This is a genomic window from Undibacterium sp. Di26W, from assembly GCF_049340265.1.
Taxonomy (GTDB): Bacteria; Pseudomonadota; Gammaproteobacteria; order Burkholderiales; family Burkholderiaceae_D; genus Undibacterium.
On record NZ_JBMPOR010000021.1, the window covers coordinates 1 to 57,671 of the forward strand.

Genomic DNA, 57,671 nt, shown 5'->3' on the forward strand with positions numbered 1-57,671 from the left:
CATGCAACGCAAACACATTCTTTGCCAAATCCATGCCAATTGTCGTAATATTCATTTCGGACTCCTCGCCTCAAGTAGTTGGTCATACTTCTACTTTGGCACATTGATGCCGTCGGCGCTGGAGTCCCTCTCTATTTCCAGCAGCCTCGAAGGCGGCGTCCATACCATTTGTTTACGATCTGTCGCAAGCGAGCGTCAGCGGGAGTGAAGAGCAGCGCAAAAAGCGGAATGTACTTAAGACCATGAGCATTTTGAGCAGCGCATGAGCCCCGATCACGTTCGCGCAGTAAGATCGCAAACAGGTTCTAAGCAGCTTTGCGACGCCTGGCCAGGGATGCACGCATGGTGACGGCAACCTGGAAATCCCGCTTCACCGGACGCGCCCATCCATAACAGCGGTTCAGCAATTCGTTCAGGGCATTCAAGGTGACATCACGCCAGGGTATATGCACCGAAGTCAGGGGTGGCGCGGCGAAGGTGGCGCTCATGGTGTCGTCATAGCCTATCACCGAGACATCGCGTGGCACGGCAATGCCCGCCTGCTGGAAATACGAGAGCGCACCGAGTGCCATTTCATCATTGGCACAAAACAGGGCGGTAAACGGATAAGCTGAATTGACCAGTTCCCTGGCTGCATTCCAGCCACCTTCTGACGAAAAGTCGCTTTCAGCTATCCACAGGTTTGCCGTATCGATACCGGCGCGGCCCAGTTCGCCCAAGAATCCGTTGATGCGGTCCACATTGTCTGCCGCCTCGGACGGGCCGGCTATGACTGCTATCTTTTTGTGCTGATGCGCAAGCAAGGCTTTTGCTGCCATCACCCCGCCCAGCTCATGATCTGCAATAAAACACTGTGCGGCAAATTGTTCCGAATGATGATTCAACATCACCAGTTGTGCATGCTTGGGACCGAGCTTAGAAAAATCATCGTCATTCAAGACGTTGCTCATGACGATCAGGCCGTCGCAACCACGCTCCATCAAGAATTGTATGGCTTCCACACCTTTCCGGTGCTCGTCAACGCCGCTCACACCAAAGGCAACCACCATATGCAGACCGGCAGCACGCAGTTCAGTATCAATGGATTGCAGGATGGGCATATAAAAGGTGCCCTTGAGTACCGGGATATACACCCCTATCATTTGCGAATTGCCAGACAACAGCGAGCGCGCTGCATGCGAAGGGCGAAAATCCAGTTCAGCGATGGCTTTCCTGACCCTTTCCTGCGTCTTTAATGAGACTGAACCGTTGCCGCTCACCACACGCGAAGCAGTTCCCAGACCTACTCCCGCCAGGCGGGCTACATCCTTGATGGTGGCCACTAGATTCTCTTCTATAATTAAGGTTTCAGCAGTATTAGGACTTACGCAAAACCGCCCCAGCTGCGTTGTAGCTCCTAGCCGTACTGTTCGTACTGTCTTCGTCGCTGCGGTGTAGTTGGGGTTTCAGACAATATATTGTCTGCCAACGTAACGAACCTCCCCTGCAAGGGAGGTTTTCTAAAGCGATAGTCTTGCTGGGACAATTTTGCGTAAGTCGTAAGTATATTAAATTTCCATCACGCATGGCATTGCCGCTATCAATGTGTTGCCATTTTTTCCCGCAGTTGCGTGACGATGAGATCAACAAAGCTTCTGACCCTGGTGGATGCATAGCGGTTTTCCCGATGCACCACATGCACCGGCAAAGGTGCTGTTTCATACTCGGGCAGCAGGTGTATCAATTGCCCGGTTTTGAATAAGACATCCACCTGATACGACAACAGGCGGCTAATGCCCAGGCCAGCCAGGCTGGCTTCAATCGCTGCATCATTGCTGGTGATGGTCAGGCGCGGCTTGAACTTGAATGCCAGGTTCTGCCCCTGATGGCTGAAACGCCACTCGGTCATCGGCGTCACACTGGATGCGGCAATCATGCTGTGGGCCCGTAACTGATCGGGGTGTTGCGGCTGGCCAGCGTGCGCCAGGTAGGCTGGCGACGCGCACAAGACCCGCCGTATCTGCCCGACCCGTATCGCTTTCATGCTGGAATCGGGCAGTTCGCCTATGCGTATGCCAACATCCACGCCCTCTTCCAGCAAATTCACCACCCGGTCCAGAAACAGGGCAGACACATCCATGGCCGGATAACGTTGCAGGTAATCGACTATGCTGGCCATTACATACATTTTGCCAAACAGGACCGGTGCAGTCACCGTCAAATGACCGCGTGGTTCGGCATTGATGCCAGCTGTGGCTTCGTCCGCCGTCTCGACGTCGGCGATGATGCGGCGTGCATCATCCAGATAGCGTTGACCGGCTTCGGTTACCCTGACATAACGCGTGCTGCGATTGAGCAATTTGACACCCAGCCTGGCTTCGAGCGCCGCAATCGCACGGGTCACCGCCGGTGGCGACATGCCCAGGCGACGGGCGGCAGCAGCAAAACCATCTTCTTCTGCGACGGCCACGAACACCGTCATCAAATGCAGCTTGTCCATAGATGTGCCCGGTGATTATTCCATTTTTTACAATAATCAATTGTAAGTGATACGTATTCTGTCCACAAATGATATTGCGAAAATTAGGGGCCCCATTACATTTTCAAAATCAGCGAAGTTCAGCGCAGATCAGCGCCTGTTTCACTGGTCACAGGGTTGCCGCCCGGACCATCATCCCGGACTGAGTGACCTGGGCCTATAAACAGAACCCAGATCGAGCCCAAACAGGGGGCGCAAGAAAAACACGCGGCGTATTATTTCGTAGCTGAGGAAACAGCTCAGCGCCGTCAAGGCAATCAGCAAGATGCCTTCGCTAAGCGCAGGCAATGCCAGCGGCTTCAGGCTATGCGCCATGATGACGATATAGGTCTGATGCAGGATGTAGACGGGAAACACAGCCTGCGTCAGATAGCGCCTTGCCGGACTGTCAAAGTTCAGGTACTGGTGCGCATAAGCGCACGCCGCGATAATCGCCGACCAGGCCATGCAAACCCATACCAGGCGCTGCGCCATGAGCAGCCATTTGGGAACATCATCAGGGGCAAGGTCAAAATAAATGATGAGCAGGATCCAGCTGCATGCAACCAGTCTCAGTGCCAGCCAGCGCAAGGCTGCCAGCTCTTGCCAGAATACCGGGGATGTGGCGATCAGTGCACCAAACACAAAGACAAACAAATAGCAGGCATGGTTATACCAGTCAGCAACCAGACCATGATTCGGCGGGAAGTCACTCAATAAAGCCATGCGTACCACAGCCAGATACGCAATCGGCAAGACCAGTATGCGCCAGCCTTTCATCTGTTTTTCCAGCCAAGTGCGGGCCATCTTGAACCAGTCTGGTTTGACTGCCAGCCAACATCCCAGCAAGACACTGTAGACCCACAGATAGGCAACGAACCACAGATGATTCCAGGTCGGCAGAGCGAGCGTCTTGCCCTCTACTTTGAAGCCATGATAGGCATGCACATATAATTGCATGAAGTCGGTATAGCCGCCGGCATACGCCAGTTTTTCCACTACTTCCAGATATGCTTGCGGTGGCACCACGATCAACATGCCAAAGATCAATGGCAGCAAGAGGCGAATACTGCGCCTGCGCAGGAATTGCCCGGGCCGGATTTTTTCCAGCATGAATGCCGATGCCACACCGGAAATGAAGAACAGCAAGCTCAGTCGCCATGGGCTGGTCAGCATCATCAGCGGCTGTAGGGTGGAGCTGGCATGCGGGCTTTTGACATGCCAGCCCCATTCCACGTAATACATACCGACGTGATACAGAATTAGCAGGAAGAAGGCAATGATACGGACCCAGTCAAGAAAGTACAGACGTAGTGACGGCGAACCTGCGGTGGGTGTGGATGAGGTGGACATGATGGCGGTATAGACTTGGTTATGAACACAAGGCCAGCTTACAGCCCGGGCCAGATGCAAGCGAGGGGAATGTGACGAACTGGATTCCAGCCGGGGTGAACTGGACCAAGATCAGAATACCTGTCAATGCAGGCTGGCCAGTTGCTGGACCACATCCTCCCTATACTGGCGGCTGCAGGGCAGGCTGGGGCCATTGCGCAATAATAATTCAGCATCGCCTTTTTGCGCTGGCAATACCTGGGTAATCTGGTCCAGACGGACGATATGGCGGCGATGGCAACGCACGAAACCTTGCCCCAGACGCTCATGCAGGCCGGACAAGGTCTGGCGCATCATATGCTGTTCTTGCGCAGTGCAGATCAGCACATAATTGTCAGCCGCTTCCAGACGGACAATGTCAGCCAGTTTGATGACCAGGACACGGCCCTTTTCACTCAACAGCAAATGCTGCTCAGTGTCGGTCTTTCTGGCCATAGCGCTGCGTTCTTCCACTCTGTGCATGGCACGCAAGAACCGCGCTTCATCATAGGGCTTGAGCAAATAGTCGATGGCATTTGCATCGAAGGCTTGCAGGGCAAACTGGTCATACGCCGTTACGAACACGTTCAGTGGCAGCGGCGGACTCAACTGGCTGGCCACGTTGATACCATCCATTTCCGGCATCTGTATGTCGAGGAAAACCAGGTCGGGTTTATGCTTCGCAATGCTGTCCAGGGCTTCCTTCCCGTCCCTGGCTTCTGTCACGCTGGCGTCGGCCACGTGTTCGGCAACCAGGCGCCTGAGTTTGTCTCTGGCATAGGCTTCGTCATCGACGATAAGGATTTTCATGGCGTCTTCATCCTGTGCTCAAAGTGGCAAACGCAGTTCTGTCATGACACCAGCGGGTGTCAATGCACGTACGGTCAGGCTGGCCGTATCCGCATACAGCACTTGCAGGCGCTGGCGCAAGTTGTTGATGCCGACGCCGCTATTATCGGTTTTTTCTGTCAGGTATCCGGCATCATCCTGAATGCACAATACCAATTGCCCCTGCTCGCTACGCGCGCTGATCTGGATACGTGTCAGTTGTGTACGTTTTTCCACCGTATGCTTGAAGCTGTTTTCGAGCAGTGTTTGCAGACTCATCACTGGTACCCGGCAATCCTGCAGGTCGTCAGCGATGTCCCAGCTGAGTTCTACCCGGTCAACAAAGCGCAGGCTCATGAGCCGTGCATAGGCTTGCAATAGCTCCAACTCATGCCGCAAATCGGTTTCTGACTGCTGTCCCAGATCAAGGCTGGCACGCAAGAGTCCGGCAATCTGGCTCAAGGCGGTATCGGCCAGTTTGACATCGGTATACATCAGGGATGAAATGGTATTGAGGACATTGAACAGGAAATGCGGTTGCATCTGTTGCGTCAGCCTGTGCAACTGCGCCTGTCGCAACAAGGCCTGGGATTTTTCCGCATGTTCTTTTTCTTCCAGCAGGGATGCATAGGCTTGCAGGCCAAAGATGACGACATAGAAGATGCCAAAGAACAGGAAGATCTTGCTGCATTCATAGACCAGCACCTGGCCCCAGCCACCATGCTGATAGGTCAGTCCCAGCATTGCATATACCAGATGGCGCAGGCTATAAATGAGGATGACAAATACAATGCTGATCAATGGCAGCGGTAGAATCTGCTGCCAAAACCATTTGGCTGGCGTCTGCAACAACACACTGTCAGTCAACTTGCGTTTTTGTATCAGTAGCAAGGCAGTGCCGACAAAGGCAGATGAACCTTCCCAAAATAGTGGTTCCCAGATATGTTTGCCGCCATTCTTCAAATGGTCTTGCACGGCAACCGCCATCATTAATAGCCAAAATAAAACCCAGCCGGCCAGCAAAGGTTTTTTTATCTTTTTCCAGAATCGTTGATGGCTCATATCAGGCGGACACCAGGTTTTTTGTTCCCAGCCATTTGCCGCTCTGGCTTAATTCACGGGTCAATTCCAACACCAGTTTTTCCACCGCCATGGCGGCATTCGTCAGCGGGATGTTTTTGGATGCACACAAGGTCACCGTACGCGAAAGCTGCACATCACTGATGGGACAGGCGCGCATCTCGCCTCTTTCAATTTCTGCCAGCATGGGGGAAACCGGCAAGATGGTCGCACCCATATCGGCCAGCAAGGCCGATTTCAAAATCGCGATGGAAGTAATGTCGATCACCTGCTCTATGCTTTTGCCCTGTTGCCTGACCACCTGTTCTATGCGTGGTCGCACCCCGTGTTGGATGCTGGGCAGTATCAGGGTCGCCTTCAGGGCCTGTTCCAGCGTAATGGATTTGCGCTTGCAGGCAAATTGCGAATCGCTGCGGGTGATATACATCATTTCTTCTTCGACCATGGGTTTGGTGGCAAAGCCGCCCAATTGCCCGTCGTCAAACAGGATGGCCAGGTTCAGGCGTCCCGAACGCAACTGTTCGTTCAGGTTGCCGGTCAATTCCTCTGTCAACTGAAACACGATGTCCGGGTAAGCCGCCCGCACCGCTTTCAGCAGCGGGAAGGCCAATGCACCGGACGCGCTTTGCGGTATGCCCAAAGCCACGGTGCCGCGTGGTTTGTCGGTGGACTGTGCCACCGCAGACCTGGCGTCACTGACCTGTTTCAGTATCGCCTGCGCATGTTCGTAAAATACCTTGCCGGCATCGGTGGCCTGCATGCCCTGGGCCGAGCGGTGCAAGAGCATGGCTCCCAGTTCTTCTTCCAGTTGCTGCAATTGCTGGGTCAGGGCTGGCTGCACGATATGCAGCACACGTGCGGCCCGTGACAGCGAGCCATGATCGACGATGGCAACAAAATAGCGTAATTGGCGCAGTTCCATGTTCTCGCAGTTCCGTTTTTCTATTCAACAGGCTTGATCGCTCTGCGTTCTATCGATGACGACAGGATCAGCGATGTTGAGGTCACACCGCAACGTGCCAGACTGGTGATCACACGTTCCAGTTCGCGTACTGACGGCGCCACCACTTTCACGATCACGCAATCTTCGCCGGTAATGGCATGGCATTCAACGACTTCCGGCACTTGCTCGGCAATTTTCAGTACCGGCGTGTCGGTGGCGCGACTGGCTATGCGGACAAAGGCGGTAATCCCATATCCCAGTGCTTCGGGATTGACCCTGGCATGATATCCCGTGATGACATTCGCCGCTTCCATGCGTTTGACCCTTTCGGCAACCGCTGGCTGGCTTAAATGTATGCGACGACCGATTTCGGCCAACGTGACCCTGGCATCCGCCTGCAAAATCTCAAGGATCTTGCCATCCATCACGTCCAATTCTAACTTCATGGAAAAAACCTCTTTTTTCTGTGATATCAAAAGAAATGTACCTGATTTACCTTTGTTTATCCATTCAAAATCACATCCTGCTGACATACACTGATAGTCGATAATTCATTGCACAAGAGAAATTCATGCGCCACCTGCCCCGTCAAGTCCTGCTCGCCCTGCTCACCGTCTATATTGTCTGGGGCTCCACGTATTTTGCCATTCAGGTCGCATTGCAAGCCTTCCCGCCTTTCATGATGATAGGCACGCGCTTTCTGGTGGCGGGCGCGATATTATATCTTTGGCAAAAATGGCGTGGCGCAGTCAACCCGACTTTGCGTGAGTGGCGGGATGGCGGCATAGTCGGCATCCTGATGCTGGGTGGCGGCACCGGCCTGACTGCGGTGGCACAGCAATACGTCTCTTCCGGTCTGACTGCGGTCTTTATCGCCTGCTCACCAATGATACTGTCGGGCCTGTCGGGCCTGTTCGGCGACTGGCCGAAAAGACGCGAATGGCTGGGCATAGTCTGCGGTTTTATTGGTGCCATGCTGCTGGCTTCGGATGGACAGTTTTCCGCGAAACCGCTGGGCATCCTGTTTTTGCTGGGTGCCATACTGTGCTGGGATATAGGTTCCATCCTGTCGCAAAAGAAGCTCAAGATGGCTGCCGGCGGCATGGGCTTTGCCAGTGAAATGCTGGTGGGCGGCCTGTTCCTGTTCCTGGTCAGTCTGTTCAAAGGCGAGCAACTGACAGGTGAAGTGACTTTCAATGCAGTGGCGGCCTGGGCTTATCTGGTAGTGGCGGGTTCATTACTGGCATTTACTGCCTATATGTATCTGCTGTCCAAGGTCCCTGCCGGCCTGGCTGCCAGCTATGCCTATGTCAACCCGGTGATTGCGGTGGGCCTGGGAGTGGCGTTTGGTGGTGAACATTTGTCCATGCGTGAAATGCTGGCGATGAGTATCATCCTTGGCAGCGTCATCGTACTGACCAGCGCCCACAAGAAGAACCAAGAACAGACTGCCAGTTGAAGTGTTTTACGGGATGCATGCAAGGCTGTTGTAGCAGTTTTGCATACGTCCGTTTAAAAGAATTCGGCAGTATCGTTGGATACTTCAATCTGCAAGTCACCACTGGTGACCAAGGCATCGTAATAGCAAGTGCGGTTGCGACCATTGGTCTTGGCGAAATACAGGGCCTGGTCAGCCCGACCGACGATGGCCACGGCAGGCTCAAACGGGTCTATGCGAGCATAACCGATGCTGATGGTGACCGTACCTACCTGTGGAAAATGATGCATTTCTACATTTTGACGGAAACGATCAAAGATCATCTGCGCATCTTCTTGCGAAGTCGAGCGCAATAAAATCACGAATTCTTCACCACCAAAGCGGAACAGCCGGTCTGAAGGACGGAAGGAGCTACGTAGTAAATTAGCAATCAGAATCAAAACTTCGTCGCCATACAGATGACCGAACTGGTCATTGACGCGCTTGAAATGGTCGATATCCAGTACTGCCAGCCAATGCTGGCGTTCCGGCTCATGACGGCGACGCTCTTCGTCCTCACGCTCGGCTTCCGAGCTAGCCTGCTGCTGCAATGCACTATTGCGTAGGACTTTGGAAAAATTATCATCAAAAGTCTTACGGTTCAGCAAACCGGTCAGAGAGTCACGCTCACTGTAATCAAGCAGGTTTTGAAAGTTTCTGTACACGATCAGCATGCCGCTGACCACTTCCATTGCATTCGCGGTGTAGTTGGCTGGTTTGTAGATTTCCAGGCAGGTATGCAGCTTGTCGTTGATCCAGATCGGCAGCCAGACTATCCTGCCGCCTTCGATCAGATGCTCAATCACTGGTTGTTGCTTGGCAATGCCTTCTTTTAACTGGGGATAATGCTCGATTGAATCATTTGCCGTGGGCGTCGTGTGCGATTCGTCGGCCATGGCCACCGAACCTTCGTGGATGGTAATCTGAGGCTTGATAAAAACTTGCTGGCCAACGGAAACGACATCCAATACCCGTGCCGACTCTGCATTCGTCAATTGACGCAGAGCCGTAATCACTGAAATATTCAGTAAGTCATGATCGCGATGTCCGGTAATCTCTACCAGATGTTTAATGATTGATTCCATGCCCCGTATTCCTGCACCTTACAGCATTAACACTCCGTACGAAGTCAACACCAGCAATGCGTACATTGCCGTTTTACAATAGTATAGCAAGTCAAGGCACACCGTCACCAGATTATCTGCAAACAATCTCGCCTTAGATAAAAATGACTGATCCGTGGGTATTACTCTAAAGTCCTTTGTGGGAATCCGCCGTTGGCATTCTGCGATGGGCGGAACTACAGTAATATATAGTGACATCATTTCAATCATATTTTTTTGGCAAGGTGCCGATTATGCGAAATAAACAGCCGCTTTTTTGTAGCCCCGGCATGATCTGCATGGGAATCATCAGCGTAGCGCTGGCTAGCCCGGCGGCAGCAGCGTCCGTCATTCAGGTCAGCGACAACAGTGGCCAGGCGGTCCAGGATGCGGTGGTATATGCCGAACTGGCAACAGGGCCACAACTTGCCAAATCGGCCACGGCAGAAATCCAGCAAAAAGACAAGAAATTCATGCCACTGGTGACGGTAGTACAGACCGGCACGTCGGTATCTTTTCCAAATAATGATACGGTCAGGCACCATGCCTACTCGTTTTCACCGGCCAAACCCTTTGAACTCAAGTTGTATTCTGGCAAACCGGCAGCGCCCGTGGTGTTTGACAAGGCCGGCACGGTGGTCGTCGGCTGCAATATCCATGACCAGATGGTCGCCTATATCCATATTGTCGATACACCCTATTTTGCCAAAACGGATGCCAGCGGTGTGGCACACCTGGCCACCATCCCAGCCGGTAAATATGTCTTGAAAGTATGGCACCCCAAGCAAGCCCCTGGTGCGGCGGTTCAGGAACAAAACCTGCAGGTTGATGGCAGCGCAACGCCGGTGATTGTCAAACTCAATTACAAAGCAGGATAATCAGGAGCTGTCGGGATACCCGTTCCTATGCATGACGGATGCAATCATCAGCCCTGACATAGCGGCAAACATCAACTACATTATTATTTTACGTGCGCACATTGAGGATAATTCATGCGTTTGCATAGTCTGGAAAGCCGCGTCGTCACCCTGTTTATCGGTCTGCTCCTGACCTTGCAACTGGTCGGCTTTTTCACCATTCGTAATACCATAGACAGCAATGCCCGCAGTGCCATCGAAGAAAGCCTGAAGCTTAATGAAAAAATCCTGTTGCGACTGCTGGATCAGAATGCACAAAAACTGATACAGGGTGCCATCGTCCTGGCCAAGGAATATGCCTTCCGTGAAGCCATAGGCACGCATGACACCGAAACCATCGTCTCTACTCTGTCGAATCACGGCAAACGCATAGGTTCTGACTTGACCATGCTGGTTGGCCTGGACAGAAAAATCACCGCGTCTTCCAGTGCGACTGCCGCTGGCAATCTCAGCCACAGCTTGCAACAATCTGTCGCGGCCCTGATACAGACAGCAGAAAAATCCGGCAGTGCCGCCAGTACCACCATCGTCGATGGCAAGCCGTATCAAATGGTGGTGGTGCCGATAGAAGCACCAGTGACCATCAGTTGGGTCGTGATGGCTATTCCCATAGGCAAGACCCTGGTGAGTGACATGCATGAACTGTCGCTGATGCAGATCAGCCTGCTGACGACGGGAAAAAATGGCTGGACACCGAATGTATCCACACTCAGCGATGGACAGGCTGCCGAACTGACCCATCTGATACCGCCACCAGAAAAGAAAGTCAGCTACCTGCCGAATATCCAGATCGATGAAGACCAGTACAGCACCCGCATCATCCAGCTGGCGCAAAATGAGCAGGCCAGTACCGTCGCGGTACTACAACTGTCCATCAGCCAGGCAGTTGCGCCCTACAAAAAACTGCAACTGAACTTGCTGATACTGACGGTGTTTGGTGCCGTTGTCGCCAGTATCATCAGCGCCATTACCGCCCGCCGCATTACCGGCCCGGTGCGGCAGTTGGCAGAAACCGCCCGACGCCTGGGTGCCGGTGACTATACGGCAGCCATCAACGTCAAGCAGAAAGATGAAATCGGCGATCTCGCACGCACCTTCACCACCATGCGTGACGGCATCGCCCAGCGTGAAAAGGAAATCAGCCGGCTGGCGTACTGGGATACCCTGACAAATCTGCCGAACCGCGCCCTGTTTACCGACATGCTGGAAGAAGCCATCGCGATGGCACGCGCGCATGAGAAATCCTGTTACGTACTGATGATGGACCTGGACCGTTTCAAGCACGTGAACGACGTCATGGGTCACCGCTTTGGCGATATCCTGTTAAACCAGGTCGCCATCCGCTTGTCAGACGAACTGGGCGCAGGGGCTACCAAGCCAGCCCGCCTGGGTGGCGATGAATTCGCTATTCTGTTGCCGAATGGTTCCAAAGAAGAAGCGCTACACCTGGCCCACCGGATTTTGCGTTCACTGGAAAAACCGATTTCCATCGAAGACCAGACCGTGGACCTGGGCGCAGGCATAGGCATTGCCGGTTTTCCCGACCATGCCAGCGATACCCATACTTTGTTAAGCCGGGTCGAAGTCGCCATGTATGCAGCCAAGCTGGGGAACAGTGGTGCCGTCATTTATTCACCGGACATAGACAAAGGCAGTCAGCAAAGCCTGTCACTGCTAAGTGAATTGCGGGCAGCGCTGGAACAACAGGCATTTCGCATGTATGTGCAACCCAAGGTCGGGCTGGACCATGGGCAGGTGATCGCGGTGGAAGCACTGGTACGCTGGGTGCACCCCGAACGCGGTTTCATCTTCCCCGACCAGTTCATCCCTTTTGCAGAACAAACCGGATTCATCCGCCAGTTGACACACTGGATCATGAATGAGGCAGCGCGCGTTTGCAGTCTCTGGAATAAGCAGGGCTTGCACTTGAAAATCTCCGTGAATATTTCCACCAGGGATTTGATGGATCAGGATTTGCCCACCAAGTTTGCACAGATCCTGCAGCAACATCAGGTGGATGCTGCCTCATTCTGTCTGGAAATTACCGAAAGCGCCATCATGGATGACCCGGTCAGGGCCTTTCAGACGCTGGATCGTCTGCATGCCATGGGCCTGGACTTGTCCATCGATGACTTTGGTACCGGCTACTCTTCGTTGGCCTATCTGAAACGTTTGCCGGTGGATGAACTCAAGATCGATAAGTCTTTCGTCTTGAAAATGGAAAAAGATATTGATGACACCAAAATCGTCAAATCCACCATTGATCTTGGCCACAATATGGGCTTGCGCGTCGTCGCAGAAGGGGTGGAAAATGCTGAAGTCATGGCCCTGCTGAAAGAACTGGGCTGCGATCAGGCCCAGGGTTATTTCATCAGCAAACCCATGCCCTCGACCGATTTACCGGCGTGGCTGGAAAAATGGCAGCAAAACAATCCGGCGTCGTGATACCTCCACAGCAGGACGGCGTCAGGGCTGCATACTAATGGACTGTAGCAGTTGAAAACAGAGTGCCTTCCGCTTGCGCGACGACCATGGCTGTGTTGCAAATGCTCGCGATAGTTCACTATCGCTCTGCTTTGCGCCTTGCCCTGATCGCCGGGCAAGCGTCTTTCACTTCTGTTTCAACTGTTACAGTCCACTAGCAGCCTTATACCGCATGAACCGACTGCGCTGACTTGCGATCGCGTTTGCGGTTGTACATACGGCTATCGGCAATTTTGATCAGCCTGACATAATCTTCGCCATCTTCCGGGAAGCTGGCCCAACCTATGGAAACGCCGACGCCGACGATGACATCATCCAGCGCTATCGGTTGTTCAACCACGCTGCAAATTTTTTCCACCATATTATTGATGTCAATCGAATTGCTGGTGTCTTTCAGCAGCAGTACAAATTCATCACCGCCATACCTGGCAACTTCATCGGTATCACGTATGGCTGAACGCAGGCGTGCCGCGATAATCACCAATGCCTTGTCGCCAGCATCATGCCCATGGTTATCGTTGATGGATTTAAAGCGGTCCAGGTCCACAAACAGCAGGGTAAATCCTCCGATTTTTCCGGGGTGCTCCAGGGCCTGCTTTTGCAGGTAATTGATCTGGGCGAACAGCGATTCGCGGTTGGCAACCTGGGTCAGTTTATCAAAGCGCAACTTGTTTTCCATCTCAGTGAAAGTCTGCGCCAGTTTGCCGATTTCATCCGTGCGGTTGATGCGCAGGGCGGGCATGGGTTCGCCATTGCCGAATTTTTCTGCGGCAGAAGTCAGCTTGCGGATATCCCTGACCACACGCTCCACGATCGTCAACCCTATGGTCAGTGCAAAGATGATGCAGGCAAAAGCAATCACCATACTCTGCAAAAACCCCTGGTTGATGCTGCTCATGAAATCCGAACGCGGTACCGCCACGACCGTCTGCCAGTTCAGGCCCTGACGGATACCCAGAGGCGAGATGGCCACGTCTACCGTACCGATGCTGGTTTCTATGGGTTGTGTGCCTGAAGTCAGTGCGCTTGCATTCCCCAGCTTTTGGAAAGTCTGATTAATGAGTGGGGTTTTCATGTCGATGGCACGCATGCGCTCTGGTACCCCATTCACCGTTCTTTCCGGTATTTCCTGGCCCGACGTAGCGACGATAAAACCATCTGCATCGACAATATAGGCGACACTGTTCTTGCTGATTTCCAGCTTGCGCAAAAAGTTGGATAACTCCTTGAGCGTGAGGTCGGTCGCCACCACGCCAGCAAATTCATGATTCTTTTGATAGACCGCCTTGGCCAGGGTGATGGTGGGGTAATGAAAAGAAAAATTATTATAGATTTTTGACCAGACCGGTTTTTCTGATTCCCTGGCAGCCTGGTACCAGGGCCTTAATCGCGGATCAAATGCGTCACTGCGCAATAATTCGGCACGATCGCCGACATGCCCCACGCGGTAGACAAAACGCTTGTTCCATTCCGGCTCGCGCCAGAACAATTGCACCATGCCGTTGGAGATACGGTAGACGCCGACAAAACGGCCATCATTGCCACCAAAGTAGACATAATTATTGACATCCATGAACAAACCGCTGGCAACCCAGAACTTTTCTTCCAGCACTTTCATGTCGGTGGGAAACGCCTGTTCCTTGGGTACATTGCCTGCGCTGGGTGCTACTGATTCAAGCGCAATGAGGGCACCATCCAGATGCTTTTCGGTCGCATGATTGATGCGGTTCACCATGTCTACCAGAATCCGCTGGGTCAGGGTATATACGGCATCCGTCCCGGCCTTCATCGAGACCCAACCTATGGCAGCGGACACGCCGATTACCAGCACGGTAATCGGGATCACCAATTCACGACGCAACGACGAACGACTCATACTCGGGCTCAAAAACGACAATATCAAGGTCAGGAAAAAAGTTAAAGAATACTTAGGTAAAAAGCAGGATACGTGCCTCGATTTCGATTTTTGGGGCTGAAAAAATCGAGCTTTTCAGTATATACCGTTAAAAATTGTTAAAACCAACTTCTGCGGCGGCACAGGAATTAAATCTTGCGTATTGTGGTAGTTCGCGAGACAAGATTGACATCTGAACTCCCTTTTCATTCATTTATTTCAACAATTGAATCGCTTCCTTCAAGAGATAAAATCTCTCAGGACAAGCAGCATACTATGGACTTATACGCCACCGATAGCGAAGTTAAACAGTTAGAGCAGCGTTTGGCCGACATGGTGGCGCAAGAACAACTGGACGATATGCTGACACTGGCGTGGGGCTTGCGCCAGCGCGATAGCCGCCAGGCAGTCAGCTTATGTGATCAGGTAAGCATATTACTCAACAAATCCAGGCGTTCGGAAGCCGACAAGGCACTGGTGTATTTGCGCCTGCAATTGATACGCGCAGAAGAACGCTGGCTGCATGCCGATCTGGATGTTGCCGCCAGCATCGTGCAAGCCATACTAAGGCATCCCGAAGTCCATCTGGATGCCGTCTGTCTGAGCGATGCCCATCACTTGTTGGGTTTCATTTTTTCCGACCAGGGCAAGCATGTGGAATGCGATATTGAAATGGCAATCTCAATAGATGAAGCCAGCAAGGCCGACGATGTGCTGCGTCGCCAATGCGCGGCAGCAGCCCTGGCACGCATCGCCGTCTTGCGCGACGACAAACTGGCAAAAGCCTATTTTGACCGTCATTTTGAAACCCGGAATCCGCCCAAGGATATCCATCCGGCGCTGGCAGCGCTGATGAATGATTTTCTTGGTTTATATGCCGGCCTGAACGAGCAGTTTGATGATTCCATCGCATTCCTGGACAAGGCCTACAGGCTGTGCCTGCAATCCGGGCAGATTCGCCGCGCCATCCTGACCGCAGCCAATATAGGTTATACCTATAGCAGAATGAATAATTACGAAGCGGCTCTCGAATGGCAGCAAAAGGCATTGACACTGGCCAAACCTGCCGGCTGGTCACCCAGTATAGGTAATTGCCTGATGCAGATCGGCGATACCCTGCGCAAAACGGGTTCACTGGATATGGCAGAACAAATATTGCATGAGTCCCTGGAACAGCTGTCCATGCTGACCAATTCCCGCAACTATGCCCTGACCATTAGCACGCTGGCCGATCTGGCCCTTGACCGTCGCGACTATCATCTGGCGCAGAATTTATTCTCTCAACTAGCCATATTGCCTGGTGCCCAGGAACAGGCTGACTTGCAAGAACTTGCCACCGAGGGTCAAGCCAAGGCACGTGCAAAAATGAAATCAACGGCACGCGAAGCCAACGGCACGCAGGGAACTGTGTTTGTCAAACGTTGATACTTGCCGCGTTACACACCTATTCCCCGCTTATCCCATATTTATTTTGTGGTATTTTAGCAATAAAATACTGCTGGCGACATGTGACTGATGGTCAACACTTTACAATAAACCTTCTGGTTTAATCTGAAGACACCCAGCGCACGTCCTTGATATGGCCATGTTGAATAAGCGAACCACCCTGAATGTTGGCCCTGCCCTGATAGTGGCATGCATGCTGGCGTCTGCTGGTGCCCACGCCCAGGACCTGCCCATGCCAGATCAGGGCCGCTTGCTGGCGACCGGTGGCGTCAAACAGATAGAAGGTGCTGGCGGCGGCGGCTTGACTCCCTGGGCCACGATTACCGGCTATGGCAGTGAAGACAGCTACGGTGTGAATGCGCATATCACCCAGGTCAGCACCCAGGATTACCGTCTGCGGACTGCCGGTATCGCCATCGGGATTGCCGACCGTCTGGAAATGTCCTTGTCCACCCAACAATTCACTGGCAGCCAGGCCCCGCTGGACAAGCTGGAGCTGAACCAGGATATCTTGGGCATCAAACTCAGGATTGCCGGTGATCTGGTCAGCGACCAGGATAGCTGGCAACCGCAAGTTGCTGTCGGTGTCATGTTCAAGCGCAACCAGGCCGTCAAAGGACTGGGGGCACTGGGTATTACCAGCGTCAGGCAACTGGGGGCAATGGATGAGCACGGCATCGATTATTATGTATCGGCCACCAAACTCGACCTTGATCACAGTCTGCTGTTGAACGCGACGCTGCGCATGACCAAGGCCAATCAGATGGGCTTGCTTGGTTTTGGTGGTGACAAAGGTAATCAGTATCAGTTGCAACCGGAAATATCGCTGGCCTATCTGCTCAGCCGCAAGCTGGTGGCTGGCGTCGAATATCGCAGCAAGCCGCACAACCTGGGCGTGGATAAGGAAAAAGCCTACTATGATGCTTTCCTTGCCTGGTTCCCAAACAAGCAATTTTCGCTGACGCTGGCCTATGTCAATCTGGGAGATATCACTATCTTCAATCCCAAAACCCAGCGCGGATGGTATCTGTCGCTGCAGGTCGGTAATTAAGTGGGGATACCAAATGGGGATGCCGATGAAATTACGTCACACCGCAATGACCGTCAGCCTGATGCTGGCATGTGCCGGCCAGGTAATGGCACAAGTTACTCAGGACAGCTTGTTCCAGGCACTGGGCAATGAACCTGGCATCAGCAAGATTGTCGATGAAATGCTGGGCCTGGTCTTGCAGGATGAACGCATCAAGGCCTCATTCAAAGAGGCCAATATGCCACGCCTGGCGAAATTACTGAAAGAGCAATTTTGCGTTATCAGTGGCGGCCCCTGCAAATACACCGGCGATGACATGAAGCTGGTGCATGAAAACCTGGGCATCAACGCTGCCCAGTTTTATGCCCTGGCCGAAGATTTGCAAATAGCCATGGACAAACTGGCGATAGCCTCTTCTACCCAAAACAAACTCATGGCCAAACTGGCCCCCATGAAAAAAGACATCGTCTCTCCCAAACCCAAGCCACCATAAATTTTCAGCACTTTTGCATCTGACCTGAATCCGATTTTCGATTTGCGCCGTACAAACAGCAGGAGCCTGGATTTTTCCAGGTAAAAAAGCGACTTGTAGCAAGTTAAAGCGAGATAACCTAGAGGAAACATGATGCAAACTACCAGAAAAATCTTGACGACTGTCCTGTTCGGCAGTTGCGTCGCATGGTCACAAACCGGCCTGGCGCAAGACATGTTGAAACCTGATATGGGCAAGCTGACCGCCACCGGTGGCGTCAGCCAGCTGGAAGGTGCCGGTGGTGGTGGCCTGACGCCCTGGGCATTGATCACCGGTTATGGCACACGCGACAGCTACGGTGCCAATGCCCACCTGACCCAGGTGAACACCCAGGACTACAGCCTGAAAACCTATGGCGTGGCCGTCGGCATTGCCGACCGCGTGGAATTGTCACTGGCAACGCAAGAATTTACCGGTAGCCTGGCTCCGCTGAATGCACTGAATATCAAGCAGGATATTTTCGGTATCAAAGTCAAAGTTGCCGGTGATGCCGTGTATGAGCAGGATAGCTGGATGCCGCAAATCGCCGTCGGTGCCATGGCCAAACGCAACAAGGGCATAGGCGGCCTGGGCGCACTGGGCGTCACCAATGTCAAGCAACTGGGGGCCAAGGATGACCGTGGCGTTGATTACTATGTCGCAGCCACCAAGATCCTGCTGGAACAAAGCCTGCTGCTGAATGGCACATTGCGCATGACCAAGGCCAATCAGATGGGCATACTGGGTTTTGGGGGCGACAAGAAAGACAGTTATCAAGCCAGGCTGGAAACCTCGGTCGCCTACCTCATCAACCGCAAACTGGCAGTCGGGGCCGAGTACCGCATGAAGCCGCGTAATCTGGGCGTGGACAATGAAAAGGATTATTACGATGCCTTTGTCGCCTGGTTCCCCACCAAGAACCTGTCAGTAACCGCTGCCTATGCCACCCTGGGTGACATCACCATATTCAATCCAAAGAATCAGCGTGGCTGGTATCTGTCTGTACAGGCCGGATTTTAAGCCCCTGTTTTCTGGATGCGACACCTGCAGACACCCACGATCAGTATCAATACATCGAAAGCACATATCATGATTTCCATCTCCCGTTTCAGCAAAGCCGTATGCGGTTTATTCCTGCTCGTCAGCCTGTCCGCCCAGGCGCAAACTGCAACCGGCAATGATGCCCTGTATCAAAGCCTGGGGGCCAAGCAAGGCATTAATACCTTCGTCAACTCCTTCGTCGCCATCGTGCTGGAAGATCCGCGTATCAACAAGGCTTTCAAAGAAACCGATACCGAAAGACTGGCACAAATGCTCACCGAGCAATTTTGCGACTTAAGTGGCGGTCCTTGCAAATACAGCGGCCGTAGCATGGACGACGTTCATCAGGACATGCAAATCACCAATGCCCACTTCAACGCGCTGGCCGAAGATTTGCAGGTCGCCATGGAAAAACACAATATTCCTTCTTCAGTCCAGAACCGGCTGATCGCCAAACTGGCCCCTATGCAACGCCCTATAGTCACCAAATAAGATGAGCTACTTATCAAGGCAGAAAATCCCCATGAAAAACTGGTTGGCATCCGTCAATGCACACACCCTGGGACCAAGGCTGGCACTGGCCTGCATGCTGCTTGCTGGCCTGCCATCACTGGCCGCAGCAGCCAAAGTGAGCATCCAGGCCGTGGATAAAAATGGCGCGGCCATGGCCGATGTGGTGGTGTATGCCACGCCCATAGGTACGCCCCTGCCACCAGCGGGCAAAACCGAAGCGGCCACGATTTCGCAAAGCGATATGCAATTTTCACCCTACGTGACCGTGATCAGGGTCGGCACACAGGTCAAGTTTCCCAACTACGACAAGATGGAGCACCATGTGAAATCCTTCTCTGCCGTCAAGGAATTTGAAATCAAGACCTATGAGCGCGGCGTGGTGCCACCGCCAGTAATATTCGACAAACCTGGCATCGTGATTGTGTACTGCCTGCTGCATAACTGGATGCGCGCTTATGTGCTGGCGGTGGATACCCCTTACTTCGCCAAAACCGAACAGGCCGGTACCACCATCCTGGATCAACTGCCGGATGGTAACTACGAAATCAGGGCTTGGCATCCGAATATGGGCAGCATCAAACAACCGCTGATGCAGACGATCAAAGTCAATGACCAGACCCCGCCAGTGAAATGGCAGTTTGATTTTGTGCCCACGCCAAGAAAAGCCAAGGCTGCGAATTACTAGTTAGGGCGTATTGACCTAATATTGACCTAAATTAGCCATATCATTTGCCTGTCTTGCTATGCCAATTTCGTCATGCCGACACGGGTAAATCGGCAAGACCCGTGCCGCTGTTTATACTATGCTCTTGTCGCTAATGGACTGTGACAGTCTACTCATTTTGGCTACTACGGAGTGTGGGAATGACATCAGGTATAGGTGGTTCTACGGCTGCCACGGAGTTGGCCGGCATACAGGCAGGCACCGCAATGGTATCGCCCATCAGCATTGCAGAACGCCGGGCGCGCGTGGAAAAGGCCGCCAGACTGATGCAAGACAATGCGATCGATGCCCTGATCCTGCCAGCCGGTAGCAGCCTGTATTATTTTACCGGCCTGCGCTGGTATCCCAGCGAACGCCTGACTGCGGCCATCCTGACGCCGGACGCCAGCTTGAGCTATATCTGCCCTGGCTTTGAAGAATCCAAGCTGCGCGAAACCCTGGGTGCCGAAGCCGATATCCGTCTGTGGCAGGAAGAAGAAGATCCCTGCCAACTGCTCAAAACCTGCCTGCAGGATCTGCATTGCAAAAGCGATGTGCTGGCCCTGGATGAAGCCGCTCCCTTTTTTGTGTTTGATGGCTTGCGCCGTGCCCTGCCTTTGGCACGTATCATCAATGGCAGCACGATCACGGCAGAATGCCGCATGCATAAATCAGCGGCAGAACTGGCCATCATGCAGTCCGTGAAAAACATCACACTGGAAGTTCACAAAAAGGCGGCCAGGATTTTGCGCGAAGGCATCTCTTCTTTTGAAGTCGCGCATTTCATTGACCAGGCTCATCGTGCCTATGGCGGCAGCGCATCGACTTTTTGCATCGTCAGCTTTGGTGCCGCCACGGCCATGCCGCATGGGCCGGACGGCGAACAATTCCTGCGCGATGGTGATATGGTATTGATCGATACCGGCTGCAAGCTGCACGGTTACAACTCGGACATTACCCGCAGTTATGTGTTCGGCCAAGCCAGCCAACGCCAGCGTGATATCTGGGAGCTGGAAAAAACTGCCCAGGCAGCCGCATTTGACGCCGCCCAGCCCGGTATTCCCTGTGAACAGGTTGATGCCGCCGCCAGGAAGGTATTGGCCGCAGCCGGTTTTGGTCCCGATTACCAGTTACCCGGCCTGCCGCACCGCACCGGCCACGGTATAGGTCTGGATATCCATGAGTGGACTTACCTGGTCAAAGGCAATCAGCGCCCGCTGGCCGCTGGCATGTGCTTCAGCAACGAGCCCATGATCTGCATAGAAGCTGAGTTTGGCATCCGCCTGGAAGATCATTTCTACATGGCAGAACAGGGGCCGCGCTGGTTCACCGGACAAAGCCGTGCAGTCGATGCGCCATTTGGCATTGATTGATTATGCAGGGGAAAGTGGACTGTAACAGTAGAAAACAGAGTGCCTTCCGCTTGCGCGACGACCATGGCTGCGTTGCAAAGGCTCGCGATAGTTCACTATCGCTGTGCATAAGTGTTAAGCTTGTCTTGCCCTGATCGCCGGGCAAGCGTCTTTCACTTCTGTTTCAAAGTTACAGTCCACTGGCAGACTGCTTAAGTTAAGTGAAAAATTAAGTGAAAAATTAAGTGAAGGATAGCCCTCCACCTACCGCCGTCTGCCTGGCAGATTATTTCTTCTGGATGGCGTTCTTGGATTTCAAAAACACCGGGCCCCAGATAGGGTGACCGATTTCGCCAGGTGACAGATTAAACGTCGGGTCCAGCTTCAACGCGCGATCAAATTGCTGGCGGCATAATTGCACCCTGGAAGTGACGCAATAACTGAATGCCATGAACTTCAGCGCATTCACTTGCAAATCCTTGTTATGGCCATTCCAGATATCTAGCGACCCCAGTCGTTTGAGGGCACCGTTGTAATCACCGGCATCATACAGCGCCATGCCGTCTTTCATGGCTTGCACATCCGGACTTACCGGCGGTGGTGCCGGCGTCGTATCCAGCGGCTGCAGGGGAGGCGTGATGATGATTTCTTTTTGCCTGCCCACAGGCTTGTTGGGTGCAGGTGCCTGCGTGGGTGCGGTTTCGCATCCCAGCAATGCCGTACATGCCAGCACCAGCCCGGCCATATACACTTGTTGAATTAATTTCTTCATTTTTATCCGGATTTATTTACTGTTGAACTCATGTTCGATGGCAGCCGAATTCGTCTTGCTGCCGTCGATCTCGGTAACCAGATCAGGGAAGCCCGGGTTCGTCACCCTGATCTTATGCTTGCCAGCAGTTAAACTCAATTGTTTCAACGGTGGGCTGGCACCTTGTTGTATACCATCGACAAACACCGTACCCCATGGCCTGATGGCCAGCCTGACCGTCAGCTTGCCAGCGGCTGGGGTACTGGCAGCCTTGGCTGCGGCCACTTTATTGGCTTCCTTCAGGCGTAGTTGTGCAATATCAGTAAACTTGCCGTTCGGGTGTTGCTGTATAAATGCACTGATCGCTTCAGGCGTGGCATTGGCATCATCTTTCAATTTGTCCCATGCCTGCTTTTCCTGTACTTCCCTGGCAGACGGGGGTGCCAGACTGACGGCAGCGGTACTGCTGACAACTGGTGTGGTGGCAGCGGTGGGTGCCGTTGGTAGCGCTGCGCCAACCGAGACAACTGAGGCAGGTGCAGGCGGCGTAACAGCAGCGGGACCACTTTCAGCCTTTTTGGCGGCAGCGGGCGGCGTCGCGGTTTTACCGGCAAGGGCTGGCACAGCCTGCGGCGGCGGACCGCTGCGCAAGGTGACGCTCAGTACTGCAATCAGCACAGCCACCACCACACCACCGGCCAGCAATAGTTTGCCGTGTGATTTCACCTGGCTGATCACCCCGGCTTCGACGGCTTCTTCTCCGGCGACCGTCTTGCCAGAAGTCCTGGACCTTCCAAGCGTAACGACCTTATCAGGCGACATACCGGCTACAGATGCAGGCATATCACCGCCGTGCTCGGGCTTGCTTTTACGTGATTTTCGGGTGGAAGCAAAAGAACTGATGCCCAGCAACAGGCGAAATTCATCGATGGACTGCGGCCTGTCTTGCGGTTGTATGGCAAGAGCCTGATCGACAGCTTTCAAGAATTTGGCGCTAAAGCCCGGGCGTTCACTGTCTTGCAACGGCACCAGTGAATCCTTGACTACCCGCGCGACCGACATTGGTGGCGGTGTTTTCATGATGGCGAAATACATCACCGCTGCCAGCGCATAGATATCGGTAAATGCACCCTGTGGCATATCGGTTTCATCCGAATACTGTTCAACCGGCGCATAACCGGGCTTCAGTATCACCGTCATGCCATGGGTCATGTCACCAATGATCTGACGGGCAGAACCAAAATCCAGCAGGACGGCGACACCATTCTTTTGCACGATGATATTGTCTGGCGAAATATCCCTGTGCAGAATCTTGGATCTGTACAGGGTATCGAGTGCTTCCAGTATCTGTTTGAAAATAAAGCGCAGCCAGGCTTCTGTCACCAGTTGCGGGCGTTTATTCACAATATCCTTGAGGGTATGGCCATCGTAATAGCGCATGACCATGTAAGCTGTTTTATTTTCTTCCCAGAAGCGATAAACCTTGACCAGGGAGGGATGATCAAATTGCGCCAGCAAGCGCGCTTCATTGATAAAACTCTTCAGGCCTGCGTCAAAAGTGGATTTGTGGCGCTCAGACCTGACCACCACACTGGTATCGGCCGCCCTTCCGGCCAGCGAACCAGGCATATATTCCTTGATGGCGACCGTGCGCTGCAAGGAATGATCAAACGCCAGATACACGATCCCGAAGCCGCCCTCACCCAATACTCCGGTAATTTCAAAGTCATTCAGCCGCGTGCCGGCAACGAGACAATTCTCGGTACCGGCATGTAATGCCACTGGTGCTTCGTTAGCGAGTACGTTTTCTGTGTTCAAGGCTTACTCGGAGAGGTAATGTTGAAATGCGCTGCTACGGTTCAAATCCTGGCCACTCACTGCTCATTCGGCTATATGGGCAGCTTCAAGACGGGACCAGGTCTGCATATGGCACCTTGGTCCCGGCTGTCATTTTCCCACTGGCTTATCATGCAAGCAAATAGCAAAAGCCGAGAAATTATCCCTGCTAATGGCTTTTGACGTATTAATATTTTTTTCTGCAATGGCATTCATTTTACTTAACCATTCATTACTCGTCCTGGATGCCGCCAGACAATATTCCATTTCATGCTCATAAACCCACTCCCAAAACCCATCCGTGCATAGCAAAAAAGCATCGCCATCCTGCAATTCTATGGCTTCGGTAGTCACTTCAGGGGTAAAACCGCCCTCCGCACCGATCGCGGCAAACAATACATTACGCTTGGGGTGGCGGCGTATCTGCCCGTAATCGGCAAAGCCGGCATCCACCATCATCTGCGCCTGGCTATGGTCTTTGGTGACGGTCTTGATTCTGCCCTGGCGAAACTGGTAAATCCTGGTGTCACCCATATGCGCCAACAAAGCGCAGCGATTGCTCTGGTCTATCAACAGGGCGGCGATGGTAGTACTCATCTGTCGCTGATTGGCGTGCGCTTGCCTGCCCTGCGCCACTTTCAAGATGGCCCAGTCCAGGTAGGAGCGCAGCGCGTGGGCGCTAAACGACGCTTCCTGCAGAAATTTCTCTATGATGGCGTTGGTCGCCAGTTGGGCCGCCAGCTCACCGCCAACATGCCCACCGGTACCGTCGGCCATGACGAAACAGACGATTTCGTCTTCCACGGTGCAGGCCAGCGCATCCTCATTCGTACTTCTATTACCTATCGCAGTAATCTGCGCTGTGTCCAGATGCATGGGACTTGGCCATAAAGTGTGTGCTTACTTAAAAAGCCAGGTGACTGACTTCTGCTCTTTCAACTTCTTTCTGGTACGCCGCTAAAAATTCTTTGCCAAACATAGCCTGAAAGTCATCTTTCCTGCCAGAGTAAATGTTTTCGAACAAAATACCAAATTGATCCCACATGGCTGCCTTGCGACGCGCGGGCATGGCTTGTTCAAGCAAACCTGGCGCGTTCAGATGTTCTTCCACATTGGAAGGCTGCAAAGCCTCCAGCACAGCATTCATCACTGCTCGGGTACCTGCTGCCACCCCCATTTGATGCGCGCGGATATCAAAAAACGAATCTTCCATGGCTTCGGCTGGTGCCATGAAGCCGGGCATTTTTTTGCGCAGCATCTGCGTCAGCACGGTTTTACTGTCGGGGAAAAATTTTAAAGGATTGTTTTCTCTTAAGACAACCATCGTTACTTCTGCTTTCACTTCTCGCTTGAGCAAGGCTCGCTGCGACAGTTCTTCCATCGCGCCCTGCACCGAACTGGCCACCAGCTTACCCAGGGTTTCCATCAAATCTACCGTCAGGCCTGCGGACAGAGTGAGTTCAGGAAGACCGGCCCCATTCAAAAACGCCTGCATCAATTCGGCATTGCTGGCCAACGGTTTGCTGTTGGCGGCCTTAGGTTTGGCTGCTGGTGCCGCTGGCGCGGGTGATTCACTGACAGCTTCTACCGCTGTGTTAGCGACGTCGGTACTGGCTACGTCGGCTGTATTAGCAACATCGACTGCGCTGGCGACATCGGCGGTGTTGGCCGCATCGTCCATATTGGCCGCATCGACTGTGCTGGCAACATCGACTGTGTCGACAACGACCTCCGCCTGTTCAGGCAGACTGGCCTGACCCGTCACGACATCGGGACGCAGCAAAAACTGCGGCGGCTGCACATTGGACACCTGCATATTGGGCGGCAGTTTTCTGGATGGCGCACGGGCTGGTGAGCCGGTATTCGCTTTCTGCTCATCCGCTTGCACTTCGGGCGCGATATGGTCAACATCTGCCGGTTTGGCCTCGGGCTCGACAACCGCGGCCACTGGTGGCGATGGAGTTGGAGCTGCCATCGTAACTTCCTCCTGCACCTCGGCTATTAATTCAGCCTGCAATACATACAGGCCTATCTGTATTTCATCACCGGCCTGGATTTCCTGGTCAGATTCTGCAGGGATTTCCTTGCCATTGACCAGAATCGGGTTGGCCAGGCTCAGGTTGTGCAGAAAATGCCTGCCGCCCGCACTCCAGACCTTGGCCTGGGTACGTGAAACAAAGTGTTTGGGATCAGGCAAAATCAGGAAGTTATCTATGTTACGTCCTATTGTTTCTTTTTGGCTGCCAAACACTGCAAAATTCGAGGTGGAGGGTGCTTCATTATTATAGGAAACAACAGCTATTTTGATCATTAGTGGCACTCCAAAACCATTTTGTGACGCCTGAAAATAAGTATCCTGAGCAGGCAGATTGAGATAATCTTACGATGTCGCGTTTTAATATTTCACATATATCTGGGAAAACAGGTCTTTCATTGCGTGACCAGATATTAATGCCCCATGACAGACCGGATGATTTTGCATTTATAACAATTCAAGTCTTAAACAAAGTATCAACCCAAAGTATCAACCCAAAGTGTCAAACAGAGTGAAATCTTGCCACGTTTACTGGAGCTTACCCGATTATCTGTAAATCAGCGACTAGCTGAATCCCAATTTTAAGTTTATAAAGATACTTAGTAGCAACACTGGCATATTTAGTGCTATAAAGTAAGGTTGAATACCATTACATACATGTGTCCGGCAAATCCGGCACATTTTGAGTATATAAAAGCATCATTTTATGGCTCAATTGCTCACCCAAACTGAGCAATTCCAGCTTGGGAATGGTGCTATGGTTTTTTTCATAAGGGAATTGTTAACAAACTCTAAACAGAGACTCCATTATGCAATCTGCACCCAGTTTTCACAAAAGGCACGGTAATGAAAGATTCTGAACACAGTGTGCAGCCCATGCCAGAAGTCACGGGCTCATTTCATTATCAGGAATTGATAGAATCCCGGCTTGGGCAACCCATTGCTACCGAATTGGTCGAAGCCGAAGCGCTCAGGCAGGCGACATCGCCGGGAGCCAAGCTGTCTGCTGCACGCAATGCGCTGGGCTTGTCGGTGGAGCAGGTGTCGGCGCAATTGAAGATGGCTCCGCGCCAAATACATGCCATTGAGAAAGATGACTATATATCGCTGCCAGAACCGGCCATCATCCGTGGCTTCTTGCGTACTTATGCAAAACTGCTGAAACTGGACTCTGTCGCCATCATCGATTTGTTCACTGATGATTTCAACAGGAAGAAACTGGCCGGCGACCTGGGGCGTGGCAAGAACCGCCACAGCATTGCCAAAACCAGCAATACCAACAGTAACGCCCCTTCCTACACACTGGCACTGCTGTTATGCCTGGCAGCTGCGGCGGCACTGGCTTATTTCAATCTGCTGCACTAATTTTTTTAAAAAAAAGCGGCCATGGATCAATCCGTGGCCGCTTTTTTTGCAATCCTATTTACAACTCGCTTACAACTTCTGTGCGGCTTATTTGCGACTCATTTGCAAATGAGTCGCAATTTTAATTACAAGCCATGCCAATTAATTAACGCACACCCATAAAGTCTTTCTTGCCGATTTCAATACCGTTATGGCGCAAAATTGCGTAAGCGGTAGTCACGTGGAAAAAGAATTGTGGCAAGCCATAGTTCAACAGATATGCCTGGCCACCAAATGTTTGCTCCTTCGGTGTACCGGGGCGCAAAACGATATTGCGGCCTTCGCTGCCTTCAAATTGTGCGGCATCCAGCGTCGCGATAAACGCCTTGGTCTTGGCGATGCGTGTCTGCAAATCAGCAAAACTTGCTTCAGTATCTTCGTAGACCGGCAATTCTGCCTGCGCCAGACGGCCAGCTAAGCCCTTGGCGAAATCGGCTGCAATCTGTACCTGACGTACCAGGGCTAACATGTCCGGGAACAAACGCGCCTGCAGATAGTTTTCTGCTGGGATATTCTTGGCAGTGGCGTGGGCTTCGGCCTTTTTCAGCACGTCACTCAGGCTATCCAGCATCTGGTTAAGGACGGGAACAGATGCGGCATACATAGAAATAGACATGAGGGATCTCCAATAAGTGAGCAAAACGGAGCTAGATTATAGGTCGTCTGGATTTTTTGCGTATGGACAGGCCTTAAAGCCCGTTTTTGCCGGCTGCTGGCACCTCCTTGCAGCTCAGTTTGCATCCGCAATCAAGATGTCAAAGCTGGTTTCCCCGCCTTGATTACTGGCCAGTTTATGGCTGAAGCCGTGCCGGTTCAGCACTTCCCGCACAAACATCAGGCCTATGCCCTGGCCCCCCTTCTTGGTGGTGAAGAAGGGGGAGAACAATTGCCCATGCGGTACATCCACCAGCAAGCCGGCAGAATCTGTGACCGACAATTGCACAGCGTGCGTGCCTGCATCATGACTCAGGGCGACATGTACATAGGCCTGTTCCGGCTGACCGGCATGAACAGTTCCCGCACGGATGGCAATCTCTACCGCTTCGATGGCATTCTTGATGATGTTCAGCAAGGCCTGTTCCATCAGATGTGCATCCAGCATCAGCGCAGGTATTGGATCGCGCCGTGTCCAGATGAAGCTGACGCCCAGTTCACTGCATTGCTGGCGATATAGATACAAAATGCCATCCAGCATGGCTGCCAGATCATGTGGTTTCAATTCGGGCTCCGGCATTTTGACGACACGCGTAAATCGCTCTATGAATTCACCCAGATTGCCGTTGCGTCTTTTCACCGCAGTAATCGCGGTACAAAAATCCTCGCGGTCTTCACTCGCCAGTTGGCTGGTATAAAACAGCAAAGACTCCAGGACCGAACCTGTGGCGGCTACCGTATTATTAACCTCATGTGCCAGCACCCGTATGAGTTTTTCATAGGTCGCTTTTTCGGAACTGGCCAGCTCTGCCGTAATTTCATCAATCAGCAAAAAATCACGTCGGAAGCCACGGTCTATGAATTGATTTTTCTGGCAGCGATAACGACGGCCTTCGGTATCGCTATAGACGGTATTTTCACCCGCGACGAGGCTGTCAAGTGTGGCCATCCACGCCGTGCCCTGCGCTGTCTGATTGCTGTTCAAGAGTTCATGCAGGCTATGGCCTTCTGCATCCCTCAACCCCAGCAAGCGCTGGGCACTGGTATTCATCAAACTGATACGGTGATCGAAATCAAACACCACGACAGCGGTGGGTGTGGCTTCCAGCAACCTATCAAGAAAACCACGCTGCTCGCCCAGTTTCAAGCGTTCCAGGTACAGGGCTTCCAGCATGCGATTGAACAGTTGCACCAGTTTGTTGACTTCAGCATTGCTGCCACTACGCAGGCGTGCGGCGTAATTTTCACCTTGCAGCAGTTCATGAAACTGATGCGCAAAATCCAGTGGCTGCAATGCAGTTTTCACCAGGTAAATACCCAGCGTCAAACTAAGTATCAAGCCAGCTTCCATGCAGACCAGCCACACCGGTTCGGCCAGATAAGCATGAAAGACAAGCGCCAGGAAAACAGCATGTACCAGTAGCAGATATGCCAGCAAGCGCCTTTGCAAGCTCATCACGACGCTCCGTCATCATCGGTTTCACAGGTGGCGATCTGATGTTTTTCCAGTCGCCGGTACAAAGAAAAACGGCTCAGGCCCAGGGCTTTGGCGACATGTGTGATATTGCCCTGATGTTGTTCCATGGCTTTTTCTATCATCATTTTTTCAACCTGATCCAGCGTCATGCCATCGATGCGCAAGCCCTGTTCCTGCGCTTCTTCATGCTGTTCAGCAAAGACAAAATCACTTTGTTCCAGCAATGGCTTATCCACCAGCAGCAAAGTGCGCTCCAGACATTGCCTGAGCTGGCGAATATTGCCCGGCCAGGCGCGTGCCGTCAGCCAGCTTAATGCAGACGGTGCCAGGCTGACCGCCGGCATGCCGTAGCTGCGTACCAGCCTGGCCAGCAAACTATGCGCCAGCAGCGGGATATCGGCACGCCGCTCGCGCAAGGGTGGCAGGCGTATCGTGATCAAATTCAGGCGGTAATACAGATCTTCACGAAACTCGCCACTCGCGACCAGTTCTGCCAGTTCACGGTTGGTGGCGGAAATGATGCGGATATCGGCTTGTTCAGTCTTGCTTGCCCCTACCGCCTGATAACTTCGATTTTGCAACACACGCAGCAATTTCACCTGGTCATTGCGGTTCAGCTCGCCAATTTCGTCAAGGAACAGGCTGCCCTGATGCGCCATGGCGATATGCCCTTTGCGATCATTTTTGGCATCGGTAAATGCGCCCCTGACATGACCAAACATTTCACTTTCAAACAGCGAAGTCGTGATGGCCCCCATGTTGACCTTGACGATGGGTTTGCTGGCACGTGGGCTATTGCGGTGCAAGGCATCGGCGATCAATTCCTTGCCGGTCCCACTCTCTCCCAGTATCAGCACCGATGCACCGGTTTTGGCGACACGTCCTATGGTCGCCAGCACTTTCAGCAATTCCGGATGTTCACCGATGATGTCTGCGAAATCGAAATGGCTATCCAGTGCCTGACGGTCTGCCTTACCAGCAGTCGTCAATTGCACCAGGTCCAGCGTAGCGCGTATCAACTCCAGCAATTGCGTATTGTCCCAGGGCTTGGTAAAAAAATCGGCTGCACCCAGTTTCACACCACGCACAGCCAGTGCAATGGAACCCCAGGCTGTCATCAGCAACACCGGCAAAGCGGGATACAGTTTTTTGATATTCCCCAGCAGGGACAGACCTTCTTCACCACTGGTCTGCATTGAAAAATTCATGTCTTGCAACACCAGGGCAATATCCTGTGTCGCCAATATCTGCATGGCTTGCAGTGGCTCGTCACAACTGATGCTGGCATAACCAGCCTGCTTCAACAGCAAGGCCAGCGACACCAGTACCGAACTGTCGTCATCAATAATCAGGATACGGGGTAAGGAAGTCGCTTCTGGCATGCTGTTTTCTTTGAGGGCTAATCTTAAACAATCATCTTAAACAATCATCTTAAACAATCATCTTAAACACTTTAGGCATGTTGATCTCAAGCGAAGACGCACATTTATTCATAATGCAAGGCTTCCGTAGGACTTAGACGGCTGGCCCGCCAGGCTGGATACAGCGAACAAAGCAGGGAAATGCCATAAATGACCGCCATCGAAATCAGGCAGGCAACGAAAAACACCGGCCAGTTGGCAGCCTCACCCAGGACACCGGTAAGCGGCAACTGTATCAGGAATATCAGGCCCACCAGCATGGCAATCGAACTGAGCAATAATTGTTCGGTCATGATCTGCCGGTAAATATCACCGCTGTTGGCACCAACGGCGCGACGCAAGCCAATTTCAGGGATGCGTTGCGTGGTATTTTGCCAAAGCACGCCGAACAGGCCAAAAGCCACCATGATCAGCAAAAAGGCCGCCATCACTACCAGTATCATCAAAGGAATGGTATCTTCGGTCAGCTTCGATTTGCGCATATCTGTCAATGGTGCAATTCTATAACTCCAGTCATTGCGTATCAATTTCAATTGTTGATTCAGCTTTGCTTCAAATGCACGCGAAGTACCAGACTTGACTTTCAATAGCGCAAATTCCATCCTGTCTTTGGAAGAGATGACAGAATGGCGCATGATGGCAAAGTTGGTCGGTGCCATGAATTCACCTTTATTGCGAAAGGCCTCGAATACCCCGGTAATACGCAATAATTGCGCATCCTTTGAGCCTGGTTGGCTATCAGTAATGACTTGTCCCAAAGCACTCTTGCCGGGAAACATGACCATCGCCAGCTTTTTATTGATGACGATGGCTCTTTCTGTCTTGCCTTCGTCTTCGGCTGAAAACCAGCGCCCTTCCAGCAACTTCATATTCAACACACCTGGACCATCATCTGTCATTTCCATCACATAGATGCTGAACCGGAGTTTGCTATCGGGTATATACAGCGCCGAACTCCAGGTGGAATTGCTGTATGGTGAATAATTGAAGTAAGCCAGTTGCTCCACCTCGGGCAAGGCAGCCAGGCTACGCTGGAAATTTTGGGCAGTTGCCGTCTCATTTTTCTTGCCAGCATCGCCCACACCCATCATCCTGACAGACCACACATTCTCATACGCAAAACCTGTGGGCATATGGTATAGCTGGGTGTAGCGCACACTCATCAGGGCAAGGCCAAACACGACAAAAAAAGCCAGCAAAATCTCCAGGCTCAGAAGCAGGTTTTTGAACTTGCGTTTCCAGATCGGCTTCAAAAGGTGGGAAAACATCATGGCGCTCCTTTCAGGGCAAGCACAGGATCAAGACGTGACATTTTCCAGGCCGGTATCACCCCGGATAACACACCAAATACCAGCGACAAAACAAAACCATAGAAAAAAACCATAAAACTTAAATCCACCTTCATATAAGGAACGATGCCAGAACTGCTGAGCCAGACCAGGGTCAGTTTGGCAATGATGATGCCCAGCACCCCACCAAACAGACACAGCAACATGTTTTCCATGACAAATTGCGCCACCAGTTCACCATTGGTCGCGCCAAAAGCCTTGCGCACGCCAATTTCCGCCGCCCTTTCCATGATGCGGCCCGAATTCAGGTTGACCAAGTTCAGGGCAGGTAACAACATGAAAAGCAGCATCGCCAGCAAAATGCCACTGAGCAATTGAACGGCACCTGAATCAGGGACTTCGTCGTGATTCAGTATGGTCCTGGCAAAAAAATCCAGCTTACCGTCTGCCCACATATACGTGTGTTCCCAATGCGCCGGGTCGTCGGCATTGACCTGCTTCACCACCTGCTGCAGTTCATCCTGGATCAGAGGCAAGTCAGTTGCGCTCTTCCCCATCAGCAAGACACTGAAATCACCACGGTATTGATCACGGTATTCCGACGTCGGGAAAGTCGTCACCGGTACCCAGATTTCTGCCAGCGAATTCAAATGCAGTTCATCGGCGACGACTCCGATGATCTCGAACTGCTGTCCACCAACATTGATTTTCTGGCCCGTGGCCGGTTCCTTCTCAAACAATTTTCTTGCTGTCGATTCGTTGACCACCGCCACAAACCGCCCGTTCTTCACGTCATCTTCACTGGGTACACGGCCCGACAAAACCTTGAAATCCAGTATCTGCCAATATTCTGCATCGGCACGACGCAGCACGAATTCATTTACCCTGTCCTGTTGATACACGGATACGGTTTGCGTCTGGGTCACTGCAGCAACTTTCTCTACCGTCTTCATTTTCCGCATGTACTGGTCTATCACCTTGTAACCCAAGCGTCCTTTAACAGCCGTATCCTTGGATGTCTGTGACATCGTACTGATTTGCAAGAAACGTTCGCTCTTGCCCTCCACACCAACCGGATAAAAAGCGGTTTGCAGCATGGCAGTCACGACCAGCAACACCACCATGGTCAATACGATGCATAGCAGATTGATGGCGGTGAACAGCTTGCGCCGCATGTAGACCTTGCAGGCAATCTGGAAATAATTCTTTAACATGAGGTCTGCTCCTAAGCAACCAGTTGGCCGTCAAATACCCTGACGATACGGCCACCCTGTTTGGCCTGACGTTCATCATGGGTCACCATGACTACGGTTGTGCCTTCGTGGCTGAGCTTGAGCAGAATGTCCATGACTTCAGCCCCCATCTGGCTATCCAGGTTGCCGGTAGGTTCATCCGCCAACAAGACACTGGGGCGGCCCACCATGGCACGGGCAATTGCCACCCTTTGTTGCTGTCCACCCGATAACTGATTGGGATAATGATCCATGCGCGCACTCAGCCCGACTCTTGCCAGGGCTTCTTCGGCCAGCCGGCGACGCTCTTTGGCGCTGCAGGAACGATACAGCAAGGGCAGTTCCACATTGTCGATGACACGCAGGTCATTGATCAGATGAAAGCTTTGAAAAATAAAGCCGAAGGTGCGATTGCGCAGACTGGCCAGTTCCTTGTCGCGCCAGACTTTCATTTCATGGCCTTCGATGGCGATTTTTCCTGAGCCTGGCCGGTCCAGCAAGCCGATCAGGTTCAGCAGCGTACTCTTACCACAACCACTGGGGCCCATAATGGAAACAAACTCGCCTTTTTTGACATGCAGATTAATATCCCGCAAAGCCAGGGTTTCCACTTTCTCGGTCTGGTAGGTTTTACTGATGTTGTCCAATTTAATCATTACCGTATCCTCAATTGATGAATCAGTTTGCATCTCTGACACAGTTACCTGTGTTTTACTTATTGCGTAACCCGGAAACTTTCCAGATGGCGGAACTGGCTGACATCCGAAATCACCAGTTGATCCCCTGCCCTGGCACCTTGCACTACTTCCACCACCTTGCTGTCACCAAGACCAATTTCCACACTTTTACGTACGGCCCTGCCCGCTTCCAGTATGTACACATCCTGCCGCCCCTTGCCATTGATGGCCGGACCACTGTCTACAATGAGACTACGGGCTTTTTGTTCGGTGATGATATTCGCCTCTACCCGCAACCGATGCCTGAGTACCGGATGATTCGGCTGTGCCAGCGTGACGATCAGTTTCACGGTACCGTTCTGTATCTCTGGCAAGATGGTCTGCACTTCGCCCAGCAATATCTGGCCACTGTATTCAATCCGGACTTTCTGCCCGGCATTCAAGTAGCGTGCATAAAAATCGGACACTGTGGCCTCCACCTTGAAATTGCTGAGTTCAGACACCTTGGCGATCAGTTGTCCGGTGTTCAGGCTGGCCCCTTCTTCTGCCAGCATCCAGGTCAGCAAGCCGTCGAAGGGCGCCTTGACCTGGGTTTGTTCGAGTAATCTTTGCTGCAATTCCATCTGTTTCTGGAAAATGGATTTTTGCAGGCGTGCCGCTTCAATATTGCTGCTGGTGGTACGCCGGGTATCCGTCAGGGTTTCTTTATGCTGGCGCAATTGCACTTCATTGCGTTTGACTGCCAGTTCTGCCGCCTGCAAATCAACTGCCGAAGTAATACCCACCGGGCCCAGTTTCTGGTAACGCGCGAGTTTGACCTGGTTGCTTTGTAAATCCAGTTCCATCAATTCGATTTCACTGGCAATTTTTTTCAGGCCGGCATCCATTTCCATGGCCAGCACCTGTTCGCGGATTTGCTGCTGTGAAATCTGTTCACGCAAATTATCAATGGCCAGGCGTATGGTGTGGTCATCCAGCACCATCAACAATTCACCCGCATGCACCTGCTGCCCGGCCTTGGCGATGACCTTGCTGATGCGCGACTGGTTCGGGCTGGATAATTGTTCTTCATGTACCGGTATGACGATGCCGGACGCATTGATGGTATTGTCAACCGCGCCAACGCGCACTTGCGCTACACGAATTTCACCCAGGCTGACACCAGGGCTGACGACGCGGTTCAGCACCCAGGCAGCGAGCATGACAACAATGAGGCAAGCAAGGATGAGCAAGATCGTCTTGCGTCGCCGCTGCTGTAGTGTGCCCTGACTGATAGCCTGATCCATGTTGAAACCTGATGGGTTAAATTACCAGATCAGGTTTGCAAGCTCCGTGCCTATCGTCGGCACAATCACTAACTCATTTAAAATCAATTACTTGGATTGAATTCAGGCAGGACAGGAAGTCATAAAAGGGTGGAAATTTGTTCGCTGGCGAACGCTGGTGTGCGAATTGGCACACTGTATCTTGGGAGGGAAGGCAAAACGTCAAACCGCCGCCCAATAAAAAATCCCCTTCCTGCTCGGAAGGGGAAAACATGACAGTTAGCTCTGTATTTTTAGAAGCGGTAGCCTACACCAACGCCTACCAGCCAAGGATCAACTTTCACGGCGCTGACTTTGGCGCCACTGATGGTGACATCGCTGCGTATCTGTACTTTTTTCACATCCAGGTTCAAGGACCAGTTTTTATCCAATTTGAAATCCACACCAGCCTGTACCGCCAGGCCAAAGCTGCTATTTTCCAGACCGCCTGCGCCCTTGAGCAGGTTCACATCAGAAATGCGGGTGTAATTTACGCCAGCACCGACATAAGGGCTGATTTTGGCTTCTGGCGTGAAATGGTATTGTGCCGTCAACGTAGGAGGCAGATGCTTGAACGAACCGATGATGGCACCATCCAGCATCACATCATGTTTTTGCGGGTAAGTCAGTATCAATTCAGCCGACCAGTTTGGAGTAAAGAAATAACTGATATCGACTTCAGGGATTTCTTTGCTGCTGACGGTAATACGGTCTGCGGCACCAGCGCCACCGACAGGGTCAGAGCTATTTGCAGGGCTGAGGTTAACCACACGGGCACGCACTTGCCATGGGCTCTGTTCTTGAGCCATTGCCTGGGTTGCAGTAAAACCGATAGCTGCCAGGGAGAGTGCGATTACGATCTTTTTCATTTTCATTTCCTTTTTCAACAGTGATGAATAAAGTGTAAATCCACACTACTCGCAGGGATTTGAGCTACATCAACTTTGGTGCACAGCACAAAATATGGCTTGTGGCGAGGCGTCTGGTGCTGCAGCGGCGCCTCGTCATGCCCGTTATGCCTGCGATGCCCGGCATTTTGCTTTTGCAGCAAGCTCGACATAAATCAGGCAAAATATGACGATACCCGCCCGCATGAGGTATCCTTGCAGGCATTCTTATTCCCTATGAAAAATCAAGAAAATGGCTAATTACGTCTACACCATGAATCGCGTCGGCAAAATCGTGCCGCCGAAGCGTCAAATCCTGAAGGATATTTCCCTGTCCTTCTTCCCTGGCGCAAAAATTGGCGTGCTGGGTCTGAATGGTTCCGGCAAGTCTTCGCTGCTGAAAATCATGGCAGGCATAGACAAGGACATACAGGGCGAAGCCGTGCCCATGCCTAATCTAAACATCGGTTACCTGCCGCAAGAGCCACAGCTTGATCCTGAACAAACCGTGCGCCAGGCTGTTGAATCTGCCCTGGGTGAAGTGTTTGAAGCCAAGGCCAAGCTGGAAGAAGTGTATGCCGCCTATGCAGAAGAAGACGCTGACTTTGATGCCCTGGCGAATGAACAGGCACGTCTGGAAGCCATCATCTCTACTTCGGCTGGTGACAATGTAGAACTACAACTGGAAATGGCTGCCGATGCATTGCGTCTGCCGCCATGGGACGCCAAGATAGCGGTCTTGTCCGGTGGTGAAAAACGCCGCGTCGCGCTGTGCCGTTTGCTGCTATCCAAGCCCGACATGCTCTTGCTGGACGAACCGACCAACCATCTGGATGCAGAATCGGTGGATTGGCTGGAGCAGTTCCTGTTGCGCTTCCCTGGCACGGTAGTGGCGATTACCCATGATCGCTACTTCCTCGACAATGCTGCCGAATGGATTTTGGAACTGGATCGTGGCCATGGCATCCCATGGAAAGGCAATTACTCTTCCTGGCTGGATCAAAAACAAGCACGCCTGAAGCAGGAAGAAGCAACCGAATCGGCACGCCAGAAAGCCCTGCAAAAAGAACTGGAATGGTCACGCCAGAACCCGAAAGCGCGTCAGGCAAAGAGCAAGGCCCGTCTGGCCCGCTTCAATGAAATGAGCGAACATGAATACCAGAAGCGCAATGAAACCCAGGAGATTTTCATCCCTGTGGCCGAGCGTCTGGGTAATGAAGTCATCGAATTCAAGAACGTCACCAAAGCTTTTGGCGACCGCCTGCTGATCGATAACCTGAGCTTCAAGGTGCCGCCAGGTGCCATCGTCGGCATCATCGGCCCTAACGGTGCAGGCAAATCGACCCTGTTCAAAATGATCAAGGGACTGGAAACGCCAGACAGTGGTGAAGTCGCACTGGGCCAGACTGCCAGAATCTCGCTGGTAGACCAGTCACGTGAAGACCTGGGCAATACCAAGACCGTGTTTGAAGACGTGGCCAATGGTGCCGACATCCTGACCGTTGGCCGGTTTGAAATGCCTTCCCGCGCCTACCTTGGTCGCTTTAACTTCAAAGGTGGCGACCAGCAAAAAATCGTCGGCAACCTGTCTGGTGGTGAACGTGGCCGCCTGCATCTGGCGAAAACCCTGCTGCAAGGTGGCAACGTCTTGCTGCTGGATGAACCGTCAAATGATCTGGACGTGGAAACCCTGCGTTCGCTGGAAGATGCCTTGCTGGAATTTGCGGGCAGCGTCATGGTGATTTCACATGATCGCTGGTTCCTCGACCGTATCGCCACTCACATCCTGGCTTTTGAAGGCAATTCGCAAGTCAGCTTCTTTGACGGCAATTATCAGGAATATGAAGCCGACAAGAAAAAACGTCTGGGTGAAGAAGGTGCCAAACCAAAACGCATCCGTTACAAACCTCTGACCGTGTAAAGAAGGATAGGCACGACGGCAACAGTCACCTGATCTTCTGATTGTCTTATTGTCCTTTGCCTGATCTTACATAATCAGGCCTGTTTTTTGCATAAGCCGGTTTCAAGAATACTTGAAACCGGCTTTTTCACATCTGGCGACCGCACTTACCTCATCTGAGTATATTTCTTTAACAGTGTGTTTAATCCGGATAGGCTAAGCTGACGCCCATCGCTGAATCACCAATATCCGCACAGCAATTTAATAGAGTAAAAGATTACACGTAATGCAAAAAATATCCCGTATCAGCTTCACCCTCTGTCTTGCACTTAGTATGGCCACCGGCTGGGCCTCTGCCAATTCAGGTGGCAAGGAAGCCAGTGCATCCGCTGGCGCACCTACCGCCAAGCTGGAAGCGTTCACCGTCAATTTGTCATCAACCGACCGCTACCTGCAACTCAGCATGGCGCTGCAAATCGCCAGTGTTGATGTCAGCGAGAAAATCAAAATGTTCATGCCCAAGGTCAGGCATACTCTGATCCTGCTGTTGAGCAGCAAGGACAGTGAACATTTGCAAAGCCTGGAAGGCAAGCATCAGTTGATGGAAGAAATCAGGGATGGCGTCAACAAAACCCTGGAAACCAACGAACATGATGGCGTCACCGATGTGTTCTTTGAAAATTTTGTGATCCAGTAAGCCCGGCCAAGCAGCTACGGCGCGTGATCTGACTCAGCTCAGGGACCACGCGGTTTCCATGGCAATTTCCATCATGTGATTAAAATTATTCTGCCTGTCGTCTGGCGACATGCTGCCGCCTTTGCGCAGGTGATCGGATACCGTCAGCATACCCAGCGCCTGCACGCCATGTTCTGCAGCAAGGGCGTACAAACCGGCCAGTTCCATTTCCACTGCCAATATCTGCATTTTTTCCATGACATCAAACAAGGCTGGCTGTACCGAATAAAACAGGTCGGCAGAAAACACATTGCCCACCCGCACCCGCAGTTGCAGACGCTGTGCTGTCTCAACCGCGCGGGCCAGCAGTGCATAGTCGGCAATGGCCGCAAAGTCATGGTCCATGAAACGCATGCGGTTGACCTTGCTGTCGGTGCCAGCCCCCATGGCAATCAGGACATCACCCAGTTCTATATCTGCACGCAAGGCACCGCAAGACCCCAGGCGTATTAGTTTGGTCACGCCATAATGACGTATCAGCTCAGTGGCATAAATGCAGATCGATGGTATGCCCATGCCGTGCGCCATGACAGAAATTCTTTTGCCGCGATAGGTGCCAGTGTAAGCCCACATATTGCGTACCGCATTGACCAGGCGTGCATCGCTTAGCCAGACATCGGCAATCGCCTTGGCCCGCAAAGGGTCACCGGGCATCAAGACGATGTCGGCAAAGTCACCAACTGCGGCATTTATGTGGGGAGTGGACATGCGCTATCACTTATAAGCTGAGGGGATAAAAATGGCGTGGCAAATTGCAGAGAGCCGCGCAGGGTGTGCCTGATTTGCTGCGGGCGAACCAGCGCCTCTTCACCAAAACTGAAGGCGGCCAATAATTGCCTGCTGGCTTGCTGCGCGCTTGCTTCATCCCTGGCGTGAATGATGGCCAGCGGCGTCTGCGCATCAACGCTTTGCCCCAGTTCGGCAAGCTGGCTCAGGCCCACACTCAAATCTGGAGCGGCATTGCGGCCTGCGCCCATTTGCAACACCGCCATGCCTATGGCACGGGTGTCGATATGATTCAAAACCATGCCGCTGCCTGTGTGTGGTGCCAGCAAAGCGTGCTGCACACCTGCTGCAGGCAGGTAGCGATCAAAGCCAGACAACAAATCGACTGGCCCGCCAAGCGCCGCACAACTGCGCTCAAACACTTGCGCCGCCTTGCCACTGTGCAGGGCATCCAGCAAACGCACCTGGGCATCGAGGGCGTTGCTGGCCAAGCCTGCCTGCACCAGCATTTCTGAACCCAAAGCCAATACCGTCTGGTGCAGGCGTGGCGGGCAGGTATCAGTGCGCAGATAGCGTAGGGCTTCGCGCATTTCTGTCGCATTGCCCACGCTGGGTGCCAGTGGCTGGCTCATGTCAGTAATCAATGCTGAACAAACCATGTCTGCCGCATTGGCGGTATCAATAATATTGCGTGCCAGCGATTGCGCTTGCAACAGCTCCGGTGTTTGTGCGCCGTTGCCGCATTTGATATCCATCACCAGCACATCCAACCCAGCCGCAAATTTCTTTGACAGAATGGATGCGGTAATCAAAGGCAGGCAATCCACCGTGGCCGTGATGTCGCGTATGGCATACAGGCGTTTGTCAGCCGGTGCCAGGTCAACCGTCTGGCCGATGATGGCCATGCCAAAGTCCTTGACCACGCAGCGAAAGCGCGCCAGGTCAGGTGTGCTGCAATAACCGGGTATGGCTTCCAGCTTGTCCTGGGTGCCACCGGTATGCCCCAGGCCGCGCCCGGTAATCATGGGCACCACACCACCACATGCCACTACCATGGGTGCCAATACCAGCGATACCAGGTCGCCGACACCGCCGGTAGAATGTTTGTCTACAACCGGGCCGGGCAAATCCAGATCGTCCCAGCGCAAGACCGTGCCAGAATCGCGCATGGCCAGTGTCAGTGCTGCCCCTTCTGCTGCCGTCATGCCCTGGAAGCAGGTCGCCATGCAAAATGCGCCCAGTTGCGCATCCGACACGCTGCCATCCACCATGCCAGCGACCAAAGCCTGGATCTGTGACTGCTCCAAAGCCTGCCCTGCCCGCTTTTTACGTATCAGCTCTTGTGCCAGCAACATCTCAATATTCCGTAGCAAGCAGTGCTTGCCCACCGCGCAGGCAGGCCAGCAAATTGTTCAACAAGCTGGAAGCACCAAAGCGGAAGTGCGCCGGACTCACCCAATCCGGCCCCAACAGTGAATCTGCCAGCGCCAGATAGGCTGCTGCCTCTGCAACGGTTTTGACGCCACCTGCGGCTTTGAAACCGCAGTGGCCACCAGTTTCCCTGATCACCGTCAGCATGGTTTCTGCAGCTGCCAGCGTGGCATTCACGGTCACCTTGCCGGTCGATGTTTTGATAAAGTCAGCCCCGGCGTCAATCGCCAGCAGGCTGGCCGCACGAACGAATGCCTCGGTTTTCAGCTCACCACTTTCTATGATCACTTTCAACACCTTGTCGCCACAGGCAGCCTTGCAAGCCCTGACCATCGCTGCCCCGGTGCTGGTATCGCCCGCCATCAGCGCTGCATACGGAAAGACCAGGTCAACTTCATCTGCACCATAGGCAATCGCAGCGCGGGTTTCGGCCACGGCAACATCTATATCTGCCTCGCCATGGGGGAAATTAACCACCGTCGCCACCTTGATGTCTGGCGACCCCAATTCCAGCAACATCTTTTTTGCATGCGGAATAAAGCGCGGATAAATGCACACAGCCGCCACCTGCCCCTCTGCACTGCTGGCGGCATTGCACAGGGCAGTGATTTTTTCCCTGGTATCGTCATCATTGAGACTGGTCAGGTCCATCAGGCGCAAGGCACGACGGGCTGCCTGCAACAGGGCGGTGTCTGGTACGGAAGACATGTTCTAGCTCCGGTTAAGGGTTTTCAAACTAAGGGTTTTCAAACGCAAGGGTATTCAAACGCAAAAGATAAGATGCTTGTGGACCAAGCCGCTTGATGTACATCATAGGTCACGGATTCATCTGCAAAAAGCAAATGAAATGCTGGCAATGTGCGGCGATGACAGGTTCGGCTTTGCATTCAGGCTCTTTCAAGGTCGAAACCAAAACAAAACGACAAGACCTCTCAACACAGAGGCACAGAGACACAGAGGTTCACTGAGAAAGGCAAGAGAGCACTCTCTGCTTTTGCTCGCTGACTCCGTGTCACTGTCAAAGTTTGACACTTGGCTCCACACAGTTTTTGCGCCGTTTTTTGTATACCCAACCCCAATAAGCCGCCAAAATACCAACTTTGCCACACCAGACTCCCCATGTACCAGCTTGCTGCCCCCGCTTTTGCCGAAATTGAAATCAAGAAAAGCCGTTTTCTGGGACAACTCTATCCGCTCAACAGCCGGGCCGAAGCGCGCCAGCAACTGGCAAGCATACGTGCCCAGCATCCTGATGCCGTACATGTCTGCTGGGCGCTGGTCTGCACCGGCGATTCTGGCATGGATGATGATGGCGAGCCTTCTGGTACTGCCGCCAAACCCATGTACAACGTACTGGTACACAAGGATGTCACCAACATCCTGGCCGTTGTCGTGCGCTACTGGGGCGGCACCAAGCTGGGTGCCGGCGGCCTGACCCGCGCCTATGGCCAGGCCATATCCGACGCCTTCAAGAATGCCCAACTGATAGAAGTCGAATATTTTGTTGAATGGGATATCGTCTGCGCCTATGCCGATGAATCACATGTACGCCGCCTGAGCGACAAGTTTGCTGCCACCGTCCAGCAATTGATTTATACCGAATCCACCACCATGACCATCAGCGTCAAGCAGAAATGGGCAGATCAGTTTGAAGCAGAACTTGTGACCATGCTAAAAGGGCAAGTGAATATTATCAAAGCTGATTGATCATTTCACAACAAGGCAAGTCGCGGATAGTGACGCAAATATAGTCTTCCGATTTACATGTAAATAACAATCGTTGACATGTCATTTACATATAAAATATCTTTGCTTGTCACCATGAATACACAGTTTTGTAATAAAGTTCTCTACACTGTTGCCGTTACAACTGGTTACGACTAGCAACTATCTTGCGTAGTTGGATAGCTGCTTAGAACAATCTGCGGCAAAAAATAATAACCATGCAAGAAACCAATGCAAAATACCAATCAGGACAGCACAACCTTAAGGCATTACGAATTTAAACAACGCCTTGGTGAAGGTGGTTTTGGCCAAGTACACGAAGCCTGGGATACCAAGCTCCGCCGCCCTGTTGCCATCAAACAGCTAAAACACATAGAAGGCATGGCACAACCCGCCAGCCTGATCAAAGAAGCACGCCTTGCCGCCTCCCTGAAGCACCCTGCCTTTGTCAAAGTATTTGCCATTGAAGAAGAAGGCGACAGCCAGTCCATCGTCATGGAACTGGTCCCCGGCCATACCCTGAAACAACTGCTGCAACAAGAAAAAGTCAGCGAACAGCACGCCATCAACATCATCAGCCAGGTGGCCGAAGCCATGCAGGAAGCGCACGCATCCGGCCTCATCCACGGCGACCTGAAACCTTCGAACCTGATGGTGGAACCAGACGGCAGGGTACGCATCCTGGATTTTGGTTTGGCATCGCAGGCAGATGTGCAAGCCACCACCTCATTAAGCCAGGTTGACCCACAAGGCACCATCGCCTACATGGCCCCCGAACGCATGATGGGTGCCGCAGTCAACGTCCAGACCGACATCTATGCCCTGGGCGTGATCCTGTACGAAATCATCAGCGGCACCCGCCCCTTCGCCAGCGCCAGCGGCCTGGCCCTGGCCGCCGCGCTGATGCAGTCCAATTCAGACACCTGGGAATTCCCCGCCAATACCAACCCGGCACTGGTCAAGCTGGTGCTGGCGATGACGGCAAAGCAGACTGAAAAGCGTTTGGGGAGTATGCAGCAGGTTTGTGAAAAGCTGCGGCCTTTGGTTAGTGTGATGACTGTTAAAGCAAATCTGAATAACAGCAAATCAATAACCTCTAACAAAGGCTGGAAACAACTTAGCACACCCAAACGCGCCTTATTGCTATTGGCTGCCTTAATCGCACTGGCTTACGGTACCTGGCAGGCTGTGCCTTATCTTGAACTTGACAAGATGTCGTTGAAGCCATATTCCGAATCGTTAACCCTTAAGCAAGGTCTAGAAGCTCTGAAGCAATTCGATAGGCCTGGCAGCTTAGACAGGGCTACTAAAAGCTTTGAAACTATCTTAAAACATGATGGTAATAGTGCTGCTGCGGTAGCGGGCTTGTCTCTGGTCTATAGTTTTCGTTATACAACTGACGGGCAAGACGAGATTTGGTTACAAAAGGCAGATGCAAGTGCACAGCAAGCAGTCAAGATGAACGGGCAATTGGCCTTGAGCTATGTTGCGCGAGGTGCTGCGGCGACAAGAAAAGATAAGCATGAACAAGCATTTGCTGATCTCGACAGAGCATTAGTCTTGGACCCAGAAAATTACTTTGCCTGGCTTATAAAAGCTACGGTACTAAGAAAAGCACATCGATTCGATGAAGCTATAAAATTTGCTGAGCTCGCTATTCAAAAATTTCCAAACAATTCCGTATTTGCGGGTGAAATTGGAACTGCTAAATACTTGAAAGGCGATTCCGAGGGTGCAGAGAAAGCGTTTCGACTAAGCATCAAAATGGAACCTGATGCGGTCCTCCCATATGCAAATTTGAATGCCGCACTTTTAAGATTGAACCGCAATGACGAAGCACTGAACGTTTTGCAACAGGGTTTGCAAATAAGACCGAGTGCTGCCTTGTACACCAATCTAGGTAATGCCTTGTTCATAAAAGGAGATTATTTGGCAGCGGTGGAAGCTTTTCAACAAGCCGTCTCGAATGAAAAAGGCAATCCAAACAATTACTTTGGATGGGCAAATTTAGCAGATGCGTTGCTGTGGATACCAAGCCGAAAAAATGAAGCACAAACTGCGTATACAAAAGCAATACAGCTTATCCAGCCGAGGCTGGAACGGTCTCCAAATGACGCAACTCTGGTGTCCCGCATGGGATTGTATTCTGCACGAATTGGGAATAAAGAAAAATCTCTTGAACTGATAAAACATTCTCTGGAATTGGCACCTAAAAGCGCCGATGTACATTTTCGTGCCGGATTGGCATACGAATTGCTAGAAGACAGAACACTTGCATTGGATGCCATTCACAAAGCGCTGGAACTTGGCTATCCCGTGAAGTTAATTGATGCAGAACCTGATCTACTTGCTTTGAGGCGAGATGACCGATACCCGCAAAAATAGTAATTAACAACTGAAGTTGTATTGCTATATGTTTGTGTTTGCGAGGGCAGGAAATCATGCTGCTTTTTTATATATTGATCTTAAAATCTCTATCTCATGCTATGGAGCTTAGCTAAGCAAGTGTCAATCAAGTAGTAAAAATGAACATTATTTTTATTTATTCATGATGTAAATCTAAGACGTACTTTACACACAAGGAGAAAGAATTGGCTGCCTACAATTTTCAACTTAATTACAACGCACATAAGCAATGTGTCGGTCAGTATATAAACGACTTACCACCAGCCGGTGATAACGGATGTGCTATTTTTGTCGCTGGTGACACAATTACCTATTCCTATGTTTTTGTTGAGCATGGTTACACGCAACCACCAAGTACAACGGCGATTTCAAACAGCGTAGTTAACGCCTATCCAGTGACACAAAATGGAAACTTTGATGACCCATTCGTAAACGGTACCTCTATTGCAAATAATGGATACCAGGTTGCATTGAATAGCACGTCTAACCCCGGTTTTACCGTGACAATAAGTAGTAGCTACAGCGCTGGTGATCCTAGCCATAGATTTACTTTTGTAGGATCATTTACTGCTATCGTATACGGTAGCCCAATGTCCTTCACTTGGGACCCCGAATGTGACGTTGGCACTGGCGCCTAAACCCCCACCACCTTCAAATACCGCCGCAACGCCTCACTAGGCGTTTTCAACAACGCGGCGCATGCTTCAATATCGCCAGCGCTGGTTTCCAGTGTCTGGCGAATTTCTTCCATCGGTATCTGTTCGGCGCGACGTATCCGGCTGTGGCTGTCCAGCAGCTTGTACATGGATGGGCGCGAGATGCCAAGCTCTTGCGCGGCGCCCTGTATATACCAGTCATTGTTTTCCATGGCGCGTAAGACATCGTCTTCGCCCAGCTCGGTCAATTTCTTGCGCGGGATGACGGGCAGCGGGATTTTGCTGTCGGCGGCGATGGTGGCGTGTTCTGGCCCTGTTGAGGCAGGTTTGTGGGTGGTTTTGACCAGGCTGGTCAATTGTGGCACTTCACCCAGTTGCAGGGCCAGCAAGGCACGGCGCAAGACATGCGACAACTGGCGGATATTGCCTGGCCAGTCGTAATTGGCAAATTCGCTGACCAGGGCTACCGGCAGGTTGGTGCCCACTTCATTCGGCATTTTGCTGGTGTTGAGCAGATGCAACAGCAGCACGCCTATGTCTTCACGGCGGGCGCGCAGTGGTGGCAGGTGGATGATGAAGCTTTCCAGGCGGCGCAGCAGGGCCTGGTTGAAGCCTTCGCTATACAAATCCTGATCCGTCGCGGCGATCAGGCGGGCGCTGGACTTTTGGTCATGCTGTGCACCCAGTGGCCGGTAGTCGCCGCTTTCCAGCACACGCAACAGCATGGGCTGGATGCTGGCCGGGGTATTGCCGATTTCATCCAGGAACAATGTCGCCCCTTCGGCTTCGGCAAACAGGCCTTTGCGGGCATTTTGTGCACCGGTGTAGGCACCCTTGACGGCACCAAACAAGTCGGCAGCGGCCAGGGCTTCGTTCAATGCGGCCATGTTGACGCTGACCAATTGTGCGTTGGCGCGTTTGCTGTAGGCATGGATGGCACGCGCGGCGATTTCTTTGCCAGTACCGGTTTCCCCCAATAACAGGACAGGCAGCTCTGTGCCGGCGACCTGGCGGATCTGGTCGCGGGCGACGATGGCAGCACTGCCAACGCCAACAAAGCCGAGGGCAGGGTTGTGTTTGGGCAGGCAGCGCATCCAGTGCAGGCAGATCAGCACGGCACGGCCCAGGCCAAGGATGACGCCAGATTCAATTTGCTCGCGGCTTAGCGCCACCGGGGCGGCAATCTCTGTGCCATTGACTTCTACCACCATGCGGCTGGTGGGTGGGGTGATGACGATGCCATCATCACCATCCCGCGTCACCCGCACCGGGTCGCGCGAGATACCGCCATACCCGAGTGGCAGGCCTTCTTTGGCCGGATGACGGAACAGGGGCAGAAAACGATTGATTTCAAGCAAGCCGTTTGGGTTGCTGGCAATAAACTGTTCGCCTATGCGCTGGCTATCCGGATGCCAGACGACAGTCAGGCCCAGCAGTGCCGCCGCATTGTCAGACAGTCTGGACAGGGGCGAGGTCAGCGTGTAATCGGTATCGTTCATTGTGTGTACTGCATATGTAAAGCACCAATGTAAATTTGTGCGCTTGACATGTCAACCTGCAATCACAAATACCTGCTCTCCCAGTAGAAGGCAGCTGGCACGCCGCTTGCAAATATCACCACATACAGCGGGCGATGATGGCCTGCAATTTGGGAGAGAGAAAATGTTTGCCACTGAAATATTATGGATTTTATCCACTGTACTGCTGTTTATCCTGTTAAGCAGAATGACGCTGAAAGCCAGGCTGGCACGCAAGATTGCCATGCGTTTGCTGATGGATGATGTGTACTACCACGAAACCCGTAGTGCACTGATACAAAAGAATGTAGAGCGGGCACCCCATTACCTGGGCCGTACCCGTATCAGTGCCGGTACTGTCGCCATGTGCCTGCCCACCCACGATCCGCAGGCAGCATGGACGGCGGCCATCCACACGTCAACCCGCATGCGCCTGCGCTCACAGTCGGAACCTGCGCCGTCCATCATGGAAAAACCTTACCTGTGGGCCACTACCTGGGCATCGAAAGATAAAGCCTGGTCGACCACCTTGGGTTTGGTCAAAGCGGAAGAAAAAGCCGCCCGCCCGAATCCCCCGGTCGTCAACCGCGTTACTAAAAAACCGGCAAAGCCCGGCAAGAGCGCATCTGGCCTGTTGAATCTGGGCTTGATGCGCCAAGCCGTCGCTTGCGACTGATATTTACATGTAGAGAAAAGCTGCGTTGACATGTAAATAGTGGCTTTTTACGCAGTAACCAGCATAAACCAAGCTGTATCGGCCGCAAAAGCCGCCATAAGACTACTTTTTTGCTGGCACGGAATTTGACTATAGGTAGTCAAGTCACAAACTGGCCTTAGTGGCAGGGAAGTAAACGTCTTAATTAGAAACAGGAGTCAGACATGAAATTCGCACAGGAAATCACGACTGCAGACACGCTCTTGAAAGCCGACCTTTACGGCGACTTTGCCAGTTTCCAGGATCGCTTGCCACCGCTGCTGAGGCTGCAGGCCCATCTGTTTGGACAGCAGTCACCGACCGATGATGAAAATGCTGTCGATGACGCCAGGCTAGGCGACATATTGGGTGACACACAGCCACGCTTCGACAGAAGAAAGACTGACCGTCGCCAGGACCCGTCACGGATATTGAAAAACAGCCGAGTCAGCAGTGACAGGCGCAGAAAGACTGATGGCAGCGTAGAAGTCAAATCAGATACGCTGACCTGATCCCGTTATTCTGATCCAGCTAATGCCTGCCTGTCAGAGCGTGCTTATGATCTGTAGCGAGCGAGCGTCAGCGGGGCGAAGAGCCGCGCAAAAAGCGGAATGTACGCTAAGTACATGAGCATTTTGAGCAGCGCATGAGCCCCGCGTAGTTTACGATTGCGCCCGCGCAGTAAGATCGAAAACAGGTTCTCAGGCACAGGAGACATCATGAGAAACACAGACAGGAACATCGCCATACCAGAAGCCAGGAAACCCTTCAACTTTTACAAAGAAGAAGCTGGCCTGCAATGGGTAAAAATTCCCGGTGTGGTAATGCATGATGAGGCCAACTGGGCGCAAGAAGTCTGCCGCAAGCCGTGCATGACACTGGCCGAGGCCAAGGCATTTGCGGCCGACAATGACCGCGTCACTTTCTTTTTTTATGTAAAGCATTTTACTATACTGGCAAAGCAACAGATTTTGCATGCGGGCGACGTGGTGTTTTTTTCTGGCAAACCGATTTTGGGTCTCGAGGAGGGTGCCGATGTATATGAAAAACCGGCACCCAAGGGACGCATCGTCAGCCTTTGCGCGCCGCAGGGCAATGGCTGGGTTTCTTTGCAGGCCAGCATGCAGGTTCCCTTTGCCAGCACCGATAAAGGGGTGCTATTTATCTGGCCGGGCTTGCAGCCGGGTGGCGATCATTTCGCGCCGATAGGACGTGGGGTATTGCAGCCGGTGCTGACTTACTGCAGTGTGCAAAGCACCTCATGCGCGCCCAACCCCACACAATTGCCAGAAGCAGGATGGTGGATTTCTGGCCAGTATGTGAATACCGAAAACGCTGACAGCCCGGTGTTCGGCTGCTTTGGCGGACCGCGCATGGCTGTCAGGTCGGGTGATATCCTGACCTGTAGCATCGTCTATGATGTAGCAACACATACCTGGACCCAGACCATACTCAATACCGCCAACAAGATCAGCATCAGTTTCCCGATGAAGTTGACGGACAATGAGGGGCAGGCACAAGAACAGAATATCGCCTATTTTTGCCTGGAAAATCCCGGCCATGCAGCGCTTGGCCAAAGCGTCAGCCTGTTTAACATTGTCGCCAAAGTCGCGCGGCCTCAAAGCAATCTGGGCCAGGATATGGCCAGCATGCCTTGTGTTGAAAACCTGGCGGTCAGCGATGACCAGACGACTATCAGCATAGATCGGGTCATCATCTATAGCCCGATTTTTAATGCTGACTAATAGATCTTACTGATTTATTCGCTTGCCGCTTGCCAGGTGTCAAAATAATGCTGGAAGGTGGCAATCACTTCATCAATGTCTGCCCTGGATACATCCAGGTGCGTGACCATGCGCATATGCGGTGTCACACGCGCCAGTATGCCGCGGCCCAGCAAATGCTTTTCCAGGCCGGTGCAGGCAGCTGACGGTATATCGGCATACAGGATATTAGTCTGGGGGGGCTGCACCTGTAAGGCGGCAATCTGCTGTAGGCCACTGGCCAGCATTTGTGCGTTGGCATGGTCTTCTGCCAGGCGCAGGATATTATTTTCCAGCGCATACAAGCCAGCCGCCGCCAGACTGCCCGCCTGGCGCATGCCGCCACCCAGCATCTTGCGCCAGCGAAGCGCGCTTTTGATGAAATCTTTGTCGCCACATAATACTGAACCAACCGGCGCGCCCAAGCCCTTGGACAGACACACAGATACGCTGTCAAAACCGGCCACTGCCTGTTTCAGTTCCACCCCCTGTTTGACGGCAGCATTGCAAATGCGTGCACCATCCAGGTGGGTTGCCAGACCACGTTCATGGGCCAGGCTGATGGCTGCTTGCACATACGCAGGCGGCAGCACGCGACCACCGATGGTGTTTTCCAGGGTCAGCAAACGGCTGCGGGCAAAATGAAAATCATCCGGCTTGATGGCGGCGGCGATATCGCCAAGGGCAATACTGCCATCGGCCTGATTGGTCAGTGGCTGCGGTTGTATGCTGCCTAACACTGCGGCACCACCGCCTTCGTATTTGTAGGTATGCGCTTCCTGTCCGACGATGTATTCGTCACCCCGGCCACAATGTGCCAGCAAGGCCAGCAGATTGGTTTGTGTGCCGGACGAGGCAAACAGCGCTGCCGCATAGCCAAACCGTTCAGCAGCATAGGCTTGCAGACGGTTGACCGTGGGGTCATCGCCGTACACGTCATCACCCACTTCGGCGGCGTGCATGGCAGCACGCATGGCGTGGGTGGGACGGGTAACTGTATCGCTGCGCAAATCAATGCGGATGGGTGGTCTGGCTGACATGGGGTTTCCTTTTTACTATCGGGATGCTAGTAGTGTTGACCGAATCGCCAATTGTATGCGGTTTATGCATGTTTATCTGCATCAGCACTATCAGGCCATTGCCATAAACAGATACACTAACAGGCAAAGGATGGATGCCAGGTAGCCTGTGACGAGGGTGAATTTATGCGCATCCTGACTCACTATTCAGTTGCACGGATCACTTGCACATGCGAAGTACGGTAGCAAAAATTGCCCTTGTTTTCAGTGTCTTGCTTGCCTTCGCCAGCCCCGGTGCACTTTCCGGCCTGGTGGATTTTTCGCATGGTTTACTGGAATCGATGACCAAGCGCTTTGGTGCCGAGGGGCCACGTCGTCTGGCGCAAATGCAAAACGCGGTACGCAAGATCAGTGCAATGGCTGGTAAAGACTTTGCCAGGACTATTGTCGCCTCCAGTGATGGCAAGTACGAAATGCCGGTGCTGCGCCAGGTGAATGATTTCTTTAATCGTGTGCCCTACGTCAGCGACCAGGAACATTGGGGCGTTGCCGATTACTGGGCCACCCCGGCAGAATTTGTAGCGTCATGGGGCGGTGACTGTGAAGACTATGCCATCGCCAAATACATGACGCTGAAAGACCTGGGGGTGCCGGTGGAAAGGCTGCGCATCACTTATGTCAGGGCGATACGCATAGGCGAAACCCATATGGTATTGGCGTACTACCCCACACCGACGGCAGAACCGTGGATCATGGATAACCTGGTGGATGAGATTCAACTGGCATCGGCACGCAGCGACCTGGTGCCGGTGTATAGTTTCAATGATGAAGACCTGTGGCTGGCCAGCGGCAGCGCACGCAAGGGTGGTGCATCCACTGTGCGTTTATGGAAAGACATGATAGACAAGATGGACAAGGAAAAGCGCATGTGATGCATCCTGAGCTTAGGAGGCATCTGCGCTTTTTCTTGTTACCCTGTATTGCTCAGTCCGCTTTTGCCATCACTATTTTTTCCGGCACGCCAAAATAAAATCCCTGACCGCAATCGATCTGGTCTGCCAATAATAATTGCAGCGATTCTTCGCTTTCCACATTTTGTGCTATCAGCGGTATGCCCATGGACTGGGCAAACTTGACGATGGCGCGCAGGTGGGCATGGCTGCTTTCATTGCTGGCAATCTGCTGTATCAGGCCACCGTCGAGCTTGATGTAATCGGGTGGGATTTCGCGTATGACATTCAGGGCATGTGGGTCCAGGCCGAAATGATCCACCCCAAAACGGATACCGGCTTCACGCAACAGCGACACAAATTTTTTGGTGATTGCATGATCTCTGGCACAACCGAATTCACTCATTTCCACGGACAGGCGGCCTGACAGCTCAGGGGAAAATTTCAGCCGCGCCAACAACCAGTCGCAAAAATCCTGGCTCTCCATCGATTGCAGCGAAACATTGACGGCAATATGTTTGAAGGCCGGATTGGGTGTCAGCAGCATGTCGATGATCAGGGTGATGACGGCCTGGTCAATTTCTGGCATCAGTTGATGGCGCATGGCCATGGGCAGGAATTTATTCGCCGGGACCAGGTTGCCCTGGGTATCAAGCAGGCGGGAAAACACTTCATGGTGTACCAGTTGGCGCAATTGCAAACGCATGACAGGCTGCGCAAACAATACCCAGCGATTTTCTGCCAGTGCATTACGGATCAGCACGCGCCAGCCATGTGAACCGGCGATATTTGTTTCACTTTCTTCCAGATGAGCCACGCTGATTTGCCCGGTGCCAGACTGGCGCATGGTTTCTATGGCGAGGTCAGCACGTGAAAAAATATCGGTACGATTGTGCGAAAGGCCAAACACCACGGCCCCCGCCGCCAGGCTGACCTGCCGGGATGCGCGCAGCAATACCTGGCTCAAACGGTATTGCAATACATCGACCAGTTGGTCTATCCCTTTCTCGTCAATATCGATGCAGACCGCAGCAATCGAAGTACCGCCTATACGGCCCACGATGCTGACGTATTTGCTGACGATTTCGCGCACCACTGCGGATACGTCAGCCAGCAAGGCATCACCTTGCTGATAACCGTATTGATGATTGAATTCCTTGAGGCCATCAAATTCCAGCACAAAGATCACGGCGGTATCGAAGCGTCCATCTTCTGACAGCAGGTGATTGAAACGCAGGTCAAAGCCATGCCGGTTTTCCAGGCCGCTGACCTTGTCGATAAAGGCTTCGCGCCGGTAGTTTTCGGCCTTGGCGATTTCTTCATCCAGCAAGGCTGAAATACGGTCCGACATATGATTCATGGCGACTACCACGCGCCGCAATTCGCGCGCCTGTGGCAATACATCTATGCGTTGAAAACGCTTTTCCTGGATGGCGACGGCGACTTCTTCAATTTTTTTCAGTGGGCTCAGGATGATACGCAACAGCAGTACTGTCAGCCCCCAGACGATGAGATACATGACAAACATCCACAGTGCCATTTCTTGCATGGACCGCCACAGATATTCATAGGCATAGGCAGGATGACTGATGACCACCACCTTGCCCAACTGACGCCAGCCAGATGAAATGAAAGCTTCACCGGGTGGTGTTTGCAAATCAAACAGCACCGGCATCCAGGCCGGCACTTTTTCTTTGTTGGCGGGGAGTTCTTTGCTGACGATGATCTTGCCCGCAGGGTCAAGCACCATTATTTTTTTGTAATAGCCTCGGTCAAACAAGGTGGTGATCTGTATGTCTGCCAGGGTCTGGTCATTTTTTGCCATGGCATCTTCCAGCGGTCGCGACAGCGCGGTGGCCGCATCTTGTGCATGGGACGCCAGTTGCTGTTGCAGATAATCTCTGGTGGTCAGCACCGACAAGACTTGCAAGCCGATGAATACAGCAAAAAATATGACTGAAATTGCAAGAAGTAATTGGCGTCTTAATGTCATGTCATCTCTTTTGGCATCGATCAGAATTTTTCGTACAATTTCTCCACTGCACCTACACTACTTCATCTTGAAGTATCTTTGCAACTTAAACAAGAAAATAGCATTATTGAGCAATTTGTTTTAATCAATTTGCAGATTTACTTACTAGGACTTACGCAAAATTGTCCCAACAAAACCCAGCGACGAAGACAGTACTTTAGTACGCGGCTCCTAGGAGAGGAGCTGCAACGCTTTGGGGCGGTTTTGCGTAAGTCCTGCGGGGATGTAATGCAAATAGTAGCCCAATCAGCGTCAAAGGTCGCCCAATTTGCATAAGATGCGCAAGCAAAACAGACACACACAAGTAAAGCATGCCAGCATATACCGATGCTTGGGTAAAATACGTTTTTTCAGCGATGCCCGCCAGACTATTGTGTGGTGCCAGGCTTCATTATTTCAAATACATCATCTATGTCGAACACCAATATCAGCACCCATATCAACACAGATATCCTGCGCACAAAAATCAATCTGGAAACTGCCAGCTTTCCCTGGAGCGAGCTGTTGCGCCATTTCGCCGGCGGCACGGTGCTGGTGGTGGCTGGCGATCAAGACCTGGTCGAAGTCGCCCTGCATATGGCAGAAGACCGCGCCGAACACATTGCTGCCCTGCTCGATAGCGGGCAACTGGCCAGAGTCAACGATGCGCAGGCCAAAGAATGGCTGGAGCAAGACCGGCAGCTTTGGACTGTGGTGGTAAAACCCTGGATACTGGTACAGCACCGGGTTGAAAGAGACTAAGCAGATCCTAAGCTGACCTAAGCAGGGCCCATGGAACAGATGAACTTTTAGCAAGCTCGCCTTGTCTGATGCATAGCCTCGACAAGCAAAGGAGCATCATGCAATTTTTGACAGCATCGGCCAAACCCGGGGGCAGCCATGTGCTGACGCTGCTGTTGATCATGCTGCTGCACATGGCATTATGGCAAATCATTCGCCATTCGGGCTTGTCTGGCAGGGCATCGGCCAGGGACGACGTGGTTCTGTATCTTGATGTACTGAAAATTCTGCCGCCACCTCCCAAACCACCGGTCGCTGACGACTCGCCTGTCAAGGTCCTTACGCCTGCCAAGCCGCTTGCTGCACGGAATACCCGGCAAACCCAGACGGCCAAGGTGCCACTATCAGCCACCACGGCAACCAGCCCGGACACTGTGCCAGCCCCGGTTACCGAAATTGACAGCGTTAGTTCTGGCAATAACAACAATGCTCCCCGCCTTGACCTGGATGCCTTGCGTACTTCGGCATTGGCCATGGAACGGCAGCGCAAACCCGGGGAGATCGAGCAAATGCAAGCCAGCCACCGGCGTAGCGACACGCTGGAAAAACGTCTGGGTGAAGGCACAAAACGGGCAGAAAAGAAGGAATGCATGAAAGCCTTTTCAGGCCTCGGCTTACTAGCCGTCATCCCGCTGGCGGTCAGTGCCGTTGTAGACACAGGATGCAAATGGTAATGCTGGCCCATGCTCGGCTATAATGCGAAATTCCGCAGCTTCACTGTGAACGGGATTGGAACGGAAAAGGACTGACGCAAAGACTTTCCGGCATGCATAGGCGAAACCATGCCAGCCGGCCAGTTTGCCTGGTCCCCGGCAGACCTTGTATCGTGTCGTGCTCATCCTAATGCGGCAATTTTCATTTTTTTATCTGGATCATTCATGAAAAAAATCTCTTACCTGTTCGCCGCCATGATGCTGGCAGCCTTCGGATCTGGCTTCTCTACCGTGACCGCGGATACCGCGCAGGCACAGGCAGCAGCACCTGCGGATCCCACCAAGCAGCAAACCGTCCGTGCAGAAATGGGCAAACCGCTCAATGAGATTCAGGAATTGCTGAACGCCAAGCAATATCCCCAGGCATTGGAAAAAATCAATGCCCTGGATGCGCTGGAAAAGAAAACACCTTATGAGATGTTTGCCCTCCATCGCCTGCGTGCCGTGGTTGCTTCCGGTACCAATGATTCAGCCATGATGGCCCAGTCGTTTGAAAACATGATCAATACGGAATTTCTGAAAGAGCCAGAAAAACTGCGCCTGATCGAAGCCATGGCCGGCACCATGTTCAATGAGAAAAAATATGTACAGGCAAGATCCTGGGCAGGCCGCTATCTGGAGAGAGAACCAGGCAACGTCGGCATGAACAACCTGGTCGCCCGTTCCTATTATCTGGAAAATGACTATGCCAACACCATCAAGGTGTTAAACAACCAACTGGCTGAAGATGACAAGGCCGGCCGCAAGCCTACCCAGGAAAACCTGCGTCTGCTAGGCGGTGCCTATCAGCAGCTAAAAGACAACAATGGTTATGCAACGGTGCTGGAACGCCTGCTGGGCACCTATCCACAAAAAGAATACTGGAGTGACCTGCTATACCGTATCGAACACAGACCAGGTTTTGCAGAACGTCTGCGTCTGGACATGTACCGCTTGCTGCTGATCACAGACAACCTGGACGACGGCTCACAATATGTGGAAATGGCTGAACTGGCCCTGCTGGCTGGCTTGCCGACTGAAGCCAAGAAAGCTGTGGATGCCGGCTTTGCAGCCAATATTCTGGGTACCGGCAAAGAAGCCGCCAAACACAAGCAATTGCGTGACCGCGTCAACAAACAGGCTGCAGACGATCTCAAAAACCCGGATGCGGGCGAAGCATCCGCCAAATCGGCAAAAACCGGTATTGGCCTGCTCAACATCGGCTACAACTATGTCATCAATGGTCAGCATGAAAAGGGTCTGGCACTGATGGAGCAGGGCTTGGCAAAAGGTGGCCTGAAATCGGTAGACGAAGGCAAGCTGCATCTGGGCATGGCCTACCTGCAAGCTAAAAACCGTGAAAAAGCCAAGGAAATCTTCAAATCCATACAAAGTACAGACGGTGCAGCCGATTTGGCCCGTTTGTGGTTGCTGGTACCAGAAGACGGCAGCAAGCCAGCCGCTGCACCTGCAAAATAAGCTGTAATCAAATAAGCTGTAATCAATAGCTGATGGCTGTCATGCAGCCATGAAAAAAACGCGTTACCCATCAAGGGGTAACGCGTTTTTTATTAGGACTTACGCAAAATTGTCCCAGCAAGGCGTGGCGACGAAGACAGTACTTTAGTACGGCTAGGAGCCACAACACAGCTGGGGCGGTTTTGCGTAAGTCCTATTTATGTACGTCTCATCAGCAGATGGAAGCCAAGCTGATGCGAAATCAAGATTCGTCTGCAACGCCGTCCATGTCCCTACCCTCCATCACTACTGCAGGGCCACGATACAAACTTGATGTGATAGTGCCGCCTGTATAAAAAAAGGCCGCTCTGCGGGTAGCAGAACAGCCTGTTAAATTCAGTACTGCAAGCTCTGATTACGGTACTGACACACCTTTGGAAACTAGTGGACTGTAATAGTTGAAACAGAAGTGAAAGACGCTTGCACGGCGATCAGGGCAAGGCGCAAAGCACAGCGATAGTGAACTATCGCGAGCATTTGCAACGCAGCCATGGTCGTCGCGCAAGCGGAAGGCACTCTGTTTTCAACTGTTACAGTCCACTGAGTACATCTTCAAATTATTTTTATTAACTCTGATCAAGAGTGATAGGCAGACTCACCATGGCTGGTGATGTCCAGGCCTTCACGTTCTTCATCTTCTGGTACACGCAAGCCAACCACCAGGTCAACCAGTTTGTAAGCGACCAGAGAAACAATACCTGACCACAGGATGGTGACGCCAACTGCAGTTGCCTGCGTCATGACCTGCCCCATCATGTCATACGGATCGGCAGACATTTTGTTGGCGACATAATCAAAAATACCTTGACCGCCGAGGGATGGTGCAGCAAACACACCAGTCAACAAGGCGCCCAGGATACCGCCGACACCGTGTACACCAAATACGTCGAGGGAATCATCTGCACCCAGCAGGCGTTTCAGACCATTGACACCCCACAGGCAGATGATACCTGCCAGCAGACCGATGAT

The 57,671-nt window shown here is 52.4% G+C and carries 52 protein-coding genes (1 of these 52 running past the window's edge); 24 read left to right on the top strand and 28 right to left on the bottom strand.

Annotated features, from left to right (window positions below; genetic code table 11):
* On the top strand, positions 1 to 208 hold a 208-nt coding region (locus tag ACO0LM_RS20980), incomplete at its 5' end, for a hypothetical protein (protein WP_423039589.1).
* Between the two features lie 97 nt (positions 209 to 305).
* Here the strand turns inward: ACO0LM_RS20980 and ACO0LM_RS20985 are convergent.
* From ACO0LM_RS20985 to ACO0LM_RS21015, 7 genes are all read right to left on the bottom strand, one after another.
* A complete protein-coding gene (locus ACO0LM_RS20985) occupies positions 306 to 1,322 on the bottom strand; it encodes a LacI family DNA-binding transcriptional regulator (RefSeq protein ID WP_423039591.1) in 1,017 nt (338 codons plus the stop codon).
* A gap of 257 nt (positions 1,323 to 1,579) precedes the next feature.
* Positions 1,580 to 2,479, bottom strand: a complete 900-nt coding sequence (locus ACO0LM_RS20990) for a LysR family transcriptional regulator (protein WP_423039593.1) — start codon at positions 2,477 to 2,479, stop codon at positions 1,580 to 1,582.
* A gap of 171 nt (positions 2,480 to 2,650) precedes the next feature.
* Complete coding sequence (locus ACO0LM_RS20995) at positions 2,651 to 3,850, bottom strand: acyltransferase family protein (RefSeq protein ID WP_423039595.1); 1,200 nt, start codon at positions 3,848 to 3,850, stop codon at positions 2,651 to 2,653.
* 123 nt (positions 3,851 to 3,973) lie between these two features.
* The gene (locus ACO0LM_RS21000) at positions 3,974 to 4,678 is read right to left on the bottom strand and encodes a LytR/AlgR family response regulator transcription factor (protein WP_423039597.1); all 705 of its coding nucleotides are present in this window, start codon (positions 4,676 to 4,678) and stop codon (positions 3,974 to 3,976) included.
* Between the two features lie 18 nt (positions 4,679 to 4,696).
* Entirely contained in the window at positions 4,697 to 5,758 is a 1,062-nt protein-coding gene (locus tag ACO0LM_RS21005) for a sensor histidine kinase (protein ID WP_423039599.1), read from the bottom strand.
* A gap of 1 nt (position 5,759) precedes the next feature.
* Positions 5,760 to 6,698 (bottom strand): LysR substrate-binding domain-containing protein, encoded by a 939-nt coding sequence (locus ACO0LM_RS21010; RefSeq protein WP_423039601.1) that lies wholly within the window; start codon positions 6,696 to 6,698, stop codon positions 5,760 to 5,762.
* A gap of 20 nt (positions 6,699 to 6,718) precedes the next feature.
* Positions 6,719 to 7,165 (bottom strand): Lrp/AsnC family transcriptional regulator, encoded by a 447-nt coding sequence (locus tag ACO0LM_RS21015; RefSeq protein ID WP_422984024.1) that lies wholly within the window; start codon positions 7,163 to 7,165, stop codon positions 6,719 to 6,721.
* 125 nt (positions 7,166 to 7,290) lie between these two features.
* On the opposite strand from ACO0LM_RS21015, the gene yedA reads away from it, so the two are divergent.
* Positions 7,291 to 8,178: a drug/metabolite exporter YedA gene (yedA, locus tag ACO0LM_RS21020; RefSeq protein WP_423039603.1), complete on the top strand. Its 888-nt coding sequence runs from the start codon at positions 7,291 to 7,293 to the stop codon at positions 8,176 to 8,178.
* Between the two features lie 53 nt (positions 8,179 to 8,231).
* Here yedA and ACO0LM_RS21025 read toward each other — a convergent pair whose 3' ends face one another.
* Positions 8,232 to 9,281 carry a GGDEF domain-containing protein gene (locus ACO0LM_RS21025; RefSeq protein WP_422984020.1) on the bottom strand — a complete coding sequence of 350 codons (1,050 nt, stop codon included), beginning with the start codon at positions 9,279 to 9,281 and terminating at the stop codon, positions 8,232 to 8,234.
* Between the two features lie 317 nt (positions 9,282 to 9,598).
* Here ACO0LM_RS21025 and ACO0LM_RS21030 point away from each other — a divergent pair, with 317 nt between their 5' ends.
* Both ACO0LM_RS21030 and ACO0LM_RS21035 read left to right on the top strand, forming a co-directional pair.
* Positions 9,599 to 10,177 (top strand): methylamine utilization protein, encoded by a 579-nt coding sequence (locus ACO0LM_RS21030; RefSeq protein ID WP_423039605.1) that lies wholly within the window; start codon positions 9,599 to 9,601, stop codon positions 10,175 to 10,177.
* Positions 10,178 to 10,291: 114 nt separating this feature from the next.
* A complete protein-coding gene (locus ACO0LM_RS21035) occupies positions 10,292 to 12,661 on the top strand; it encodes an EAL domain-containing protein (RefSeq protein ID WP_423039607.1) in 2,370 nt (789 codons plus the stop codon).
* Positions 12,662 to 12,863: 202 nt separating this feature from the next.
* Here ACO0LM_RS21035 and ACO0LM_RS21040 read toward each other — a convergent pair whose 3' ends face one another.
* Positions 12,864 to 14,576: a diguanylate cyclase domain-containing protein gene (locus tag ACO0LM_RS21040; RefSeq protein WP_423039609.1), complete on the bottom strand. Its 1,713-nt coding sequence runs from the start codon at positions 14,574 to 14,576 to the stop codon at positions 12,864 to 12,866.
* Positions 14,577 to 14,870: 294 nt separating this feature from the next.
* Here ACO0LM_RS21040 and ACO0LM_RS21045 point away from each other — a divergent pair, with 294 nt between their 5' ends.
* The 7 genes from ACO0LM_RS21045 to ACO0LM_RS21075 all read left to right on the top strand — a co-directional run bounded on the left by ACO0LM_RS21045 (position 14,871) and on the right by ACO0LM_RS21075 (position 21,211).
* Entirely contained in the window at positions 14,871 to 16,019 is a 1,149-nt protein-coding gene (locus tag ACO0LM_RS21045) for a tetratricopeptide repeat protein (protein WP_423039611.1), read from the top strand.
* Between the two features lie 160 nt (positions 16,020 to 16,179).
* Positions 16,180 to 17,091 (top strand): DUF3034 family protein, encoded by a 912-nt coding sequence (locus ACO0LM_RS21050; RefSeq protein WP_423039613.1) that lies wholly within the window; start codon positions 16,180 to 16,182, stop codon positions 17,089 to 17,091.
* A gap of 25 nt (positions 17,092 to 17,116) precedes the next feature.
* Complete coding sequence (locus ACO0LM_RS21055; RefSeq protein WP_423039615.1) at positions 17,117 to 17,563, top strand: group I truncated hemoglobin; 447 nt, start codon at positions 17,117 to 17,119, stop codon at positions 17,561 to 17,563.
* A 213-nt stretch (positions 17,564 to 17,776) separates the two neighbouring features.
* Positions 17,777 to 18,601, top strand: a complete 825-nt coding sequence (locus ACO0LM_RS21060) for a DUF3034 family protein (RefSeq protein WP_423039786.1) — start codon at positions 17,777 to 17,779, stop codon at positions 18,599 to 18,601.
* Positions 18,602 to 18,670: 69 nt separating this feature from the next.
* Positions 18,671 to 19,114, top strand: coding sequence for a group I truncated hemoglobin (locus ACO0LM_RS21065; protein ID WP_423039617.1), 444 nt, complete (start codon positions 18,671 to 18,673; stop codon positions 19,112 to 19,114).
* Between the two features lie 31 nt (positions 19,115 to 19,145).
* On the top strand, positions 19,146 to 19,820 hold the full coding sequence (locus tag ACO0LM_RS21070) for a methylamine utilization protein (protein ID WP_423039619.1): 675 nt from the start codon (positions 19,146 to 19,148) through the stop codon (positions 19,818 to 19,820).
* 179 nt (positions 19,821 to 19,999) lie between these two features.
* Positions 20,000 to 21,211 carry a M24 family metallopeptidase gene (locus tag ACO0LM_RS21075; protein WP_423039621.1) on the top strand — a complete coding sequence of 404 codons (1,212 nt, stop codon included), beginning with the start codon at positions 20,000 to 20,002 and terminating at the stop codon, positions 21,209 to 21,211.
* A gap of 265 nt (positions 21,212 to 21,476) precedes the next feature.
* Here ACO0LM_RS21075 and ACO0LM_RS21080 read toward each other — a convergent pair whose 3' ends face one another.
* The 4 genes from ACO0LM_RS21080 to tagH all read right to left on the bottom strand — a co-directional run bounded on the left by ACO0LM_RS21080 (position 21,477) and on the right by tagH (position 26,088).
* Positions 21,477 to 21,962, bottom strand: coding sequence for a TssQ family T6SS-associated lipoprotein (locus ACO0LM_RS21080; RefSeq protein WP_423039623.1), 486 nt, complete (start codon positions 21,960 to 21,962; stop codon positions 21,477 to 21,479).
* A gap of 12 nt (positions 21,963 to 21,974) precedes the next feature.
* The gene (locus ACO0LM_RS21085; protein ID WP_423039625.1) at positions 21,975 to 23,759 is read right to left on the bottom strand and encodes a serine/threonine protein kinase; all 1,785 of its coding nucleotides are present in this window, start codon (positions 23,757 to 23,759) and stop codon (positions 21,975 to 21,977) included.
* Positions 23,760 to 23,888: 129 nt separating this feature from the next.
* On the bottom strand, positions 23,889 to 24,653 hold the full coding sequence (locus tag ACO0LM_RS21090; protein ID WP_423039627.1) for a PP2C family protein-serine/threonine phosphatase: 765 nt from the start codon (positions 24,651 to 24,653) through the stop codon (positions 23,889 to 23,891).
* 28 nt (positions 24,654 to 24,681) lie between these two features.
* Positions 24,682 to 26,088: a type VI secretion system-associated FHA domain protein TagH gene (gene tagH, locus ACO0LM_RS21095; protein WP_423039629.1), complete on the bottom strand. Its 1,407-nt coding sequence runs from the start codon at positions 26,086 to 26,088 to the stop codon at positions 24,682 to 24,684.
* Positions 26,089 to 26,658: 570 nt separating this feature from the next.
* Here tagH and ACO0LM_RS21100 point away from each other — a divergent pair.
* Positions 26,659 to 27,177, top strand: coding sequence for a helix-turn-helix domain-containing protein (locus tag ACO0LM_RS21100; protein ID WP_423039631.1), 519 nt, complete (start codon positions 26,659 to 26,661; stop codon positions 27,175 to 27,177).
* Between the two features lie 145 nt (positions 27,178 to 27,322).
* Here ACO0LM_RS21100 and ACO0LM_RS21105 read toward each other — a convergent pair whose 3' ends face one another.
* The 8 genes from ACO0LM_RS21105 to ACO0LM_RS21140 form a co-directional block, all read right to left on the bottom strand.
* The gene (locus ACO0LM_RS21105; RefSeq protein WP_423039633.1) at positions 27,323 to 27,832 is read right to left on the bottom strand and encodes a DUF1993 domain-containing protein; all 510 of its coding nucleotides are present in this window, start codon (positions 27,830 to 27,832) and stop codon (positions 27,323 to 27,325) included.
* 114 nt (positions 27,833 to 27,946) lie between these two features.
* On the bottom strand, positions 27,947 to 29,326 hold the full coding sequence (locus tag ACO0LM_RS21110) for a sensor histidine kinase (protein WP_423039635.1): 1,380 nt from the start codon (positions 29,324 to 29,326) through the stop codon (positions 27,947 to 27,949).
* Positions 29,326 to 30,729, bottom strand: coding sequence for a sigma-54-dependent transcriptional regulator (locus tag ACO0LM_RS21115; RefSeq protein WP_423039637.1), 1,404 nt, complete (start codon positions 30,727 to 30,729; stop codon positions 29,326 to 29,328). Before ACO0LM_RS21115 ends, ACO0LM_RS21110 begins: the two co-directional genes overlap by 1 nt.
* Before the next feature lie 104 nt (positions 30,730 to 30,833).
* A complete protein-coding gene (locus ACO0LM_RS21120) occupies positions 30,834 to 32,039 on the bottom strand; it encodes an ABC transporter permease (RefSeq protein ID WP_423039639.1) in 1,206 nt (401 codons plus the stop codon).
* Complete coding sequence (locus ACO0LM_RS21125) at positions 32,036 to 33,271, bottom strand: ABC transporter permease (protein ID WP_423039641.1); 1,236 nt, start codon at positions 33,269 to 33,271, stop codon at positions 32,036 to 32,038. The genes ACO0LM_RS21120 and ACO0LM_RS21125 overlap by 4 nt, the downstream gene beginning before the upstream one ends.
* A gap of 11 nt (positions 33,272 to 33,282) precedes the next feature.
* A complete protein-coding gene (locus ACO0LM_RS21130) occupies positions 33,283 to 33,945 on the bottom strand; it encodes an ABC transporter ATP-binding protein (protein WP_423039643.1) in 663 nt (220 codons plus the stop codon).
* A 59-nt stretch (positions 33,946 to 34,004) separates the two neighbouring features.
* Positions 34,005 to 35,252, bottom strand: coding sequence for an efflux RND transporter periplasmic adaptor subunit (locus ACO0LM_RS21135; RefSeq protein WP_423039645.1), 1,248 nt, complete (start codon positions 35,250 to 35,252; stop codon positions 34,005 to 34,007).
* A gap of 272 nt (positions 35,253 to 35,524) precedes the next feature.
* Entirely contained in the window at positions 35,525 to 36,139 is a 615-nt protein-coding gene (locus tag ACO0LM_RS21140; RefSeq protein WP_423039647.1) for an OmpW/AlkL family protein, read from the bottom strand.
* A 271-nt stretch (positions 36,140 to 36,410) separates the two neighbouring features.
* Between ACO0LM_RS21140 and ettA the strand changes: the two genes are divergently transcribed.
* Both ettA and ACO0LM_RS21150 read left to right on the top strand, forming a co-directional pair.
* On the top strand, positions 36,411 to 38,078 hold the full coding sequence (gene ettA / locus ACO0LM_RS21145; RefSeq protein ID WP_423039649.1) for an energy-dependent translational throttle protein EttA: 1,668 nt from the start codon (positions 36,411 to 36,413) through the stop codon (positions 38,076 to 38,078).
* A gap of 265 nt (positions 38,079 to 38,343) precedes the next feature.
* Positions 38,344 to 38,754 carry a flagellar basal body-associated FliL family protein gene (locus tag ACO0LM_RS21150; protein WP_422983982.1) on the top strand — a complete coding sequence of 137 codons (411 nt, stop codon included), beginning with the start codon at positions 38,344 to 38,346 and terminating at the stop codon, positions 38,752 to 38,754.
* Between the two features lie 33 nt (positions 38,755 to 38,787).
* On the opposite strand, the gene deoD is transcribed toward ACO0LM_RS21150, so the two are convergent.
* From deoD to deoC, 3 genes are read right to left on the bottom strand one after another with little or no spacing between them, the layout of a single operon-like run.
* On the bottom strand, positions 38,788 to 39,501 hold the full coding sequence (gene deoD / locus ACO0LM_RS21155; protein ID WP_423039651.1) for a purine-nucleoside phosphorylase: 714 nt from the start codon (positions 39,499 to 39,501) through the stop codon (positions 38,788 to 38,790).
* A complete protein-coding gene (deoA, locus tag ACO0LM_RS21160; RefSeq protein ID WP_423039653.1) occupies positions 39,483 to 40,874 on the bottom strand; it encodes a thymidine phosphorylase in 1,392 nt (463 codons plus the stop codon). Before deoA ends, deoD begins: the two co-directional genes overlap by 19 nt.
* A 1-nt stretch (position 40,875) precedes the next feature.
* Entirely contained in the window at positions 40,876 to 41,658 is a 783-nt protein-coding gene (gene deoC, locus ACO0LM_RS21165) for a deoxyribose-phosphate aldolase (RefSeq protein ID WP_423039655.1), read from the bottom strand.
* 411 nt (positions 41,659 to 42,069) lie between these two features.
* On the opposite strand from deoC, the gene ACO0LM_RS21170 reads away from it, so the two are divergent.
* The 3 genes from ACO0LM_RS21170 to ACO0LM_RS21180 all read left to right on the top strand — a co-directional run bounded on the left by ACO0LM_RS21170 (position 42,070) and on the right by ACO0LM_RS21180 (position 45,719).
* The gene (locus tag ACO0LM_RS21170; RefSeq protein WP_423039657.1) at positions 42,070 to 42,657 is read left to right on the top strand and encodes an IMPACT family protein; all 588 of its coding nucleotides are present in this window, start codon (positions 42,070 to 42,072) and stop codon (positions 42,655 to 42,657) included.
* Between the two features lie 249 nt (positions 42,658 to 42,906).
* Positions 42,907 to 45,060: a protein kinase domain-containing protein gene (locus tag ACO0LM_RS21175; RefSeq protein ID WP_423039659.1), complete on the top strand. Its 2,154-nt coding sequence runs from the start codon at positions 42,907 to 42,909 to the stop codon at positions 45,058 to 45,060.
* A 206-nt stretch (positions 45,061 to 45,266) separates the two neighbouring features.
* The gene (locus ACO0LM_RS21180) at positions 45,267 to 45,719 is read left to right on the top strand and encodes a hypothetical protein (RefSeq protein ID WP_423039661.1); all 453 of its coding nucleotides are present in this window, start codon (positions 45,267 to 45,269) and stop codon (positions 45,717 to 45,719) included.
* Here ACO0LM_RS21180 and ACO0LM_RS21185 read toward each other — a convergent pair.
* A complete protein-coding gene (locus ACO0LM_RS21185; RefSeq protein WP_423039663.1) occupies positions 45,716 to 47,236 on the bottom strand; it encodes a sigma-54-dependent transcriptional regulator in 1,521 nt (506 codons plus the stop codon). The genes ACO0LM_RS21180 and ACO0LM_RS21185 overlap by 4 nt on opposite strands.
* Positions 47,237 to 47,399: 163 nt before the next feature.
* Between ACO0LM_RS21185 and ACO0LM_RS21190 the strand changes: the two genes are divergently transcribed.
* The 3 genes from ACO0LM_RS21190 to ACO0LM_RS21200 all read left to right on the top strand — a co-directional run bounded on the left by ACO0LM_RS21190 (position 47,400) and on the right by ACO0LM_RS21200 (position 49,693).
* Positions 47,400 to 47,930 carry a hypothetical protein gene (locus ACO0LM_RS21190; protein ID WP_423039665.1) on the top strand — a complete coding sequence of 177 codons (531 nt, stop codon included), beginning with the start codon at positions 47,400 to 47,402 and terminating at the stop codon, positions 47,928 to 47,930.
* 203 nt (positions 47,931 to 48,133) lie between these two features.
* The gene (locus ACO0LM_RS21195) at positions 48,134 to 48,460 is read left to right on the top strand and encodes a hypothetical protein (protein WP_423039667.1); all 327 of its coding nucleotides are present in this window, start codon (positions 48,134 to 48,136) and stop codon (positions 48,458 to 48,460) included.
* A 207-nt stretch (positions 48,461 to 48,667) separates the two neighbouring features.
* Complete coding sequence (locus tag ACO0LM_RS21200; protein ID WP_423039669.1) at positions 48,668 to 49,693, top strand: hypothetical protein; 1,026 nt, start codon at positions 48,668 to 48,670, stop codon at positions 49,691 to 49,693.
* A gap of 14 nt (positions 49,694 to 49,707) precedes the next feature.
* Here ACO0LM_RS21200 and ltaE read toward each other — a convergent pair whose 3' ends face one another.
* A complete protein-coding gene (ltaE, locus tag ACO0LM_RS21205) occupies positions 49,708 to 50,751 on the bottom strand; it encodes a low-specificity L-threonine aldolase (RefSeq protein ID WP_423039671.1) in 1,044 nt (347 codons plus the stop codon).
* Positions 50,752 to 50,960: 209 nt separating this feature from the next.
* On the opposite strand from ltaE, the gene ACO0LM_RS21210 reads away from it, so the two are divergent.
* Positions 50,961 to 51,662: a transglutaminase-like cysteine peptidase gene (locus tag ACO0LM_RS21210; RefSeq protein WP_423039673.1), complete on the top strand. Its 702-nt coding sequence runs from the start codon at positions 50,961 to 50,963 to the stop codon at positions 51,660 to 51,662.
* Positions 51,663 to 51,714: 52 nt separating this feature from the next.
* Here the strand turns inward: ACO0LM_RS21210 and ACO0LM_RS21215 are convergent, their stop codons facing one another.
* Positions 51,715 to 53,673, bottom strand: coding sequence for a bifunctional diguanylate cyclase/phosphodiesterase (locus ACO0LM_RS21215; protein WP_423039675.1), 1,959 nt, complete (start codon positions 53,671 to 53,673; stop codon positions 51,715 to 51,717).
* A 450-nt stretch (positions 53,674 to 54,123) separates the two neighbouring features.
* Between ACO0LM_RS21215 and ACO0LM_RS21220 the strand changes: the two genes are divergently transcribed.
* The 3 genes from ACO0LM_RS21220 to ACO0LM_RS21230 all read left to right on the top strand — a co-directional run bounded on the left by ACO0LM_RS21220 (position 54,124) and on the right by ACO0LM_RS21230 (position 56,663).
* Positions 54,124 to 54,453, top strand: coding sequence for a DUF2288 domain-containing protein (locus ACO0LM_RS21220; protein ID WP_423039677.1), 330 nt, complete (start codon positions 54,124 to 54,126; stop codon positions 54,451 to 54,453).
* 98 nt (positions 54,454 to 54,551) lie between these two features.
* Positions 54,552 to 55,166 carry a hypothetical protein gene (locus tag ACO0LM_RS21225; RefSeq protein ID WP_423039679.1) on the top strand — a complete coding sequence of 205 codons (615 nt, stop codon included), beginning with the start codon at positions 54,552 to 54,554 and terminating at the stop codon, positions 55,164 to 55,166.
* Positions 55,167 to 55,370: 204 nt separating this feature from the next.
* Positions 55,371 to 56,663: a tetratricopeptide repeat protein gene (locus ACO0LM_RS21230; protein ID WP_423039681.1), complete on the top strand. Its 1,293-nt coding sequence runs from the start codon at positions 55,371 to 55,373 to the stop codon at positions 56,661 to 56,663.
* Between the two features lie 615 nt (positions 56,664 to 57,278).
* On the opposite strand, the gene ACO0LM_RS21235 is transcribed toward ACO0LM_RS21230, so the two are convergent.
* Positions 57,279 to 57,671 carry the 3' end of an ammonium transporter gene (locus tag ACO0LM_RS21235; RefSeq protein WP_423039683.1) on the bottom strand. It continues 1,203 nt past the right edge of the window, so the window shows 393 of its 1,596 coding nt (coding positions 1,204-1,596); its start codon lies beyond the right edge, outside the window; the stop codon is at positions 57,279 to 57,281.

Bases quoted from the DNA above. Each gene is read 5' to 3' on its own strand.
- ACO0LM_RS20990 (WP_423039593.1), bottom strand. From the start codon at position 2,479: ATGGACAAGCTGCATTTGATGACGGTGTTCGTGGCCGTCGCAGAAGAA.
- ACO0LM_RS20995 (WP_423039595.1), bottom strand. From the start codon at position 3,850: ATGTCCACCTCATCCACACCCACCGCAGGTTCGCCGTCACTACGTCTG.
- ACO0LM_RS21000 (WP_423039597.1), bottom strand. From the start codon at position 4,678: ATGAAAATCCTTATCGTCGATGACGAAGCCTATGCCAGAGACAAACTC.
- ACO0LM_RS21005 (WP_423039599.1), bottom strand. From the start codon at position 5,758: ATGAGCCATCAACGATTCTGGAAAAAGATAAAAAAACCTTTGCTGGCC.
- ACO0LM_RS21010 (WP_423039601.1), bottom strand. From the start codon at position 6,698: ATGGAACTGCGCCAATTACGCTATTTTGTTGCCATCGTCGATCATGGC.
- ACO0LM_RS21015 (WP_422984024.1), bottom strand. From the start codon at position 7,165: ATGAAGTTAGAATTGGACGTGATGGATGGCAAGATCCTTGAGATTTTG.
- yedA (WP_423039603.1), top strand. From the start codon at position 7,291: ATGCGCCACCTGCCCCGTCAAGTCCTGCTCGCCCTGCTCACCGTCTAT.
- ACO0LM_RS21025 (WP_422984020.1), bottom strand. From the start codon at position 9,281: ATGGAATCAATCATTAAACATCTGGTAGAGATTACCGGACATCGCGAT.
- ACO0LM_RS21030 (WP_423039605.1), top strand. From the start codon at position 9,599: ATGGGAATCATCAGCGTAGCGCTGGCTAGCCCGGCGGCAGCAGCGTCC.
- ACO0LM_RS21035 (WP_423039607.1), top strand. From the start codon at position 10,292: ATGCGTTTGCATAGTCTGGAAAGCCGCGTCGTCACCCTGTTTATCGGT.
- ACO0LM_RS21040 (WP_423039609.1), bottom strand. From the start codon at position 14,576: ATGAGTCGTTCGTCGTTGCGTCGTGAATTGGTGATCCCGATTACCGTG.
- ACO0LM_RS21045 (WP_423039611.1), top strand. From the start codon at position 14,871: ATGGACTTATACGCCACCGATAGCGAAGTTAAACAGTTAGAGCAGCGT.
- ACO0LM_RS21050 (WP_423039613.1), top strand. From the start codon at position 16,180: ATGTTGAATAAGCGAACCACCCTGAATGTTGGCCCTGCCCTGATAGTG.
- ACO0LM_RS21055 (WP_423039615.1), top strand. From the start codon at position 17,117: ATGAAATTACGTCACACCGCAATGACCGTCAGCCTGATGCTGGCATGT.
- ACO0LM_RS21060 (WP_423039786.1), top strand. From the start codon at position 17,777: ATGTTGAAACCTGATATGGGCAAGCTGACCGCCACCGGTGGCGTCAGC.
- ACO0LM_RS21065 (WP_423039617.1), top strand. From the start codon at position 18,671: ATGATTTCCATCTCCCGTTTCAGCAAAGCCGTATGCGGTTTATTCCTG.
- ACO0LM_RS21070 (WP_423039619.1), top strand. From the start codon at position 19,146: ATGAAAAACTGGTTGGCATCCGTCAATGCACACACCCTGGGACCAAGG.
- ACO0LM_RS21075 (WP_423039621.1), top strand. From the start codon at position 20,000: ATGACATCAGGTATAGGTGGTTCTACGGCTGCCACGGAGTTGGCCGGC.
- ACO0LM_RS21080 (WP_423039623.1), bottom strand. From the start codon at position 21,962: ATGAAGAAATTAATTCAACAAGTGTATATGGCCGGGCTGGTGCTGGCA.
- ACO0LM_RS21090 (WP_423039627.1), bottom strand. From the start codon at position 24,653: ATGCATCTGGACACAGCGCAGATTACTGCGATAGGTAATAGAAGTACG.
- tagH (WP_423039629.1), bottom strand. From the start codon at position 26,088: ATGATCAAAATAGCTGTTGTTTCCTATAATAATGAAGCACCCTCCACC.
- ACO0LM_RS21100 (WP_423039631.1), top strand. From the start codon at position 26,659: ATGAAAGATTCTGAACACAGTGTGCAGCCCATGCCAGAAGTCACGGGC.
- ACO0LM_RS21105 (WP_423039633.1), bottom strand. From the start codon at position 27,832: ATGTCTATTTCTATGTATGCCGCATCTGTTCCCGTCCTTAACCAGATG.
- ACO0LM_RS21110 (WP_423039635.1), bottom strand. From the start codon at position 29,326: ATGAGCTTGCAAAGGCGCTTGCTGGCATATCTGCTACTGGTACATGCT.
- ACO0LM_RS21115 (WP_423039637.1), bottom strand. From the start codon at position 30,729: ATGCCAGAAGCGACTTCCTTACCCCGTATCCTGATTATTGATGACGAC.
- ACO0LM_RS21120 (WP_423039639.1), bottom strand. From the start codon at position 32,039: ATGATGTTTTCCCACCTTTTGAAGCCGATCTGGAAACGCAAGTTCAAA.
- ACO0LM_RS21125 (WP_423039641.1), bottom strand. From the start codon at position 33,271: ATGTTAAAGAATTATTTCCAGATTGCCTGCAAGGTCTACATGCGGCGC.
- ACO0LM_RS21130 (WP_423039643.1), bottom strand. From the start codon at position 33,945: ATGATTAAATTGGACAACATCAGTAAAACCTACCAGACCGAGAAAGTG.
- ACO0LM_RS21135 (WP_423039645.1), bottom strand. From the start codon at position 35,252: ATGGATCAGGCTATCAGTCAGGGCACACTACAGCAGCGGCGACGCAAG.
- ACO0LM_RS21140 (WP_423039647.1), bottom strand. From the start codon at position 36,139: ATGAAAAAGATCGTAATCGCACTCTCCCTGGCAGCTATCGGTTTTACT.
- ettA (WP_423039649.1), top strand. From the start codon at position 36,411: ATGGCTAATTACGTCTACACCATGAATCGCGTCGGCAAAATCGTGCCG.
- ACO0LM_RS21150 (WP_422983982.1), top strand. From the start codon at position 38,344: ATGCAAAAAATATCCCGTATCAGCTTCACCCTCTGTCTTGCACTTAGT.
- deoD (WP_423039651.1), bottom strand. From the start codon at position 39,501: ATGTCCACTCCCCACATAAATGCCGCAGTTGGTGACTTTGCCGACATC.
- deoA (WP_423039653.1), bottom strand. From the start codon at position 40,874: ATGTTGCTGGCACAAGAGCTGATACGTAAAAAGCGGGCAGGGCAGGCT.
- deoC (WP_423039655.1), bottom strand. From the start codon at position 41,658: ATGTCTTCCGTACCAGACACCGCCCTGTTGCAGGCAGCCCGTCGTGCC.
- ACO0LM_RS21170 (WP_423039657.1), top strand. From the start codon at position 42,070: ATGTACCAGCTTGCTGCCCCCGCTTTTGCCGAAATTGAAATCAAGAAA.
- ACO0LM_RS21175 (WP_423039659.1), top strand. From the start codon at position 42,907: ATGCAAAATACCAATCAGGACAGCACAACCTTAAGGCATTACGAATTT.
- ACO0LM_RS21185 (WP_423039663.1), bottom strand. From the start codon at position 47,236: ATGAACGATACCGATTACACGCTGACCTCGCCCCTGTCCAGACTGTCT.
- ACO0LM_RS21190 (WP_423039665.1), top strand. From the start codon at position 47,400: ATGTTTGCCACTGAAATATTATGGATTTTATCCACTGTACTGCTGTTT.
- ACO0LM_RS21195 (WP_423039667.1), top strand. From the start codon at position 48,134: ATGAAATTCGCACAGGAAATCACGACTGCAGACACGCTCTTGAAAGCC.
- ACO0LM_RS21200 (WP_423039669.1), top strand. From the start codon at position 48,668: ATGAGAAACACAGACAGGAACATCGCCATACCAGAAGCCAGGAAACCC.
- ltaE (WP_423039671.1), bottom strand. From the start codon at position 50,751: ATGTCAGCCAGACCACCCATCCGCATTGATTTGCGCAGCGATACAGTT.
- ACO0LM_RS21210 (WP_423039673.1), top strand. From the start codon at position 50,961: ATGCGAAGTACGGTAGCAAAAATTGCCCTTGTTTTCAGTGTCTTGCTT.
- ACO0LM_RS21215 (WP_423039675.1), bottom strand. From the start codon at position 53,673: ATGACATTAAGACGCCAATTACTTCTTGCAATTTCAGTCATATTTTTT.
- ACO0LM_RS21220 (WP_423039677.1), top strand. From the start codon at position 54,124: ATGTCGAACACCAATATCAGCACCCATATCAACACAGATATCCTGCGC.
- ACO0LM_RS21225 (WP_423039679.1), top strand. From the start codon at position 54,552: ATGCAATTTTTGACAGCATCGGCCAAACCCGGGGGCAGCCATGTGCTG.
- ACO0LM_RS21230 (WP_423039681.1), top strand. From the start codon at position 55,371: ATGAAAAAAATCTCTTACCTGTTCGCCGCCATGATGCTGGCAGCCTTC.